The 57671-nt window shown below is 65.1% G+C and carries 45 protein-coding genes (2 of these 45 running past the window's edge); 24 read left to right on the top strand and 21 right to left on the bottom strand.

Annotation, left to right across the window (positions count from 1 at the left end):
• From ACE3OV_RS16690 to ACE3OV_RS16670, 5 genes are all read right to left on the bottom strand, one after another.
• Positions 1-996, bottom strand: partial view of a hypothetical protein gene (locus ACE3OV_RS16690; RefSeq protein ID WP_374328620.1) — the 5' portion only. 966 nt of this gene lie to the left of the window's left edge; only the first 996 of its 1962 coding nucleotides appear in the window; the start codon lies at positions 994-996; its stop codon lies off the left edge, out of view.
• Between the two features lie 188 nt (positions 997-1184).
• Positions 1185-1973 (bottom strand): metallophosphoesterase, encoded by a 789-nt coding sequence (locus tag ACE3OV_RS16685; RefSeq protein WP_374328619.1) that lies wholly within the window; start codon positions 1971-1973, stop codon positions 1185-1187.
• Positions 1970-2974: a diacylglycerol kinase family protein gene (locus ACE3OV_RS16680; protein WP_374328618.1), complete on the bottom strand. Its 1005-nt coding sequence runs from the start codon at positions 2972-2974 to the stop codon at positions 1970-1972. Before ACE3OV_RS16680 ends, ACE3OV_RS16685 begins: the two co-directional genes overlap by 4 nt.
• Positions 2971-3603, bottom strand: a complete 633-nt coding sequence (locus ACE3OV_RS16675) for a hypothetical protein (protein ID WP_374328617.1) — start codon at positions 3601-3603, stop codon at positions 2971-2973. The genes ACE3OV_RS16680 and ACE3OV_RS16675 overlap by 4 nt, the downstream gene beginning before the upstream one ends.
• Positions 3604-3640: 37 nt before the next feature.
• Complete coding sequence (locus tag ACE3OV_RS16670) at positions 3641-4213, bottom strand: exopolysaccharide biosynthesis protein (RefSeq protein WP_374328616.1); 573 nt, start codon at positions 4211-4213, stop codon at positions 3641-3643.
• A gap of 280 nt (positions 4214-4493) precedes the next feature.
• Here ACE3OV_RS16670 and ACE3OV_RS16665 point away from each other — a divergent pair, with 280 nt between their 5' ends.
• Both ACE3OV_RS16665 and ACE3OV_RS16660 read left to right on the top strand, forming a co-directional pair.
• Positions 4494-5222: an SDR family oxidoreductase gene (locus tag ACE3OV_RS16665; RefSeq protein ID WP_374328615.1), complete on the top strand. Its 729-nt coding sequence runs from the start codon at positions 4494-4496 to the stop codon at positions 5220-5222.
• A gap of 92 nt (positions 5223-5314) precedes the next feature.
• The gene (locus ACE3OV_RS16660; protein ID WP_374328614.1) at positions 5315-6040 is read left to right on the top strand and encodes a uracil-DNA glycosylase family protein; all 726 of its coding nucleotides are present in this window, start codon (positions 5315-5317) and stop codon (positions 6038-6040) included.
• 25 nt (positions 6041-6065) lie between these two features.
• Here the strand turns inward: ACE3OV_RS16660 and ACE3OV_RS16655 are convergent, their stop codons facing one another.
• Both ACE3OV_RS16655 and ACE3OV_RS16650 read right to left on the bottom strand, forming a co-directional pair.
• Positions 6066-6458 (bottom strand): bacteriohemerythrin, encoded by a 393-nt coding sequence (locus ACE3OV_RS16655; protein WP_374328613.1) that lies wholly within the window; start codon positions 6456-6458, stop codon positions 6066-6068.
• A 192-nt stretch (positions 6459-6650) separates the two neighbouring features.
• Positions 6651-6866: a hypothetical protein gene (locus ACE3OV_RS16650; RefSeq protein ID WP_374328612.1), complete on the bottom strand. Its 216-nt coding sequence runs from the start codon at positions 6864-6866 to the stop codon at positions 6651-6653.
• A gap of 366 nt (positions 6867-7232) precedes the next feature.
• Here ACE3OV_RS16650 and ACE3OV_RS16645 point away from each other — a divergent pair, with 366 nt between their 5' ends.
• A complete protein-coding gene (locus tag ACE3OV_RS16645) occupies positions 7233-9896 on the top strand; it encodes an ATP-binding protein (RefSeq protein WP_374328611.1) in 2664 nt (887 codons plus the stop codon).
• A 173-nt stretch (positions 9897-10069) separates the two neighbouring features.
• Here ACE3OV_RS16645 and ACE3OV_RS16640 read toward each other — a convergent pair whose 3' ends face one another.
• Both ACE3OV_RS16640 and ACE3OV_RS16635 read right to left on the bottom strand, forming a co-directional pair.
• Positions 10070-10996: a response regulator gene (locus tag ACE3OV_RS16640; protein ID WP_374328610.1), complete on the bottom strand. Its 927-nt coding sequence runs from the start codon at positions 10994-10996 to the stop codon at positions 10070-10072.
• Positions 10983-14363 carry an ATP-binding protein gene (locus ACE3OV_RS16635; RefSeq protein ID WP_374328609.1) on the bottom strand — a complete coding sequence of 1127 codons (3381 nt, stop codon included), beginning with the start codon at positions 14361-14363 and terminating at the stop codon, positions 10983-10985. The genes ACE3OV_RS16640 and ACE3OV_RS16635 overlap by 14 nt, the downstream gene beginning before the upstream one ends.
• Before the next feature lie 269 nt (positions 14364-14632).
• On the opposite strand from ACE3OV_RS16635, the gene ACE3OV_RS16630 reads away from it, so the two are divergent.
• The 5 genes from ACE3OV_RS16630 (at position 14633) to ACE3OV_RS16610 (ending at position 26690) form a co-directional block, all read left to right on the top strand.
• Complete coding sequence (locus ACE3OV_RS16630; RefSeq protein WP_374328608.1) at positions 14633-17662, top strand: CHASE domain-containing protein; 3030 nt, start codon at positions 14633-14635, stop codon at positions 17660-17662.
• 897 nt (positions 17663-18559) lie between these two features.
• Entirely contained in the window at positions 18560-21928 is a 3369-nt protein-coding gene (locus tag ACE3OV_RS16625; RefSeq protein WP_374328607.1) for a DUF2126 domain-containing protein, read from the top strand.
• A 70-nt stretch (positions 21929-21998) separates the two neighbouring features.
• Positions 21999-24521, top strand: a complete 2523-nt coding sequence (locus ACE3OV_RS16620) for a circularly permuted type 2 ATP-grasp protein (protein WP_374328606.1) — start codon at positions 21999-22001, stop codon at positions 24519-24521.
• Position 24522: 1 nt separating this feature from the next.
• Positions 24523-25485, top strand: a complete 963-nt coding sequence (locus ACE3OV_RS16615) for a transglutaminase domain-containing protein (RefSeq protein WP_374328605.1) — start codon at positions 24523-24525, stop codon at positions 25483-25485.
• The gene (locus ACE3OV_RS16610; protein ID WP_374328604.1) at positions 25485-26690 is read left to right on the top strand and encodes a TIGR03862 family flavoprotein; all 1206 of its coding nucleotides are present in this window, start codon (positions 25485-25487) and stop codon (positions 26688-26690) included. Before ACE3OV_RS16615 ends, ACE3OV_RS16610 begins: the two co-directional genes overlap by 1 nt.
• Position 26691: 1 nt before the next feature.
• On the opposite strand, the gene ACE3OV_RS16605 is transcribed toward ACE3OV_RS16610, so the two are convergent.
• The 6 genes from ACE3OV_RS16605 to ACE3OV_RS16580 are packed head-to-tail and all read right to left on the bottom strand — an operon-like array spanning position 26692 to position 35993.
• A complete protein-coding gene (locus ACE3OV_RS16605) occupies positions 26692-30054 on the bottom strand; it encodes a CBS domain-containing protein (RefSeq protein WP_374328603.1) in 3363 nt (1120 codons plus the stop codon).
• Positions 30051-32411 carry a response regulator gene (locus ACE3OV_RS16600; RefSeq protein ID WP_374328602.1) on the bottom strand — a complete coding sequence of 787 codons (2361 nt, stop codon included), beginning with the start codon at positions 32409-32411 and terminating at the stop codon, positions 30051-30053. The genes ACE3OV_RS16605 and ACE3OV_RS16600 overlap by 4 nt, the downstream gene beginning before the upstream one ends.
• A 5-nt stretch (positions 32412-32416) precedes the next feature.
• Positions 32417-33505, bottom strand: coding sequence for an HD-GYP domain-containing protein (locus tag ACE3OV_RS16595; RefSeq protein ID WP_374328631.1), 1089 nt, complete (start codon positions 33503-33505; stop codon positions 32417-32419).
• A gap of 54 nt (positions 33506-33559) precedes the next feature.
• Positions 33560-34435, bottom strand: coding sequence for a ribosome small subunit-dependent GTPase A (rsgA, locus tag ACE3OV_RS16590; RefSeq protein WP_374328600.1), 876 nt, complete (start codon positions 34433-34435; stop codon positions 33560-33562).
• Positions 34435-34746, bottom strand: coding sequence for a cytochrome c (locus tag ACE3OV_RS16585; RefSeq protein WP_374328599.1), 312 nt, complete (start codon positions 34744-34746; stop codon positions 34435-34437). The genes rsgA and ACE3OV_RS16585 overlap by 1 nt, the downstream gene beginning before the upstream one ends.
• The gene (locus ACE3OV_RS16580; RefSeq protein ID WP_374328598.1) at positions 34743-35993 is read right to left on the bottom strand and encodes a M48 family metallopeptidase; all 1251 of its coding nucleotides are present in this window, start codon (positions 35991-35993) and stop codon (positions 34743-34745) included. Before ACE3OV_RS16580 ends, ACE3OV_RS16585 begins: the two co-directional genes overlap by 4 nt.
• Positions 35994-36049: 56 nt before the next feature.
• Here ACE3OV_RS16580 and orn point away from each other — a divergent pair, with 56 nt between their 5' ends.
• Positions 36050-36604, top strand: coding sequence for an oligoribonuclease (gene orn, locus ACE3OV_RS16575; protein ID WP_374328597.1), 555 nt, complete (start codon positions 36050-36052; stop codon positions 36602-36604).
• Between the two features lie 16 nt (positions 36605-36620).
• On the opposite strand, the gene ACE3OV_RS16570 is transcribed toward orn, so the two are convergent.
• The 6 genes from ACE3OV_RS16570 to ACE3OV_RS16545 form a co-directional block, all read right to left on the bottom strand.
• Positions 36621-38240, bottom strand: a complete 1620-nt coding sequence (locus ACE3OV_RS16570; protein ID WP_374328596.1) for an ArnT family glycosyltransferase — start codon at positions 38238-38240, stop codon at positions 36621-36623.
• Positions 38241-38300: 60 nt separating this feature from the next.
• Positions 38301-38525, bottom strand: a complete 225-nt coding sequence (gene rpmE / locus ACE3OV_RS16565; RefSeq protein WP_374328595.1) for a 50S ribosomal protein L31 — start codon at positions 38523-38525, stop codon at positions 38301-38303.
• Between the two features lie 768 nt (positions 38526-39293).
• On the bottom strand, positions 39294-40553 hold the full coding sequence (gene rho, locus ACE3OV_RS16560; protein ID WP_374328594.1) for a transcription termination factor Rho: 1260 nt from the start codon (positions 40551-40553) through the stop codon (positions 39294-39296).
• Positions 40554-40710: 157 nt separating this feature from the next.
• Positions 40711-41037: a thioredoxin TrxA gene (trxA, locus tag ACE3OV_RS16555; protein WP_374328593.1), complete on the bottom strand. Its 327-nt coding sequence runs from the start codon at positions 41035-41037 to the stop codon at positions 40711-40713.
• Between the two features lie 126 nt (positions 41038-41163).
• Positions 41164-41766 carry a response regulator transcription factor gene (locus tag ACE3OV_RS16550; RefSeq protein WP_374328592.1) on the bottom strand — a complete coding sequence of 201 codons (603 nt, stop codon included), beginning with the start codon at positions 41764-41766 and terminating at the stop codon, positions 41164-41166.
• On the bottom strand, positions 41763-43742 hold the full coding sequence (locus tag ACE3OV_RS16545) for a PAS domain S-box protein (protein ID WP_374328591.1): 1980 nt from the start codon (positions 43740-43742) through the stop codon (positions 41763-41765). Before ACE3OV_RS16545 ends, ACE3OV_RS16550 begins: the two co-directional genes overlap by 4 nt.
• A gap of 128 nt (positions 43743-43870) precedes the next feature.
• Between ACE3OV_RS16545 and ACE3OV_RS16540 the strand changes: the two genes are divergently transcribed.
• The 15 genes from ACE3OV_RS16540 to hflX form a co-directional block, all read left to right on the top strand.
• Positions 43871-44875 carry a TRAP transporter substrate-binding protein gene (locus ACE3OV_RS16540; RefSeq protein ID WP_374328590.1) on the top strand — a complete coding sequence of 335 codons (1005 nt, stop codon included), beginning with the start codon at positions 43871-43873 and terminating at the stop codon, positions 44873-44875.
• Positions 44876-44944: 69 nt separating this feature from the next.
• Positions 44945-45661, top strand: coding sequence for a TRAP transporter small permease (locus ACE3OV_RS16535; RefSeq protein WP_374328589.1), 717 nt, complete (start codon positions 44945-44947; stop codon positions 45659-45661).
• Positions 45662-45664: 3 nt separating this feature from the next.
• Entirely contained in the window at positions 45665-46948 is a 1284-nt protein-coding gene (locus ACE3OV_RS16530; RefSeq protein WP_374328588.1) for a TRAP transporter large permease, read from the top strand.
• A gap of 103 nt (positions 46949-47051) precedes the next feature.
• A complete protein-coding gene (locus ACE3OV_RS16525) occupies positions 47052-47729 on the top strand; it encodes a hypothetical protein (protein ID WP_374328587.1) in 678 nt (225 codons plus the stop codon).
• A 73-nt stretch (positions 47730-47802) separates the two neighbouring features.
• Positions 47803-48231 carry a nucleoside-diphosphate kinase gene (gene ndk / locus ACE3OV_RS16520; protein WP_374328586.1) on the top strand — a complete coding sequence of 143 codons (429 nt, stop codon included), beginning with the start codon at positions 47803-47805 and terminating at the stop codon, positions 48229-48231.
• A gap of 51 nt (positions 48232-48282) precedes the next feature.
• A complete protein-coding gene (gene rlmN / locus ACE3OV_RS16515) occupies positions 48283-49374 on the top strand; it encodes a 23S rRNA (adenine(2503)-C(2))-methyltransferase RlmN (RefSeq protein ID WP_374328585.1) in 1092 nt (363 codons plus the stop codon).
• Positions 49371-50192: a type IV pilus biogenesis/stability protein PilW gene (gene pilW, locus ACE3OV_RS16510; RefSeq protein ID WP_374328584.1), complete on the top strand. Its 822-nt coding sequence runs from the start codon at positions 49371-49373 to the stop codon at positions 50190-50192. The genes rlmN and pilW overlap by 4 nt, the downstream gene beginning before the upstream one ends.
• Complete coding sequence (locus ACE3OV_RS16505; protein WP_374328582.1) at positions 50189-51124, top strand: helix-turn-helix domain-containing protein; 936 nt, start codon at positions 50189-50191, stop codon at positions 51122-51124. Before pilW ends, ACE3OV_RS16505 begins: the two co-directional genes overlap by 4 nt.
• 3 nt (positions 51125-51127) lie before the next feature.
• Positions 51128-52357 (top strand): flavodoxin-dependent (E)-4-hydroxy-3-methylbut-2-enyl-diphosphate synthase, encoded by a 1230-nt coding sequence (gene ispG, locus ACE3OV_RS16500; RefSeq protein ID WP_374328581.1) that lies wholly within the window; start codon positions 51128-51130, stop codon positions 52355-52357.
• Positions 52354-53643 (top strand): histidine--tRNA ligase, encoded by a 1290-nt coding sequence (hisS, locus tag ACE3OV_RS16495; RefSeq protein WP_374328580.1) that lies wholly within the window; start codon positions 52354-52356, stop codon positions 53641-53643. Before ispG ends, hisS begins: the two co-directional genes overlap by 4 nt.
• A 5-nt stretch (positions 53644-53648) precedes the next feature.
• Positions 53649-54290, top strand: a complete 642-nt coding sequence (locus tag ACE3OV_RS16490; protein ID WP_374328579.1) for a YfgM family protein — start codon at positions 53649-53651, stop codon at positions 54288-54290.
• The gene (gene bamB, locus ACE3OV_RS16485) at positions 54287-55450 is read left to right on the top strand and encodes an outer membrane protein assembly factor BamB (protein WP_374328578.1); all 1164 of its coding nucleotides are present in this window, start codon (positions 54287-54289) and stop codon (positions 55448-55450) included. Before ACE3OV_RS16490 ends, bamB begins: the two co-directional genes overlap by 4 nt.
• Positions 55447-56781 carry a ribosome biogenesis GTPase Der gene (gene der / locus ACE3OV_RS16480; protein ID WP_374328577.1) on the top strand — a complete coding sequence of 445 codons (1335 nt, stop codon included), beginning with the start codon at positions 55447-55449 and terminating at the stop codon, positions 56779-56781. The genes bamB and der overlap by 4 nt, the downstream gene beginning before the upstream one ends.
• Positions 56782-56876: 95 nt before the next feature.
• On the top strand, positions 56877-57113 hold the full coding sequence (gene hfq, locus ACE3OV_RS16475; protein ID WP_374328576.1) for an RNA chaperone Hfq: 237 nt from the start codon (positions 56877-56879) through the stop codon (positions 57111-57113).
• Positions 57114-57170: 57 nt separating this feature from the next.
• Positions 57171-57671 carry the start of a GTPase HflX gene (gene hflX, locus ACE3OV_RS16470; RefSeq protein WP_374328575.1) on the top strand. The gene runs 654 nt beyond the window's last position, so the window shows 501 of its 1155 coding nt (coding positions 1-501); its start codon is at positions 57171-57173; its stop codon lies beyond the right edge, outside the window.

Genomic DNA, 57671 nt, shown 5'->3' with positions numbered 1-57671 from the left:
CCAGCAGGCACTGGTGTGCTGCGTTTCGACATCGAGCAGGTTGCCGTCGACGAGCAGCAGGTAGCTCGGCGCGTCGAAGCGCAGGAAGGGGTTATCGCGGAACGGTCGCCGGTCGGGAACGAAGATCAGCGTGTGGCGACCGCCGCTGCTGCAAACGCTGACCGCGTCGTAGCGCGGCAGCGGCTGGCGCTGCGCGTCGTCGAGCAGCCACCAGCCGTCGTCCTCAACCAGCGGGATGGCCGGTTGTTCGGCGATCAGGCGGTCGATGTCGAGGCTGACCGGCGTATCGCCGGTCAGCGGCGAAACCCGGCCGTAAATCTTGCCGTCGCTGATGGCGTCGATCTCCCACGGCACGTCGTTTGCCGACAACTCGTAGGCGAGGCGGCGTTCGAAGTCGACCAGCAGCATTCCCCAGGTGCCGCGCGACGGCTGCGTTAGCGCCGCGTAGCGGCCGTCGTCGGCAATCGCCACTGACGGTCCGACGTCCCGGAAGGCGCAGCGGTTGCTGAACACCACGTCGCCGTAGGTCGGCCCGCCCATGCAGATTTCGCCGGTATCGTAAAAGCGCCAGAGAACGCGGCAGCCGTCGTTGCCGGCCTGCGTCGAGCCGCCGCTGGCGCTGCCGGACCAGGCCGAGCTGCCACGCCCGGCGCCAGCGAGCGGGGCGGACGCCAAAGCGGGAGCCGGGGTCAGCGAATAGCGATCCCGCAGCAGGCTGAAGATTACCGCCGTCACCAGCCAGAGCACGAGCGGGGCGATGATCATCGACAGCAGATGCCCGCGCACGCCGTAGCCGGCCAGCACCTGCAGCCCGGCGCCGGTACACAGTCCGCCGAACAGGTAGGCGAAGGCGCGCTGCGCTTCGGTCCAGCGCAGCGGGTGGCAGGCGATGTAGCCAAGGAGCAGGGCCAGGCCGGCGAATAGCGCGTAGCTCAGCGGCACGAACAGGCCGCCGGGAATGCCGGCGACGATCAGCAGCCAGTGGCGAAGCTTCATTGCGGCTCCCGCTTCGGCGCACGAATGGAATGGCGGGGCAGGGGAAAAGGACGGGTTTTCATGAAAACGGGATGATAGGCGATCGCTTTGCCAATAGTCATGGTGATCCATGAATTTTCCCGTTGCCCTTGGCGTTTTTGCAGTCAGTGTCCTGCCGGCTCAGGCGTGCGCGGCGCCGGGGTCTGCAGTCAGCCGCGCTCGGGGCTGATCCGGGTGAGCGAAACGCGGATGAAACTGCGCTGCATCGGCGCGTAGTCCCATTGCTCGATCGCGCAGCTTGCCGCGCCGTCCCAGCGCAGGATGTTGACCGAGTTCGGCGCTTCGGGATGGGTGCGCGACGAAACGGCCGTGCCCGCCTGAATCACCCACAGGCGCCGGGGTAGTCCGTGCTGGGCGAGGGTACCGGGCAGGTGATCGTGGCCACCCAGGACGAGATCGGCGCCGGCAGCCGACCAGGCGCGCAGGGCGTCACGGTGACCGCGCAGCAGACTGCTCCGCTTTTCCGCCGGTGGACTGGCGGCGGGTTGATGGACGACGACGAGGCGCAATTGCTGCGCGCTTGCCGTGCCCAGCAGGCGAGCCACGCGCTCGATCTGGGCGGGCGACACTTCGCCGTCTCGGTGGCGCCAGCGGCGGGTGGTCTTGACGCAGGCGATCAGCAGATCAGGCGAGCGGTAGACCGGTTCGAGATCGTTGCCGAAAACGCGGGAAAACTGCGCGTAGGGGCGGGTCAGGCGCGACCAGAGATCGAACAGCGCGATGTCGTGGTTGCCGGGTACTGCCAGGACCGGCGTCCCCAGCCGGTCGACGAAGTCCTTTGCCGCCCGGAACTGGCCGGGTCGGGCACGTTGGGTGATGTCGCCGGAAAGCACTGTCACGTCCGGACGCTGCCGCGCGGCGAGGGCGAGCAGCGCGTCGACGACGGCTGGCCGATGAGCGCCGAAATGGGTGTCGGAAATATGCAGGAGGACGCTCACGGCATCCTCCCGTTGCTCGCGCCCGGCGACTTCAGCAGATAAAGCGGACGTTCCAGGATGCGGATGTCGAGCGGTGCGCGCATGCGTGCCACTTCGCCGTCGAAAGCGACGACGATTTTCCCGCTGCCGGGCAATGCTGCCGGGCGGATGCGCATCTGCCGGAACTCGAAAGCTTCGACCCCGGCAGCCTCGCCCAGTCTGCGCATGGCGCCGTGCAGCAGCAGTCCGAGCAGGGCCGGCGTACCGATCGGCCGCAGCATCAGCGCTGCCAGGCTGCCGTCGCCGGGGGTGCCGGGGATGCTGTCTTCCGGTTCGGCACCGAACTGCTGCAGTTGCAGCGGGTTGTTGCCGACGAACAGGGTCAGGGTCTGCACGTCGCGTGCCGTGGTGGCGGTTTCGATGTGCAGGCGCAGGCGGCGCTGGGCGCGCAGCAAGGTGGCACAGGCGGCGATGAAGGCGACCAGGCGGCTGCGCCCGAAGCGTGCCTTGAACGCCTCGCGGTCACGCAGCAGCTCGGGATAGACGCCGAGGCTGGCGTTGACCAGGAAGAGGCGCTCGTTGATCGCGGCCACCTGTACCGGCTCTACCTCTGCGTCGAACAGGTGGCGCGCGGCGGCGGCCGGCTCGACGGGAATCCCGTGCGTTCTGGCAAAGTAATTGAAGGTGCCGTAAGGGATCACCCCGATCGCGCAAGCGGCAGCATGTGCGGCCTGGGCGACCGTGTTCAGGCTACCGTCGCCGCCCACCGCGACGACGGCGCTACCAAGCCTGGCGGCGCTTGCGGCGGCAGCGGCAGCCGCAAGCGCCAGTTCGCCGGGCTGGCAGATCAGCAATTCGCCCTGGCGGCCGGCGGCGGCCAGCGCACTTTCGATCACGACGCGTTTGGCTTCCACGTCGAGTGCCCCGGCAGCGGCGTTGATCACGAACTGCAGCGGCGCGCCGGGATCGATGCGCGGCAGCCTGGCAGTTCCCGGCGTGGCGCCGGGCAGGCCGGCGCTCATGCCGCAGCAGGCTGCCGCAAGACGTGCGAGTGCAGCATTGCCGTCGCCGGTTTGCGGGCCAGGAGATCGACCGTGACCTGCCCGCCAGTGGTGGCGGAGAAGACCAGGCTGAAGTGGCTGTTGTCCCTGACGAAGGCATGGCGCTCCTGCTCCGGTGTCGCCGTCAGCACCTGCTGCCGGTAACCCTGAGCCGTGAAGCCCTCAACGTAGTGGCGGATGACCTCGGGCAGGGCGGCTTCTCCCTGATAACGGACCGTGACCTGCCCGTCTTCGTTCTGCCACTGGACGCGCAACATGCCGGGGTAGCGCGGGACGGGCGCCGGATCGCTGCCCGAGACTTCGCGCAACGCAGGGGGCGGCCGGAGCGCCGGCAGCAGCGCGCCCAGCTTTTCCTGCACGCCGGGGACGACTTGTTCGACCTGCGCGGCCGCCGCCTGCAGGGCCTCCGGCGCCGCGCCGGCGCCGTCGCGTGCGATGCCGAAAAGCCAGCCGGCGATACTGATCGTGGCCCAGATCAGCAAGGCGACAAAGGTCAGGAAGAGGAGCGAAAGGATGATCCAGGTGCGTCGGCGGATCGACAGGAGGCGGCCGAAAATGCCGCGCGCCTGGGGATTGCTTGAAATGCTCATGTCGTTTCTCCGTCAATGAAATATCGGTATGTTCGGCTCATGGGACAAGCCCGGTAAGTGAAATCAGTTCGCCGGCCAGCGCCGCCCCGCCCCACCAGAGCAGCAGTACCGAACTTGCCGCAAGCAGGGTGAGCAGATAGCCGGCCAGCAGCATCAGCCCGTCGCGCAGCAGTAGCCCCCAGGAGAGCAGGACGATGGCCAGCGCCGGGAGGACGTTGTCGAAGCTGATCACCGGCACCGGAGTGATCATTGCCAGCGCAGCGGTGGCCAGCAGCAGCGCGTTCACCCGCCGGTTCGCCGGGGTGCTCAGGAAGAGCAGGCGGGGACGGCCCAATTTCGTCATGGTCCGGATCGCCGCCTCGTTCATCCGCTGCAGCAGCGTTCTGGCACGTCCATCGACGCGCCGCCTGGCGAGCCAGGCGGGCAACGGCAGCGGGCGGCCGTAAAGCAGGCCGGCGGCGATCAGCAGGCTGAAGACGCCGACTGCCGACGCCATGCCGGGCAGGGCGACCGGAACCAGCAGCGGCATGGCGAGCAGGGCGGACCACGCCAGCCGTTGCCGGTTGCTCTGCCCGATCGCTTCGGCGAGCGTGCCTTCCAGCCGCTGCATGGGCAGAGCGGCGATCCGCCGAAGGCGGGAGCGCCGCCTGGCGAGGGCGGAGTTTTCAGCGGGCAGGGTGGGTGGATGATCAGGCACGTTCGGAATTGATGTTGGCATTTGTTGAACTCTGACAGCAAAGGAGCGTGTTTGTCTTTGCGGAAAAACCGGAAACGTCCTTCGTTGCCGAAACTTGCGGCGCCGCCGGTCAGGGTTGTGGCCGCGCGTTGACGCAGGCCGGCTCGCCGCCGAAGATGTCGGGCCGTGCCAGACCCGCAGGAGACCCCGCGCCATGCAAGCTATCGTCACCGGACACAGTCGCGGCCTGGGTGCCGCCATCGCCGCCGAACTGCTGGCGCGCGACATCCGCGTGCTCGGCATCGCCCGCCAGGGCAACGCGGCGCTCGCCGCTGCCTACCCGGCGTTGTTGCAGGAAGCCGGCCTCGATCTCGCCGACACCGCCTCGCTGCGCAACTGGCTCGACGGCGGCCAGCTCGGTGACTTCCTGGCCGGCGACGGCGGGCCGCTGCTGCTCATCAATAACGCCGGCGTGCTCGGCCCGATGGCCGCGCTGGAAGCCCAGGACGCCGGCGAAATCGCCGCCGCGATGGCGATCAACGTCAGCGCGCCGCTGCTCTTCAGCGCTGCGCTCGCCCGCCGCCATGCCGGCGAACTGCGCATCCTGCACGTCTCCAGCGGCGCCGCGCGCCATCCTTACCCGGGTTGGAGCATCTACGGCGCCAGCAAGGCGGCGCTCGACCATCACGCCCGCTGCGTTGCCGCCGACGGTCGCGCCAAGCTGCGCATCTGCGCGCTGGCCCCCGGGGTCATCGATACCGACATGCAGACCACGATCCGCGCCAGCGACGCGGCCGATTTTCCGCTCAAGGACAAGTTCGTCGCCCTCAAGGCCGAAGGCCGTCTCAGTACGCCGCAAGGCGCCGCGCGTGCTGCGGTCGACTACCTGTTGAGCGAAAAATTCGGTAGCCAGCCGGTGGCGGACCTGCGCGAACTGGGCTGAGCAGCCTGCGCCGGCAGGGCGGGCCGCGCGCCGCTTCGGCCGGGCGCCGTCCTCTGCGATAATCCCGGCCTTTCACCCTTGTCCGTCCGCTCATGACTTCCATCGCTTCCCGCCTCGTCGATGCTGCCCAGACGCTTTCCCGCGCGGTCGGCGCGATGCGCTTCGCGGCGCCGGTCAGCCATGTCTACAACCCGCTCGACTACGCCTGGACGGTGCATCGCGCCTACCTGGAGCGCTTCGGCAGCAACAGGAAGCGGGTCGTCTTCCTCGGCATGAATCCGGGGCCCTTCGGCATGGCGCAGACCGGCGTGCCCTTCGGCGAGATCGCCGCCGTGCGCGACTGGCTCAGCCTCTCCGGCACGGTCGGCAGGCCGGTGCCGGAAAATCCCAAAAAGCCGGTGGACGGCTTTGCCTGCAAGCGCGGCGAAGTCAGCGGCCAGCGCCTGTGGGGCCTGTTTCGCGAACGCTTCGGCACGCCGGAAGCCTTCTTCGCCGAACATTTCGTTGCCAACTACTGCCCGCTGGTCTTCTTCGACGAAGGCCGCAACCTGACCCCGGACAAGCTGCCCGCCGCCGAAGCCGGGCCGCTGCAGGCCGCCTGCGACGCCCACCTGCGGCGCATGGTCGAGGCGCTGCAGGCGGAATGGGTGATCGGCGTCGGCGCCTGGGCGGAAAAACGCGCCACCATCGCGCTTGACGGTCTGCCGGTGCGTTTCGGCCGCATCCTTCACCCCAGCCCGGCCAGCCCGGCGGCCAACCGCGGCTGGGCGCCGGAAGCCACCCGGCAGATGGTTGAGATGGGCTTGTGGGCGGCCTGAACGCCAGTCTTTCCGTCGCCCGGCTTCAGTGGCGGACCTGGATGAAGCGTGAGAACTGGCGGTCGGACCCGAGGATGTGCTCCAGGCACCAGCCGGAAAGGTAGTCGCTCAAGGCTTCGGGGTCGATACGGCCGCTGCTGACAGCATCGAACTGCTGCTCCAGGCTGGCCAGCATCCGCCGGTGCTCGGCGCAGTGGCCGGCGAGGTCGGCATAGCCGGTGATTTCGAGCAGCTTTTCCTCGGCCGCGAAATGTTCGGCGCTGACCGCCAGCAGTTCCTCGCCGACCGTCTCGAAGGACCGCCCGTCGGCGATCCGGTCGACCATGTGGCGGCAGAGGATGAGGATGTTGCGGTGCTGATTGTCGAGCATCCAGTTACCGATGCTGAAGTGCCTTTCCCAGCCAGACAGATTTTGCATGACGACGCCTCCAGTCTTCGGCACCGCTGTCGTGGCCAAACCGGAGATTTCCGGTAATCGCCCCGCCCTGCCGCGGACTGGCGAACGTCCGCAAGCCGCCTGCCGCGGCAGAGGTCTTGGCAGTGCACGATGTTGTCTTGCCTGAAATTGCGGGGCCGGTCCAACCGGCGGCTTCTCCTCCCGCTGCCCTGATCAGGCTGCCGGCCTGCACTCGGCCGGGCTGAGCGCATTGGCCTTGATGAAGATATCCCATTCATCGGGATCGAGTTCAAGGCTTTCCGGCTCACCGGCGATGTCTACCGCAGCGAGAAAATAGCCTTCAGCGTCGACAAACTCCTTGACGGAACGAACGGTGACTTCAGGAAAGCCTCTGCCGGACTTCCAGATTCCTGTTGCGGGTTTTGCCATGGTGGGGACTCCTGGGTTAGGGGCGGGGACGTGGTAAGCATTGCCATAAAAGTGACTGTCTCGGGGCAGGGAAGTTCCGCAGAACTAATCGGGTCTGTCTCCCCCAATTCTTGTTGCCGTTCGCTGCTCCGTGAAAGCTTTTCCTTGAACGGCGAGCAAGTTCTCGATCACTGACGTTCTCCGATTTCCTCGTCTTCTACGCGCCAGAAACGGATATGGAGTTTGACAGCCTCATCGGGCTGCAAGCGGCCTACATTGCTTCCGCGATCGAAGCGATTCTCGAAGGATTTCCGGCACTCACAGAAGTCGTTCCCGAAACGACGGACATATAATGAAATCATCTATGCACACTGATGAGTGATCGTCTTGTCCTTCGACTTGAAAAAATCGTGGCAAATCCTTGACCGCTCGCTATTTGGCAAGGTGCTGGCGGGTCTTGCCATACTGATCACCGCGAGTATTGCCTTGACCTTCAAGATCGATTCAGACGCATCGGACAAGCGTACTTCCGATCAAGAAAAAGCCCATGTCGAACGCCATGTTTTGACCCTGATTGCCCGAATTGCCGACATCGAGGGCGACTTGCGTCTCATCGCCAACAATTCCCATCTGCAACGATGGTTCAATCAAGGCGATCGGCGGGAGATCGCCGATCTGGCCAGCGATTTCTCAAGCTTCGTTAAGGCCAAGCAGGTCTACGATCAGGCACGCTATATCGATGAAAATGGCATGGAGCGGGTTAGGGTCAATCTGCTTGCAGGCGATGCCAAGATCGTTGCTGAGGACAAACTGCAAAACAAGGGAACGCGCTATTTTTTTACTGACACCATGCAGCTTGGCCCAGGCGAAGTTTTCATTTCCCCCTTTGATCTCAACATCGAAGGTAACCAGATCGAGGTTCCCTACAAGCCCATGATTCGTTTGGCCACGCCCTTGTTCGATAACCAAGGCCAGCGACGCGGCATCGCCATCCTCAACTATCTAGGCAACGATCTCATACAGCGCTTGAATTCCGACGTCGAAGACGGAACGAGCTTCATTGAACTGCTCAATCGTGACGGCTACTGGCTCAAGAGCCAGAAGCCGGAGCAGGAATGGGGGTTCATGTTCAACAGCCAGCATACCTTCGCCGCCGACCATCCGGCGGTATGGCGAGAGCTACAAGAAAAACATGCTGGGCAAATGCAAGTCGATGGAACGCTCTGGACCTGGGTGCGTATCTATCCACTGCGCGGGGACATGCGTAGCTCGAGTGGAACGCCAGAAGTTGCCGGTGTGAGCAGGGCGGCGCTCGCTGCATCCGAGTATTACTGGACAGCCGTCAGCCAGAAAAACAAGGGAATCTGGGCGCTAGAGCGACGCACGAGTCTCATGCTCTACAGCGGGCTCTGGCTGGCGGCCATGATGCTGATAGCAGCCGTTAGCTGGATGATTGCGCTTCGCGAGGGAAGGCTGAACTTGGCGCGTCTGGTCGCGGAAAACGCCACAAAACGATCAGAATTGCTGCTTACGTCAGTCGGAGACGGCATCTGCGGCGTAGACACCACTGGCAAGACCATTTTTGTCAATCCTGCGGCACGCCGTTTATTCGGCTGGTCCGAGGAAGAAGGGATCGGTGTCGACCTGCACGCATACACCCATCATCACCATATCGATGGCACCCCCTACGCGGCAGTTGATTGCCCGATTTATGTAACCTTGCAAGATGGTGCGCCGCAAGAAACTATAAAGGACTGGTTCTGGCGCAAGGATGGCTCCCCCTTTCCTGTCGAATTTACGGCTATGCCAATCACAGAAGGTGGCAAGATCATCGGTGCGGTCACCGTCTTCCGTGATATTTCCGATCGCGAGGAAGCGGATCGCCTTTTGCGGGAAACCAAGGAACGTCTCGAAGCAGCAGCATCGGCTGGAATCGTCGGCGTATGGGATTGGGACATCCCGAACAATCGGTTCGTTTGGGACAAGGTGATGAACCATTTGTACGGCATCGACGAAAACACCCGCGCCGATGACGCTTACCAGGTCTGGAGCAACGCTCTTCATCCAGAGGATAAGGACTATGTCATCGGTGAAGTTCAGGCGGCTCTGCGGGGCGAGATCAGCTATGCCCCGGAATTCCGAATCATCGCGCCCGACGGCCGCATTCGCCATATCAAGGCTCAAGGACGGGTGACCTTCGATGAACACGGCAAGCCGCTACGCATGATCGGAGTCAATTACGACATCTCCGAGCAGAAGAACATCGAGGCCATGCTTAAGGAAGGCATTGCCAAGCGTACTCAGGAACTGCAAAAGGCCCTGCAAGCGGCCGAAGTCGCCAACATTGCCAAGACTGCGTTTCTGGCGAACATGAGTCATGAGATGCGCACGCCGTTGCATCAGATCGCAGGACTGACCCAACTTGTTCAGCGCGACCCGCTGACGCCAAAACAAGTCGAATATTTGAGCAAGTTGGATATTTCCTGTCGAAACCTGACGACGATCATCGACACCATCCTGGAACTCACCCGTATCGAAGCCGGTCAGTTCGATATCGTCCCAGTTCAGTTTAGTCTTGGGGAGTTATTGAATACCGCCATCAGCACGATTCAGGCAAAGGCGGAAGAAAAGCATCTATGCGTGTCGGTGGAAGTCGATGGAGTTCCAGAACGATTAGTCGGTGACCGAAAGCTTGTCCTGCAGGCGCTGCAAAATTATCTGGTGAACGCGATCCGATTTACCGAGGTCGGAAGTGTGACGGTCCGCGTAGAACTGCTCACCGCAGTTGGCGAGAACATGCTGGTTCGCTTCGCAGTCGAGGACACTGGGATGGGTATCGCTCCTGATGATTTGCCTCGATTGTTCTCCATCTTCGAGCAGGCGGATATGTCCACCACACGGAAATTCGGGGGGATCGGACTCGGTCTGGCGATGTCGAAGAAGATTGCCGAGGTGTTGGGCGGCTACGCGGGATGTGACAGCAAGCCAGGAGAAGGCAGCACGTTCTGGTTTACGGTCAGGCTGACGGGAGCGGCTGCGACAACTCGTTGATCGCTAAGCAGCCAGAAGAATTACTGATGTCATCAGGCCACTTAGGTCGATAGTTCGCATTCAGTCACGGTACCGAACGGCTGCACCAATCAGCAACTTGCCGCCCGCTCCCTCGCCGGTGAAGGTCACTCGAAGGGCGATTCGAGCCTTTCGATTCCAGCCCACTTCCCCGTTCAACTCCCCCGCATCTTCCCCAACGCCAGGTTCGCCGCCGCCGTCCGCGTTTCCACCCCGAGCTTCTCGTAAATGTGCTCCAGGTGCTTGTTGACCGTGCGCGGGCTGCTGCCGAGGATGTCGCCGATGTCCTTGCTGGTTTTGCCCTGCACCACCCAGTAGAGTACCTCGGCTTCGCGCTGGGTGAGGCGGAAGGCGGCGATCAGGGATTCGACGGCGGAGGCGTCGTTTTCCTCGCGCAGGACGACCAGCCATTCGTCGTCGCCGGTCTGGTCGTGGAAGGAGGCGAGCAGGCGCTTGTTGCCTTGGGCGGTGAGCAGCGGCGCCGGTTCGCGCTGGTCGCGGCGGGCGGCGTTGGCGGCGGCGATCCAGGCGAGCAGTTCTTCCGGGGCGACGGTTTCCGGGTTGGCGAAGTAGGCGTTGAGCAGGTCGCGGGCGAGCGGCGTCTGCCAGACGATCTTGCTGTCGGCGGCGCGCACGGCGACGGTGGCCTGGCCGAAGGCGTCGAGCGCGCTGCGCGCCTGCTTCATCTGGCGGGCGTTCTGCATGTGCGCGGCGATGCGCGCCAGGACTTCGGCCGGGCGGATCGGCTTGGTCACGTAGTCGGCGCCGCCGGCGGCGAAGGCGGCGACGACGTGTTCGGTTTCGGTGAGGCCGGTCATGAAGACGATGGGGATCTGTTGCGTCGCGAAGTCGGCCTTCAGCCGGCGGGCGACTTCGAAGCCGTCGATGCCGGGCATCAGCGCGTCGAGCAGGATGACGTCGGGCAGGCTCTGGCGCGCCCGCTGCAGCGCCGATTCGCCGTTGGTGGCGACGAGCACGGTGTAGCCGGCTTCATCCAGTGCGTCATGCAGCAGCGAGAGGTTCTCGGGGACGTCGTCGACGATCAGGACGATGTCGGAGATGGCGCGGTCAACGGGGTTCATGGGCCGATTTTCTCAGGATTTCCTTCATTGCGTCGAACTGGAACTGGCGCGCCAGTTCGCGCAGGACGCGGACGAATTCGCCGTGGCGGGGGTCGAGCTTTTCGATCTCGGCGAGCTGGTTGAGGATGCCGCGCAGGTAGCCGAGGTTGATCGCTTCTTCCAGCGCGCTGACCTGCCCGGCGTCCGGGGCGACCAGCGGCAGCGGCTCGGCCGGTGCCGGGGCGGGCGGCGGCGTGTCGGCGGTGACCCATTCGAGGTCGAGTTTGCGGCCCAGCCAGTCGAGCAGTTGATTGACCTTGAGCGGCTTGACGATGAAGTCCTCGGGGGCGATGCCGACATCGTTGTCCAGCCCCTTGTCGAAGGCGTTGGCGGAGAGGATGGCGAGCTGGGCGTCGGTGAGGCGCTGCTGGCGGATGCGGCGGATCGTCTCCCAGCCGTCGATGCCGGGCATGCCGAGGTCCATGAAGACGAGGTGCGGCTTGACGCGCGGGATGACCTGCAGCGCCTCGTAGCCGCTGGCCGCCTGGTCGACGATGAAGCCGAGCGGTTCGAGCACGCTCTGCAGCATGTCGCGGTCGACCTTCTCGTTGTCGACGACCAGGATGCGCCGACGCACGCCGACGTAGCCGATGCGGTTGAGCCGGGGCAGTTCGCGCGCCGCCTGCGCCGAATGCACCTGCGGCAGGAAGAGGCGGATGCGGAACAGCGTGCCTTCGCCGGGCGTGCTCGAGACCTGCATCTCGCCGCCCATCAGGTCGGTCAGCATGCGGGCGATGGTCAGGCCGACGCCACTGCCGCCGGCCTGCACCGTGCTGCCGCGGACGAAGGGCTCGAAGATGCGTTCCATATCCTCGGCCGGGATGCCGGGGCCGGAGTCGCGGATTTCAAAGACGGCCATCTCGCGCCGGCATTCGACCTTGAATTCGACGCCGCCACGCACGGTGAACTTGACCGCGTTACCGAGGATGTTGATCAGGATCTGGCGCAGCCGTTTCTCGTCGGCGCGCACCACGGCGGGCAGTTCGCCGGCCGGCCGGTAGTCGAACGAGAGCCCCTTGTTGCGCGCCTGCAGCTCGAACATGCCGACGATCTGCTGCATGAAGTCGGGGAAGTCCATCGCCTTGACCTCCAGCGTCAGCTTGCCGCCTTCGATACGGGCGATGTCCAGCGTTCCTTCGATCACCGACAGCAGGTGGTCGCCGGACTTGCGGATGACGCTGACCGCCTGCTTGCGCTGGGGCGGTACGTCGGGGTCGGCGTCGAGGATCTGGGCGTAGCCAAGGATGCTGTTCAAGGGGGTGCGCAGTTCGTGGCTGATCGCCGTGATGTAGCGGCTCTTCGCCTGGTTGGCGGCGTCCGCGACTTGCTTGGCCTTCTGCAGCGCCTCGTCGGTGCGCTGGTGCGATTCGATTTCCAGCAGCAGCAACTGCGTCTGGCGGTTCGATTCCTCCTGCGCGACACGCCGGCTTTCCTGGGTCAGCACCATCCACCAGGCGCCGACGCCGGAGAGCAGCAGCAGCGCGGCGAAGGTCTTGACGAAGGTTTCCTGCAGCGCGGCGACCATGCCCGGGTTGCCGTCGCCGAGCATCAGGAGTTCGTGGGTGTACAGCACGCCGAGGACCAGCGCCAGGATGGGCACGATGCCGAGCATCAGCAGCAGGTAGTGGCCGAGGCCGGTTTCCAGGTAGGGCAGGGCGGCTTTCGGCAGCAGCCGGGCGAGCAGCGCGTGCCACTGCGCGGCGAGGCTGGCCTGCGGCTTGCAAAGATCGTGGCAGCGCGCGTCGAGCGAGCAGCACAGCGAGCAGATCGGCCCCTGGTAGGCCGGGCAGTGGGCCATGTCTTCGGCCTCGTACTCGCGCTCGCAAATCGCGCATTTATGTGAGTCGAGGGCAACATTGGCCGGCCGCGCCAGGTAGTAGCGGCCACCGGTGCGCCAGGCAATCAGCGGCGAGATGACGAAGGCCGTCGCCATCGCCACGAAAGGCGCGTAGGGCTGGATGCCGGCGCCGAACAGGCCGCTGAAGGCGGCCACCGAGAGCAGCGAGGCGGCGGCCATGGCGCCGACGCCGACCGGGTTGATGTCGTAGAGGTTGCTGCGCTTGAACTCCATGCCTTTCGGCGACAGGCCGAGCGGCTTGTTGATGACGAGGTCGGCGACCACCGCCGCCATCCACGAGATGGCGATGTTCGAGTAGAGGCCGAGCACCTGGCCGAGTGCCTGGAAGACGTTGAGCTCCATCAAGAGCAGCGCAATCGCCGTGTTGAACACGACCCAGACGACGCGCCCCGGGTGGCTGTGCGTCAGCCGGGCGAAGAAGTTGGACCAGGCGAGCGAGCCGGCGTAGGCATTGGTGACGTTGATCTTCAGTTGCGAGACGATGACGAAGATGGCGGTGACGGCAATGGCGAGTGTCGTGTTGTCGAAGACGTGGGAAAAGCCGATCAGGTACATCTGGTTGGGGTCGACCGCTTTGTCCGCGGAAAAACCGTTGCGCAGCACCAGCCAGGCGAGCAGCGCGCCGCCCAGCATCTTGAGGATGCCGGGCACCACCCAGCCCGGCCCGCCGACGATCACGCCGAACCACCAGCGGCCCCGGTTGGCGGCGGTCTTTTCGGGCATGAAGCGCAGGTAATCGACCTGTTCCCCCATCTGGGTCACCATGGCGATGCCGACGGTCAGCGCTGCACCAAAGAGGTGCGGATTGAAGCTGCCGCCGTTGCCCTTTTCGCCGGCATAGGCGAGCAGGCCGCTGAACGCATCGGGTTCTTCCATCAGCACGAAGACGTAGGGCAGCACCAGCAGGAAGAGCCACAGCGGCTGCGTCCACGCCTGGAAGCGGCTGATCGCGGTGACGCCGTGGGTGACCATGGGGATCACCACCAGCGCGCAGACCAGGTAGCCCCAGGCCGGCGGCAAGCCGAAGGCAAGCTCCAGCGCATAGGCCATGATCGCTGCTTCGAGGGCGAAGAAGATGAAGGTGAACGAGGCGTAGATCAGCGAGGTGATGGTCGAGCCGATGTAGCCGAAACCGGCGCCGCGCGTCAGCAGGTCCATGTCCAGCCCGTGTTTGGCGGCGGTGTGCGAGATCGGCAGGCCGAGCAGGAAGATGATCAGCCCGGTCGCCAGGATCGCCCAGAAGGCGTTGATGAAGCCGGCGTTGACCAGCATGGTCGCGCCGACCGCTTCGAGCACCAGGAAGGAGGCCGCGCCGAAAGCGGTGTTGGCGACGCGCAGCTCCGACCACTTGCGGAAACTGCGCGGCGTGAAGCGCAGCGCGTAGTCTTCGAGCGTCTCGTTGGCGACCCAGGTGTTGTAGTCGCGGCGGATCTTGATGATGCGTTGGGCTGGGGCGTTGTTCCGGTTCATGCGCCGGCTTGAAGCAGGTTTTGTGCCCTGAACTTTTGTGGCCTGCTCAGGGTCAGTGGCACAGTGTTATGCCAATTGTCGTACTGGACGAAACGGGTGCGTCGTAAGACACTGGTGCTGTGCGACCAGGCCAGCCTTGCGGCTGGCGCCGTGCGGCTTCCGGTGTCGTTTTATTCAACAGTCTGGCTTTTCCGGGGCGTTGCCCTGCTGGAGCCTGCCTTGTGACTGGAGCAGATTTGCCGATCCATTCCTTCGCTGCGCGGGAATCAATGACGCCGGGGCCAAGCCGTCGGGGCTTCCTGCATCCGGAAGTGCTGCCCTGGATCGTGCTCGGACTGATCCTCTCGCTGACCTTCGTTGCCTGGTATCTGGCCCGCGCAGCCGCGACCCATCAGGCCAGCGAACGCTTTCTCTACCGCGCCGAGAAGGAACGCGATTACATCCTGCAGCGGATGGCAGCGCACGAGCAGGTGTTGCGCGGGGCAGCGGCCTTTTTTGAGGCCAGCGATCAGGTCAGCCGCGAGGAATGGCAGCGCTATCTGGAGCAGCTGAAACTCGACGCCATCCTGCGCGGCGCGCTCGGGGTGGGGCTGACGCTGATGGTGGCGCCCGCCGACAAGCCGGCTTTCGAGGCAAGGCTGCGGGCCGAGGGCTTTTCGCCCCACCAAATCCGCCCGCCGGGCGCGCGTGACCAGTACAGCGCCATTTTCTATCTCGAACCGCAGAGTGCGCGCAACCGGCGGGCAATCGGCTACGACATGCTGAGCGACGCAACGCGGCGTGCGGCCATGGAACAGGCGCGCGACAGCGGGCAGCCGGTGCTGACCGGCAAGGTGATCCTCAAGCAGGAGCCGGACGGGCCGGATCGGCAACCGGGTTTCCTGATCTACCTGCCGGTGTACCGGGCTGACTTGCCGCGCGACACCGTTGAACAGCGGCGCTTGGCGCTGACCGGCTTCGTGTTCAGTCCGTTCCGGGCCGGCGATCTGCTGGGCGACATCATGGCCAGTCGGGAAAAGGATATCGACTTTTCGCTGTTCGACGCCAAGGTGGCCCCGGAAAACCTGCTCTACGATGGCCGGGCGAATGGCGGGGCAAGCGCCGGCCGGCACTTTGTCGAACTGCCGCTGGACCTGGGCGGCCACCGCTGGATCGCGCAGTTCCAGAGTCGCTCCGAGTTCGATGTGGCATCAACCAGCCATCTGCCCGTGAGCATTGCCGGTTACGGCCTGTTGCTGGGGCTGATGATCTTCACCCTGCTTTACAGCAATGCCCGCTACAACCGGCGGGTCGAATCCATCGCCCACCGCTTGCGGGAAAGCGAGCAGTCGCTGCGCAGCGTCCTCGACAATTCACCGGATGCTGTGTTCATCGCCCGTCCCGACGGCCATTACGAATACGTCAATCAGCAGGCCGGCGAGTTCGTCGGCTACACGAGCGCCGAGTTGCTGGCCATGGATATTGGCGGGCTCTCCCCGAATGGCCTGATCGAGGCGCACCACCGCATCTTCGAGCGTATCGTCGGCGAGGGGCACTGTTTTACCGAAATCGAACTGCGGCGCAAGGATGGTTCGACCGCCTTTGCCGAAATGAGCGCGGTCCTGCTGCCTAACGGCAACATCCTCGGCCTGTGCCGCGACATCGCTGGCCGCCGTCAGGCGGAGCAGGCCGTGCTTGCCGCCGAGCGCAAATTCCGCGGCCTGATCGAGCAATCGCTGGTCGGCGTCTACATCATCCAGGATGGCCGTTTCCCCTATGTCAATCCGCGGTTTGCCGAGATGTTCGGCTTTGCCAGTCCGGACGAGGTGATCGGCCGGGTTGCCGTCAGCGAGCTGGTGGTGCCGGAAGCGCGGGACACGGTGGCGGACAACCTGCGGCGGCGGACCAGCGGTGAAGTCGAGGCGATCAATTATTCCTTCGTCGGTCAGCGCCGGGACGGCAGCCGGCTCGACGTCGAAGTCTATGGCCGGGTGATGGAGCATGAAGGCCGGCCCGCCGTCATCGGTGTGCTGCTCGACGTTTCCGAGCGCAAGCGGGTGGAAGCCGAGCTGGAGCGGAATCGCCTGCATCTCGAAGACCTGGTTGCTGCCCGTACCCACGAACTGTCGGTGGCCAAGGAAGCCGCCGAAGCGGCCAACCGGGCAAAGAGCAGCTTCCTCGCCAACATGAGCCACGAATTGCGCACGCCGATGAACGCCATCATCGGCCTCACCGGCATCCTGCAGCGCCGTTACGACGATCCGGCGCTCAGCGACAAGCTGAGCAAGATTGCCGGGGCGGCCAATCACCTGCTGCATCTGCTCAACGACATCCTCGACCTGTCGAAGATCGACGCCGAGCGGCTGACGCTGGAGCGCGTGCCCTTCCGCTTCGGCAGCATTCTGGCCGATGTCGACAGCCTGATTCACGAGCGCCTTGAAGCACGGCATCTTGTGCTGAACCGCCATATCAATCCGGAGATTGCCAGTCTGGAACTGATCGGCGATCCGCTGCGCCTGCAGCAGATCCTGCTCAACCTGCTGACCAATGCCGTCAAGTTCACCGAACGGGGCGGCGTGACGATCAGTACCGTGGTCGAGGCGGAAGGCCGGGACGACATCACGCTGCGGCTGAGCGTCGAGGATACCGGGATCGGCATCGCGGCCGATGCCGTACAGCGGATTTTCGAACCCTTCGAGCAGGCCGACAGTTCAACCACGCGCCGCCACGGCGGCACCGGCCTCGGTCTGGCCATCTGCAAGCGCCTGGTCGAGCTGATGGGCGGCAGGATAACGGTGGAGAGCACGCCCGGCGTGGGCAGTCGCTTCAGTTTCGTGCTGTGTTTTACCAAGGCCGCGGCCACGGCGCTCCATGCGGCACCGGTGACCATCGGCGGCAGCGAAGCCGAGGTCTTGATCCGGCAGCGTTACCGCGACCGGCGCATCCTGCTGGTCGAGGACGACCCGATCAACCAGGAGGTTGCCCGCGAACTGCTCGGAGAATCGCTCGGCCTGCCCGTCGATGTTGCCTCGGACGGCGCCGAGGCGGTGAGCAAGGCCGGCGCTTCGTCCTATGACCTGATCCTGATGGATGTCCAGATGCCGGTCATGGACGGCCTGAGCGCGACCCAGGCCATCCGCCAGCTGCCCGGTTATACGACGACGCCGATCCTGGCGATGACCGCCAATGCCTTCGTGGACGACCGGCGCCGTTGCCTGGCCGCCGGGATGAATGATTTCATCACCAAGCCGGTTGATCCGGATGTGCTGTTTCTGGTGATGCTGCGGTGGTTTGAGCGGGGAATTGGCACTCGCGTCTGAGGCGCTGTTTTTTGCGCCCGACGCGCGGGCGTGTGTTTGGTTTTCTGATGCGCCGGGTTCCGCCGTTGACCGGCGGGCGTACTTTCTTCTTGTTTCGCCAAGAAGAAAGTAGCCAAAGAAGAAGGCGACCCTAGGTCGGCGCCCGCTGCGCGGGTTCCCTGCGCTACTCGGGCAGTCGGGCGGCTGGCTAAACTCGGCCCTGCGGGCCTCAGACAACGCCAGCCGAAGGCCCCCGACTACCCTGCGTTGCTCGGCGCCTCCCAAGGGGCCCGGCAAACCGAGCGGAACGGAAAAAGAGAAGGTTTAACCCTTGGCCGTGCAGCAGAGACGCCTTTCGGGGCCCCCATGTGGAGCGCCGAGCAACGGAGAAGGGCCGGGGGAGGTCGGCGAGCACTGTCTGAGCCGCGCAGCGGCGAGTTGCGCAGCCGCCCGGCCCTTCGAGTAGCGCAGGGGAGTCGGCGCAGCCGACCGCGTAACCTGGGGTGGCTTTTTCTTTGGCTACTTTCTTTTTTCCACAAAAAAGAAAGTACGCCCGCCGGTCAACGGCGGAAAACAACGGTTCAGTAACTAAAAAGGCCCGCGCGTCAGGCGCGGAAAACGGCGCATCAGAAACCAAAGCCGCCCGCTGAAGCTCAAGGGAAAACGAGCGCTTCAGCAACCGACCTCGCCACCAACGAGCAACAAGAAACCACGCATCAGCAAGCCGCCCCACTCATGAACCAAGATCGCCCATCCGCCTCCCCGCTTCCAGCATGAGCGCACCATCCTGGTGCCCCGGCCCCGACATCAAGCCTTCATCAAGTGCGCCGCACAATCCCGCTCAATAAAAATCAACGCCTTGCAAGCTGGTTCGCCTCTTGCTTTTAAGCTGCCAAACAAACTCCCCGGAGCCTACCCGTGTCCAAACACGTCGCACTGAGCCACGTCACCAAGTACAAATACGACCGTCTGATCAATCTGGGCCCGCAGGTCATCCGCCTGCGGCCGTGTCCGCATTCGCGCACGCGCATCCTCTCCTATTCGCTGAAGGTCGGGCCGGACCAGCATTTCATCAACTGGCAGCAGGATCCGCAGGGCAACTACCTGGCCCGCCTGGTGTTCCCGGAGAAGACCCGCGAGTTCAGTTTCGAGGTCGATCTGGTCGCCGAGATGTCGGTGATCAACCCCTTCGACTTCTTCCTTGAGCCGCATGCCGAGGAGTTTCCGTTCGATTACGAGGCCTGGCAGCGCCACGAACTGACGCCCTACCTGTACAAGGTGGCGGGCGGCGAGCTGTTCGACAAGTACGTGGCGGCGATTCCGCGTGAGAAGAAGCGCAGCGTCGATTTTTTGGTTGGCCTGAACGCGCAGTTGCAGCAGGAGATTGGCTACACGATCCGGATGGAACCGGGGGTGCAGACGCCGGAGGAAACGCTGACCAAGAAGACCGGTTCGTGCCGCGATTCGGCCTGGCTGCTGGTGCAGATCCTGCGCCATCTGGGCCTGGCGGCGCGTTTCGTTTCCGGTTACCTGATCCAGCTCACGGCGGATGTGAAGTCGCTCGACGGCCCGTCCGGGCCGGACGCCGATTTCACCGACCTGCACGCCTGGGCCGAAGTCTATCTGCCGGGCGCCGGCTGGATCGGTCTCGACCCGACTTCCGGGCTGTTCGCCGGCGAAGGCCATATTCCGCTCGCCTGCACGCCGGAGCCGGCGTCCGCGGCGCCGGTCACCGGCGCCATCGACGAGTGCGAGACCGACTTCGAGCATCACATGCAGGTCACCCGGATCTGGGAAGCGCCGCGCGTCACCAAGCCGTATACCGATGAGCAGTGGGTCGAGATCGAAGGCCTCGGTCACCAGATCGACGACGAACTGCTGCGCATGGACGTCCGCCTGACCCAGGGCGGCGAGCCGACCTTCGTTTCGGTAGACGATCCCGACGGCGCCGAATGGAACACGGCGGCGATGGGGCCGACCAAGCGCCTGCTGGCCGCAGACCTCTTCCATCGCCTGCGCGAGAAATACGCGCCGAACGGGCTGATGCACTTTGGCCAGGGCAAGTGGTATCCCGGCGAGCAGTTGCCGCGCTGGTCGCTGAACTGCTTCTGGCGCAAGGACGGCGAGCCGGTCTGGAACAACCCGGCGCTGTACGCCGACGAGCGCAAGGATTACGGCGTCAGCGCCGAGCAGGCCGGGCAATTCCTCAAGCGCGTCGCCGAGCGCCTGGGCGTCACCGGCGACCATGTCTTCCCGGCCTACGAGGACGTCTATTACTACATGTGGCGCGAGCGCCGCCTGCCGGGCAACGTGGATCCCTTCGATTCACGGGTCGACGACGCGCTCGAACGCGCCCGGCTGATGAAGGTGTTCACTCAGGGCATGACCCATGTCGTCGGCCACACCTTGCCGATCATGAAGAACGTCCGCAACGAATGGCAGACCGGGCCGTGGTTCCTGCGCGCCGAGCGCTGCTACCTGTTCCCCGGCGATTCGGCGATGGGTTACCGGCTGCCGATCGACTCGCAGCCGTGGACGGCGCAGAGCGACTACCCCTACGTCAACGTGCCGGATGCTGAAACGGCGACCGATCCGCTGGCCAGCTACGCCGCGCTGCGCGCCCGCGTCAGCGGCGAGGCCGGCGCCCGCGTGCCGCAGATGCAGGCGCGGCGCAGCGGCGCGCCTGGCGCGGAAGGATTGGCCGACGGCGAGGGCCGGACCCGGCCGTGGGAGAAGCCGACCGACACCGTCCCCGGTTTCAAGGAATCGGCCGCCTGGATCACCCGCCTGGCAATGTGCGCCGAACCGCGCGACGGCAAGCTCTACATCTTCATGCCGCCGACCCAGACGCTCGACGACTACCTGGAAATCGTCACCGCCGTCGAGGCGACCGCCGAGGAAATGCGCCTGCCGGTCATCCTCGAAGGCTACGAGCCGCCGTCCGACCCGCGCCTGACGCATTTCCGCGTCACCCCCGATCCCGGCGTAGTCGAGGTCAACATTCACCCGGCGAAGAGCTGGGACCAACTGGTCGACCAGACCACGCACCTCTACGAGTCGGCCTACTACTCGCGCCTGACCACCGAGAAGTTCATGCTCGACGGTCGCCATACCGGCACCGGCGGCGGCAACCACTTCGTGCTGGGCGGCGCGACGCCGAACGATTCGCCCTTCCTGCGCCGGCCGGACCTGTTGAAGAGCCTGATCGCCTACTGGCACAACCATCCGAGCCTGTCCTACCTGTTCTCAGGCCTGTTCATCGGCCCGACCAGCCAGGCGCCGCGCGTCGACGAGGCGCGCAACGACTCGCTGTACGAGATGGAAATCGCCTTCAAGCAGATTCCCAATCCCGGTGGTGTCGTCCAGCCCTGGTTGATCGACCGCATCCTGCGCAATCTGCTGATCGACGTCACCGGCAACACGCACCGCGCCGAGTTCTGCATCGACAAGCTGTACTCGCCGGACGGCCCGACCGGCCGCCTTGGCCTGCTTGAACTGCGCGCCTTCGAAATGCCGCCGCACGCGCGCATGTCGCTCGCCCAGCAACTGCTGCTGCGCGCCCTGATCGCCCGCTTCTGGCAAACGCCGTACAGCCCGCCCAAGCTGGCGCGCTGGGGCACCGAACTGCACGACCGCTTCATGCTGCCGCATTTCGTCGAGCAGGATTTCGCCGACGTGATGGAAGACATGAACCTCGCCGGCTTCGCCTTCAAGAAGGCATGGTTCGCGCCGCACTTCGAATTCCGCTTCCCGAAGTACGGCGATTTCGCGGTCAAGGGCATCGAGTTCGAACTGCGCCACGCGCTCGAACCCTGGCACGTGATGGGCGAGGAGGGCTCGGCCGGGAGCACGGTGCGCTTCGTCGATTCCTCGGTCGAGCGCGTCCAGGTCAAGGTCACCGGCATGGCGCCGGACCGCTACGTGCTGACCTGCAACGGCGTTGCCGTGCCGCTGCAGAACACCGGCAGGAATGGCGAGTTCGTCGCCGGCGTGCGTTACCGCGCCTGGCAGCCGGCGTCCTGCCTGCACCCGACGATCGGCGTCCATGCGCCGCTGGTGTTCGACATCGTCGATACCTGGATGCAGCGTTCGCTGGGCGGTTGCCAGTACCACGTCGCTCACCCGGGCGGACGCAATTACGACGTCTTCCCGGTCAATTCCTTCGAAGCCGAGAGCCGTCGGCTGGCGCGTTTCTTCCGCTTCGGCCACACGCCGGGACGGATGGTCGCGGCGGCGCCGGAAGTCAGCGCCGAGCACCCGTTTACGCTAGACTTGCGCCGTTTTTAACCGGTCAGGCCGCGGCTTTCCGCGGCCAACCGCGTGACAGGCCGGGATCCGGCCTGTTTCTTTTGCAGCCATGGCCCGTACACTTCTCGCCATCTATCCGCACAGTGGTCGCCGCTACGACGAAATGTTGAAGGCGGACGGCAACGTGCGTCCGCATTGGCAGCGCTTCTTCGATCACCTCGACGCGGTGTCGCCCGAGGACATGCACCAGCGGCTCGATTTCGCCGACCGGCGAATCCTGGAAAACGGCGTCACCTACAACGTCTACGCCGACCCCAGCGGTGCCGACCGGCCGTGGGTGCTCGACCCGGTGCCGCTGATCATCCCGCCCGACGAATGGGCCGAAGTCTCGTCCGCCGTCGCGCAGCGGGCGAAGCTGCTCAACGCCATCCTGGCCGACCTCTACGGTCCACAGACGCTGCTCGCCAAGGGCCTGCTGCCGCCGGCGCTGGTCTACGGGCAGCACGGTTACCTGTGGCCCTGCCAGGGCGTCAAGCCGCCGGGCGGGGTCTGGCTGCATCACTACGCGGTCGATCTGGCGCGCTCGCCGAACGGCCGCTGGTGGGTGATCGCCGACCGCACGCAGGCGCCGTCCGGCGCCGGCTACGCGCTGGAAAACCGGCTGGTCGTCTCGCGCGTCTTCCCGGAAATGTTCCGCGACCTGCACGTCCAGCATCTGGCCGATTTCTTCCGCGACCAGCAGAGCGGGCTGACCGCGCTGGCGCCGCTCGATCCGGGCGAGCAGCCGCACATCGTGCTGCTGACGCCGGGGCCGTACAACGAAACCTACTTCGAGCACGCCTACCTGGCGCGCTACCTCGGCTTCCCGCTGGTCGAGGGGCAGGACCTGACGGTGCGCGGCGACACCGTGTACCTGAAGACGCTGCGCGGCCTCAAGCGCGTGCATGTGATCCTGCGCCGGCAGGACGACGATTACTGCGATCCGCTCGAACTGCGCGGCGATTCGGCGCTCGGCATTCCCGGGCTGCTCAACGTCGCCCGCGCCGGCCGCGTCGCCATCGCCAACGCGCTCGGTAGCGGCCTGCTCGCCTCCGGCGCGCTGATGGGCTTCCTGCCGGCGCTCTGTCGTGAACTGCTCGGCGAGAAACTGGCCATGCCGTCGGTGGCGACCTGGTGGTGCGGCGAGAAGCCGGCGCTCGAGTTCGTCAAGGAAAACTTCGACGACCTGGTGATCAAGCCGGCCTACCCGACCCAGCGCATGGAGCCGGTCTTCGGCCACGAGCTGGAAGGCGCCGAGCGCGAGGAAATGCTGCGCCGCATCGAGGCCCGGCCGCATGCCTACGTCGCCCAGGAAATGGTTAACCTGGCGCAGGCGCCGACCTGGAGCCGTGCTCACGAGCGCCGCCTGATCGCCCGCCCGGTCGGCCTGCGCGCTTACGCCGCGGTCAACGCCGCCGGCGAGTATTCGGTGATGCCGGGCGGCCTGACCCGCGTCGCGCAGGGCGCCGGCGCGCGCATCATCTCGATGCAGCGCGGCGGCGCCTCGAAGGATACCTGGGTGCTGACCGACGGTCCGGTCAGCGACTTCACCTTGTTGAAAACCTCGTTCGGCGTGCGCGACCTGGTGCGTTCCGGCGCCAACCTGTCATCGCGCGTCGTCGAGAACCTGTTCTGGCTCGGCCGCTATTCCGAGCGCTTCGACGACAGCGCCCGCCTGCTGCGCGTCGCCCTGGCCCGGGTGGTCGATGCCGGCGGCGGCAAGACGCCGGCGGTGGCGGCGCTCCTCGAACTGGCCGAACGCCTCGGCGTCCTGCCGGAACCGGAGGAGGACGTCGACAGCGGCGACGGCAGCGAGCATGTGCTGCTCGAAGCGATCTACGATCCCAACCAGCCGGGCAGCCTGGCCGGCGGCATCCGCAGCCTGATGTGGTCGGCGACGCACGTCCGCGAGCGCCTCTCGCTCGATCACTGGCATTCGCTGAACAGCCTGCAGCGCGAGCAGCAGGCAGCGCAGAAGAAACACCCGACGCTGACCGAGGCGATCGCCTTCCTCGACCGCGTGCTGCTGGTTTCCGCGTCGCTCAACGGTTTCGCGATGGACAACATGACACGCGACGACGGCTGGCGCTTCCTCATCGTCGGCCGCCGCCTCGAGCGTCTCGCCTTCCTCTCCCTGGCCATCGCCCACTTCCTGCGCATGCCGTCCAGCCGGGCGCCCGGCTGTCTCGACTGGCTGCTCGAACTGGCCGACTCGATCATCACCTACCGCTCGCGCTACTCGCGCCAGGCCGAACTGCTGCCGGTGATCGACCTGCTGGTGTTCGACGAGAGCAACCCGCACGGCGTCCTCTTCCAGGTCGAGGCGCTCGGCCGCTACGTCGAGCGGATGGCCGAGGAAATCGGCCACGAGCCGATCGAACGCCTGCAGCGCGCCGCCCGCCGCCTCCAGCGTTTCCCGCTCGAAGCGCTGGAGCGCCTGCAGTTCAGCCAGTGCAGCTGCAGCGCGCCGTGCGAGGATCTGGCACAGTTGCTCGACGAACTGGTCGCCGCCTCAGCAGCGCTGTCGGATGCGCTGGCCATGCGTTACTTCACCCACGTCGGCGACATCAGCCGACAGACCATGGCGCTGTAACATGACCGCCGTCCGCTACCACGTCCTGCACGAGACCCGCTACGACTACGGCAGCGCCGTTTCGCTGTCGCAGCAGCAACTGCATCTGGCGCCGCGCTTCCTGCCCTGGCAGGAAGTGTTCGAGCAGCGTATCGACATCGAGCCGGCGCCGACCTGGCGCAGCGACGGCGAGGACGCCTTCGGCAACCCGGTGACCTGGATTTCCTTCCACGCGCCGCACGACAGCCTGCGCATCCGCTCGGCGATGAACGTCGCCGTCCGCCCGCATCCGGTAGACGCCAAGACCCTGGCCGCCTCGCTGCCCTGGGAAACGGTGCGCGAGTGCCTGGCCTACGACGCCCACCCGCCGCAGCCGGAAGACCTCGACGCCGTCCGCTTCCTGTTCGAAAGCCCGCACGTCCGGGTCAAGCACGAACTCGCCGATTACGCCGCCGATTGCTTCACTCCCGGCACGCCGGTGCTGGTCGGCGCGCAGCGGCTGATGGCGAAGATCTTCGACGAGTTCGAATTCGATCCCGAAGCGACCACGGTGTCCACGCCGGTGCTCGAGGTGCTGGAAAACAAGCGCGGCGTCTGCCAGGATTTCGCCCACCTGATGATCGCCTGCCTGCGCGCGCTCGGCCTCGCCGCGCGCTACGTCAGCGGCTACCTGCTGACCCGGCCGCCGCCGGGCAAGCCCCGGCTGATTGGCGCCGATGCCTCGCACGCCTGGGTTTCGGTGTATGCGCCGGGGACCGCCGACAACTGGGTCGATTTCGACCCGACCAATAACCTGCTGCCCGACACCGAGCACATCACGCTGGCGATCGGCCGCGATTTCTCGGACATCTCGCCCTTGCGCGGCATCATCCTCGGCGGCGGCGGCGCCGAACCGGAAGTCGCGGTCACCGTCGTCCCGCTCGACGAGGAGGAAATCCCCGAGGGGCTCCTCGACGATCCGCCGGTCGTCGCCGATCAGCCCTGATGCGGCGCGTCGCCATCGTCGGCGGCGGGCCGGCCGGCCTGATGGCCGCCGAGCGCCTGGCCGGCCAGCCGGGACTGCAGGTCGACCTCTACGACGCGATGCCGTCGCCCGGCCGCAAGTTCCTGATCGCCGGCGTCGGCGGCATGAACATCACCCACGCCGAAGCGTTGCCCGCCTTCATCGCCCGCTACGGCGCGCGCGCCGCGCAGATCGCGCCGCTGCTCGACGTTTTCGGCCCGGCGGCGCTGCGCGAATGGATACACGGCCTCGGGATCGAAACCTTCGTCGGCAGTTCGGGGCGCGTTTTCCCCAAGGAAATGAAGGCGGCGCCGCTCCTGCGCGCCTGGCTGCACCGCCTGCGCGGGCAGGGGCTGCGCTTGCACGTGCGGCACCGCTGGCTGGGCTGGAACGCTGCCGGCGAACTGCGCTTGGCGACGCCGGAGGGCGAGATTGCGCTGGCCGCCGACGCCACGCTGCTGGCGCTGGGCGGCGGTAGCTGGGCCAAGCTCGGCTCGGACGGCGCCTGGGTGCCGCTGCTGAGCGCTGCCGGCATCCCGGTGGCGCCGTTGCAGCCGGCCAACTGCGGTTTCGACGTGGACTGGAGCACGCATTTCCGCGAGCGTTTCGCCGGCGCCCCGCTCAAGTCGGTCGTTGCCAGTTGCGGCGCCTTGCGCCAGGCGGGCGAGTTCAACATCACCGCCGGCGGCATCGAAGGCGGCCTGGTCTATGCGCTGGCGGCGCCGCTACGCGACACGCTGTTGGCTGGCGGCCCGGCGCAACTGCTGCTCGACCTGGCGCCCGGGCGCAGCGTCGAGCGCCTGCGCGCCGATCTGGCCCAGCCGCGCGGCCGCGATTCGCTGGCCAACCACCTGCGCCGCCGCGCCGGCATCGAAGGTGTCAAGGCGGCCCTGCTGCGCGAACTCTGTCCGCCGCCGACGCTCGCCGACAGCGCCGCGCTGGCCGCGGCGATCAAGGCGCTGGCCGTGCCGGTGACGGCGCCGCGGCCGCTCGACGAGGCGATCAGCAGCGCTGGCGGGGTGCGTTTCGAGGCGCTCGACACGGCGCTGATGGTGCGCGCGCGGCCCGGCCTCTTCGTCGCTGGCGAAATGCTCGACTGGGAAGCGCCAACCGGCGGCTACCTGCTCACCGCCTGCCTGGCCAGCGGCCATGTCGCCGGCGACGGCGTGCGCGCCTGGCTGGGTTGACTCAGCCGAGCTTCTGCAACGCCTGTTCGAGTAGTTCGGCGGCGGCCGGAAAGTCGTATTCGGCGATCTTGCGCTCGAAGGCCGGGTGCATGCCGCCGAGCGCCTGGCGCAGCACCTCGGCGTCGCGCTGCAGGCGTGACTGGACGGCGAAGTCGCCGTCGATGAGCTGGCGCACCAGGCCGTCGAGGCGGCTGCGGATCTGCGCGCTGCTCAAGGTTTCGCCTGCGACCTCAGCCGGTGCGCTGCTAGCGGGGAGACGGGCGAGCGCATCGTGCAGTTCGCGGTAGGCGTTGTCGAGGGCGTCGACCAGGTCGAGAACATCACTGACCGGGCGCTGCTGGCGGATGGCGTGGTCGACGGCGGCGGCGGCTTCGAACACCCGGGTGGCGCCGAGCGTGCCGGCGGCACCCTTGATCGAATGGGCGAGCCGTCGGCCTTCTTCTTCCTCGCCACAGAGCAACAACTCGCGAATCTTTGCAAAATCGTCGAGGTGGCTGCCGGCAAAGCTGTTGAGCAGGCGCTCGTAGATCGCCTGTTTGCCCCGTACCGCATGCAGGCCCAGGCGGGTGTCCAGCCCGGGAATCTGCTCGAGCTGCTGGCCGCCGTCACCCGGGGGTGGGCTGGCGGCGGGCGCTGCCCTGCTGAGCTCGGGCGACGGGCCATCGACCGCCTGCAGCGGCAGGGTGAACCAGAATTCGCTGCCGAGGCCGGGGGCGCTGGTGACGCCGATTTCGCCGCCAAGCAGTTCGACCAGGCGGCGGCTGATCACCAGGCCAAGGCCGACCCCGCCGTGGCGGCGGGTGGTCGAGTCGTCGCCCTGTTCGAAGGGGTGGAAGAGGCGGGCGCTGACCTCGTCGGCGATGCCGATGCCGGTGTCGCTGACCGAAAAGCGCAGCAGCAGGTGGTTGCCGTCGCGGTCCGGGTTGCTGACGGCAACGGTGATGCGGCCGGCGTCGGTAAACTTGACGGCGTTGGACAGCAACTGCTGCAGGATCTGCCGGATGTGCGGTGCGTCGCCGCGCAGTTTCTCCGGGATGCCGGCAGCAATCTGGCGCTCGAGGAGGATGTTCTTGGCTGCCGCTTTGTCGGCGAACTGCTGGCTGAGCTCGGCGATCAGTTCGGGCAGCGGGAACTCGCTGTCGGCCGGGGTCAGGTTGCCGGCTTCCAGCCGCGACAGGTCGAGGATGTCGTTGAACAGCTGCATCAACTGGTTGGCGGCGTCGGCGATGCGGTCCAGGCGTTCGCCGGCAAGGCTGTCGCCGAAGTCGCGCTGGAGCAGGTGGGTTAGACCGAGGATGGCGTTCATCGGGGTGCGGATTTCGTGCCCCATGTTGGCCAGGAAACGGCTCTTCGAGCGGCTGGCCGCCTCGGCGTCTTCCTTGGCCTGCACCAGCTGGTGCGTGCGCTGGGCGACCAGCGCTTCGAGCTGTTCGCGGTAGCGGGAGAGTTCGGCCAGGTTGCGCTTGCGCTCGGTGATGTCCTCGATGATCGCCAGGTAATGGGTGACTTCGCCATCCGCTTGGCGGACCGGCGTGATGATGGCGCGGATGTCGTAGAAGTAGCCGTCGCGGCGCCGGCTCAACAGTTCGCCGCGCCAGATTTCACCGCGCCGGATGCAGGCGTCGATCTCGGCGAAGACGTTCTGGGCGGTCAGGTTTTCCGCCAGGATGGCCGGCGGCTTGCCGATCACTTCGGCGGCCGGGTAGCCGGTGGTGGTGACGAAGGCCTGGTTGACGTATTCGATGCCGCGCTCGCGGTTGGTGATGATGACGCCGTGCGGACTCTGCTCGATGGCCAGCGACAGCTGGCGCAGGCTGGCCTCACTGCTGGCAAGTTGCTGCCGGGCCCGGATCTTGCCGATGCCGAGGCCGAGTTCGACGCCGATGTCGTCGCGCAGCTGCCTTTCCTCGTCGTCGTCGGCCTGCGTTGCCGGTAGCAGACGGAGCCAACCGCAGCGGACGCCGTCGTGTTCGATGGCGAGGGCAATGCTGCCGGCGTCGTTAGCCGACGGTGCGGCGTCGGCCGCGCAGAACGTGGCGCTGTGGTAGCCGCCGTCAGTCTCGATCAGGTTGCAGGCTCGGCTGATCAGTTCGCTTTCGTCGTTGCAACGCACGGCACAGCGGGCGATGCCGGCGAGCAGGCGCAGCGCCCGGTTCTGGCGCGCGATGCGCTCGTGGCTGGCGTGCCGGCTGCTGATGTCGGCCAGGATGCCGCTACAGGCGACGGGTTGTCCGTCGCGGTCCTGTTCGCTGCTGCAGCCGCGGTCCTCGACCCAGAGCCAGCGTCCGTCGGCGTGGCGGACGCGGTATTCGGCCAGTAACTGGCCGCCGTCGAGCAGTTTGCCGAAGGCGGCATCGTAGGCGGCCAGGTCGTCGGCATGGATGCGCGCGCGCCAGTCGGCGAGACTGGTGTGACTGTTCGCGCTATCGCCGAGCATGGTGCGCAGGCCTTCGCTGTGCTGGCGTTGCCCGTCGTTGCTGCGGTATTCCCAGAGTCCAGCACCGGCCGCGGAGAGGGCGAGGTCGAGCTGGGCCAGCAGGCGCAGGCGGTCGCGCTCCTCGCGCAGGCGGTTGAGGGCGGTTTCCATGTCGTGCAGCGCCAGTTGTTCGAACAGGCGTTGCTGGCTGATGAGGCCGACGCTGCGCCCATCGGCGGCGCGCACCAGCATGTGGCGGACGCCGTGGCCGGCCATCGCCGACAGCGCTTCGCCAACCGGACGGTCGATGGCGATGTCGCGCAGCGGGCTGCTCATCGCTTCGCCGAGCGTGATGCCGGCGGCGTCGTGATGCTGCCCGAGCAGGCGCGGGATGTCGCGTTCGGTGACGATGCCGAGCGGCGTGCCGAGATCGCCGACCAGCACGTAGTCGCTGGCCAGTTGCAGCATCTGCGCCAGCGCCTCGGCAAGTCTGGCGGTTGGTGGCAGGCGCGGCATTTCATGGTCCATCACGCCTTCCAGCGTGCGCAGGTGGCTGAAGGCGAGCGCGCCGAGATGACGGCGGAAATCGGTTTCGCTGACGATGCCGGCGGTGCGGCCGTCCTCGGCAAGGACCACGAGATGGCGGATGTGATGCGCTTCGAGCAGCTTGCGCGCGGCCAGCAGGTCGAGACCGGGCGGCGCCGTGATCAGGGGCTGCGACATCAGTTGGCTGATCGGCGTCGTGCCCGGCAGTTGCCAGTGCATGGCGCGCAGCAGGTTGCTTTCGGTGACGATGCCGACGGTGGCCTCCGGGGGGCCGACCAGCAGGCTGGAAATGCCGGCCTCGCTCATCGTCCGGGCGACGGCCTGGAGCGGCTCGTTCGGCGCGACGTAATGCACCTCGCGGGTCATGATGTCAGCAAGGCTGATCGGGAAATTCGCGTTCATTGCGGGTCCGGGTAATTCTCGAGGTAGCGGGTGATGCCGTCGCTGGTCTCGTGCAGTGCGCCGATCAGCGCGGCAAAGGCGGCATCTTCCTCGGTCGCCGGGCGTTCCGCCTTGAGCAGCAGATCGTTGAGGGCGACCGCCGCCAGGTGGATGTCGCGCAGCCCGAGCGTGCCGGCGACGCCCTTGAGATTGTGGGCGAGATGGCGGGCATCGTCGAGCCGGCCTTCGCGGCGCGCTGCTTCGAGGATGGCGGGGTCGTCGCCGTGTCCCTTGAGGAAAGTGCTGAGCAGGCGCCGGAAGCTGGCGATGTTGTTGCGCACCGAGAGCATTGCCCGTTCGATGTCGAGCCAGGGCTGGATCGCCAGTTCGGCGCGCGCGTCGCGCACCGGCGGCGCAGGCGGCGTTTCCTTGCTGGCAGCGTGTTTGGCGCCGGGCAGCCATTTGACGAGCGCCGCGTAGAGATTCTCCGGATTGACCGGCTTGGCGATGTGGTCGTTCATGCCGGCTTCGAGGCAACGCCGCCGGTCTTCGCCGAAGGCGTTGGCGGTCATCGCCAGGATCGGCGCGCTGCAGCCCTCGTCGCGCAGCTTGCGGGTGGCGGTCAGACCGTCCATCACCGGCATCTGCATGTCCATCAGGATCAGGTCGTAGTGCGTGTTGAGCACGCAGTCGATGGCCTCCGCGCCGTTGGCGGCGACATCGATGACGACGCCGACGGCTTCGAGCAGGTCGCGGGCGACTTCCTGGTTGATCGGGTTGTCCTCGACGAGCAGGATGTGCGGCGCTTCCGGCAGGGCACGCAGACTGCTTTCGGCGTCGCTGGCGTCAAGTATCAGTCCGTTTGGCAGAGGATCGCTGCCGGTCTGCAGGCGGGCAGTGAACCAGAAGGTGCTGCCGACGCCCGGGGTGCTGTCTACACCGGTGTCGCCGCCCATCAGATGGGCCAGGTGGCGGGCGATGGCGAGCCCCAGACCGGTGCCGCCGAAGCGCCGGGTGGTCGAACTGTCGGCCTGTTCGAAGGCCTGAAAGAGGCGCGCCTGCTGCGCCGGGGCGATGCCGATGCCGGTGTCGTGGACGGCAAAACGGACCAGCAGGCCGCGGGCGTCGCTGTCGAGCAGTTCGACCTGGATCGAGATGCTGCCGTGTTCGGTGAATTTGACGGCATTGGTCAGGAAATTGAGCAGGATCTGCCCCAGGCGCAGCGGGTCGCCGTGCAGGACTTCCGGTAGCCGGGGGTCGATCGCGGTCTTGAAGTCGAGACCGCGCGAGCGCACCCGGTCGACAATCAGCATCGACGAATTCTCGATCATCTGCTGCAGGCGGAAGTCGCTCGCCGTCAGTACCAGCTTGCCGGCTTCGATCTTCGAGATGTCGAGAATCTGGTTGATGATCGCCAGCAGGTGATGGGCGGCGTCCTGCACCTTGCCGAGCCGGTCGATCGTTGCGCTGTCCCTGGTCTGGCGCAGGGTCAGGTGGGTAAGGCCGATGATGGCGTTCATCGGCGTCCGGATCTCGTGGCTCATGTTGGCGAGGAAGGCGCTCTTCGCCTGGTTGGCCGCTTCGGCGGCGTCGCGGGCATTGGCCAGTTCGCTGGTGCGCTCGGCGACGATGTCTTCCAGATGGAGGCGGTAGCGTTCCAGCTCTTCGTTGGCCTGGCGCTGTTTTTCCTCACGCTCGCGCAAGCTGCGTTCGGTGGCGACGCGCTGCGAGATGTCGGTGACGAAGACGACGAGGTAGGGGGTGTTCTCGACGTGAATGACTTCGGCGGACAGGCTGATCTCGCGCTGCCGACCGTCGCTGCCGACGCCGATGCACTCGTGGTCGTTGACCCGGCCGTCGCGGGCGATGACTTCGAGCATTTTCCGGCGGTCTTCCGGAGATCCCCAGAGACCGGCCTCGACCGTCGTCTTGCCGAGCAGTTTCTCGCGCTTCCAGCCGTAGTCCGCGAGCAGGCGTTCATTGACGTCGACCAGCTTGCCATCCTGCAGGCGGGTGATGCAGGCAGCGACCGGCGCGGCCTGGAAGGCGATGGCGTAGCGGGTGAGGACGGCGCCTTCTTCCTTCAGCGTCAGCAGGACCGCATGTTCGGCGGCATTGGCCTGGCGCAGTTGTTCATGGACCTCAGCGATCTGCCGGAAGCGGCGCAGCAGGACGATGTAGAGCAGAAAGCCAGTGATGCCGACAAAGAACCAGCCTTTGAACAGGTTGGCCCGATGGCGCAGGGCTTCGTCGGCGATCAGGGTGTGTACCGCCTGGTCGCTGAACAGGATCCAGAGCGCCGCGAAGGCCAGGTAGAGCAGGGCGATCCGCAGCGGGGTCCCGGTGTAGCCGATGTTCTGCGAGGGCGCCTCGGGCATGATGCTTACTCGGCGTAGGCGGCGGCGATGCGTTTGAAGGTTTCGAATTCGCGGACGAAGGCGGCGACGAGGTCGGGGTCGAAATGCTTGCCGCTGCCATCGACGATGATGCGGTAGGCTTCTTCCATCGGCATTGCCGGCTTGTAGACGCGGGCGCAGATCAGCGCGTCGAAAACGTCGGCGAGCGCCATCAGGCGGGCCGAGATCGGGATCTGCTCGCCGGCGAGACCGGCCGGGTAGCCGCTACCGTCCCATTTTTCGTGGTGGCTGCGGGCGATTTCCTGGGCGATGCGCAGGAACTCGACTGGCCGCGTCGAATCGGCTTCGGCCTGGGCGATCGCCTGGGCGCCGATTTCGGCGTGGGTTTTCATGATTTCCCATTCTTCCGGCGTCAGCTTGCCGGGCTTGAGCAGGATGTGGTCGGGAATGCCGACCTTGCCGATGTCGTGCAGCGGTGCCGACTGGGCCAGCGCGTCGATGGTGCGCTCGTCGAGATAGTCGCTGAAGCGCGGGTGCTGCTTCAGGCTGCGCGCCAGCGTGCGCACGTATTCCTGGGTGCGGCGCAGGTGGTTGCCGGTTTCCGGGTCGCGCGTTTCGGCCAGGTGGGCGAGCGCGTGGATGCTGACTTCCTGGATAAGCTGGTTTTCCGCCATCCGCCGCGCCACTTCCTGTTCGAGGTAGGCGTTGTGGTCGCTGAGGATGTCGCGCGCCTTCTTCAGTTCGAGCTGGGTACGGACGCGGGCGAGGACGATCGCCGGGCGGATCGGCTTGGTGATGTAGTCGACGGCGCCGCAGTCAAGACCGCGTTCCTCGTCGTCGGTGCTGTCCATGGCGGTGACGAAAACCACCGGCACGTCGCGGGTGGCGGCTTCGGCACGCAGTTCGGCGAGGACGTCGTAGCCGTCCATGCCGGGCATCATGACGTCGAGCAGGATGAGGTCGGGCGGCGGCGTGGTGCGCGCGATCTGCAACGCGCGCTGCCCGGAATTGGCGGCCAGCACCCGGTAGAAGGGTTGCAGCAGCTCGCCGAGAACACTCAGGTTCTCGGGAACATCATCGACGATCAGGATCGTTGGTTGGGGCTGAATCGCGATACTCCACACGGTGTGTAACGTATTGCGGATTATGGAGCGTCGGCGCGATTCTGGCTACGCCAAATTGGCCTCCGCGGCCAGCCCGACCAGCCGGCGGTAGCTGGCAAAGCGGCTTTTTTCGATTGTTCCGGCGGCAACCGCCGGACGCAGCGCGCAGTCCGGCTCGCGGTCGTGGCGACAATCGCGGAAACGGCACTGGCCGAGGTAGGGACGGAATTCGCGGAAGGCGTATTCGATCTCGCCGCGTTCGAGGTGGCCGAGGCCGAATTCCTGCAGGCCGGGCGAGTCGATCAGGTGGCTGGCGGCGTCGAGATGGTAGAGCGTGGCGTGCGTCGTCGTGTGCTTGCCGGAGTCGAGCGCCTGCGAGATTTCGCGGGTGGCGGCGCCGGCTTCCGGCAGTAGCGCATTGACCAGCGTCGATTTGCCCATCCCTGACTGGCCAACCAGCACGCTGGTCCGCCCCTGCAGCTGCGGGCGCAGGTCTTCGGCGTGGTCGCGGGCGCAGAGTTCGAGAACGCGGTAGCCGAGTCCGGCGAAAACGTCGGTCTGGCGGCGGGCGGCGGGCAGGCGCTCGGCCAGGTCGCACTTGTTGAGGACGATCAGCACCTCGATTTCCTGGCTGTCGGCGGCGATCAGCGCGCGCGTCACCAGGTCGTCGGAAAATGCCGGTTCGCAGGCGACGACGACGACCAGCTGGTCGACGTTGGCGGCGATCAGTTTCTGGCGGATCTCGTTCGAGCGGTAGAGCAGGTGGCGGCGCGGCAGGATCGCGTCGATGACGCCCTGGTCGGGCGAACTCTGGGTGATCTCGACCTCGTCGCCGCATGCCACCTCGCTTTTCTTGCCGCGCGGAAAGCACGGCAGGCGTTGGCCGTCCGCGGTCTCGACGATGTATTGCCGACCATGGGCGGCGACGACGCGGCCGTGCATCAGTCTTTGAAGTGGTAGTAGGTCTGGTTCAGGTAGGCGGCGACTTCGGCCTCCTCATCCGGGAACCAGCCGGTATTCATCTGGGCGTTGCAGGCGGCGGTGCGCTGCAACAGTTCGAGCTGGTTGGCCAGCATGCGGCCGTCGCGGGTGTAGATCTTGCTGCCGTCGCCACCGTACATGCGGGCGTGGCAGGCCACGCACTTGTCGTCGTGCCTGGCCTTGCCGGCCTGCGGGTCGGCGTTGCCCCAGGGCGCTTCGGCCAGCGCGGGCAGCGAGATCAGGGAGGCGGCAAGCAGGGTCGTCGTTTTCATGCGAGTTGCTCCTTGAGTTTGAGCTGCGCGATGCGTTGCGCGGCCGGTGGGTGGGAATCGTGGAACAGCGAGTGCAGCGGGTCCGGGGTCAGCGTCGACGCGTTGTCCTCGTAGAGCTTGACCAGCGCCCGCACCAGTTCGCCGGCGTCGGCGTGCGCTGCGGCGTAGGCGTCGGCTTCGAACTCGTGACGGCGCGACCAGCGGCTGGAGAGCGGCGCCAGCGGAAAGAGGAAGACCGGCACGACCAGAAAGAAGAGGATCAGCGCCAGCGCCGTGCCCTGCGCCGGCACGCCGAGACCGGCATAGAACCAGGGGGCGTCGAGCAACTGGCCGAGCAGCCAGAGGAAGGCGAGCGAGCCGGCGAACATCAGCGCGATGCGCTGGACGATGTGCTTCTTGCGGAAGTGGCCGAGTTCGTGCGCCAGCACCGCTTCGATCTCGCCCGGCGTCAGGCGGGCGAGCAGGGTGTCGAAGAAGACGATGCGCTTGTTGTCGCCGAAACCGGTGAAGTAGGCGTTGCCGTGCGCCGAGCGCTTCGAGCCGTCCATCACGAAGAGGCCGTTGCTGCGGAAACCGCAACGGTCGAGCAGGGCCTCGATGCGGGTTTTCGCTTCGCCCTCGGGTAGCGGCGTGAACTTGTTGAACAGCGGCGCGATCCAGGTCGGGTAGATGAACAGCATCAGGAGGTTGAAGGCGCTCCAGAACAGCCACACCCACAGCCACCAGTGCTCGCCCATGGCGTCCATCAGCCACAGCACGACGGCGAGCACCGGGGCGCCGATGGCGAGGCCGAGCAGCGTCTGCTTGACGAGATCGGAGACGAACAGTGCCGGCGTCATCCGGTTGAAGCCGTGGCGGGCCTCGACGACGAACTGGCTGTAGAGCGACAGTGGCAGGTCGATCAGGCCGGAGATGAAGACCACGCTGAAGATCATCGCCAGACCGTAGGCGAGGCCGCCGAATTGCGCCGACCAGAGCCCGTGCAGCGCGGCGAGCCCACCGCCGAGCGTGAAGGCGAGCAGCAGCATGGCTTCGCTCAGGGTGCCGAGGATCGCCGTACGGCTGCGGTCGATCGTGTAGGCGGCCGCCTTCTGGTGCGAGGCGAGGCTGATGCGCTCGGCGAACTCTGCCGGTACCGCGTTCCGGTGCGCGGCGACGTGGCGGATCTGGCGCAGTTTGAGCCAGAGGCGGGCCGCCAGCGTCAGCGTGAAAGCGGCAAGGAAAAGCAGGGTGAAGTTCTCGGTCACGGGCGATGTCGGGGAAGCTGTGAGAAAATGGCGTTTTTCAAGTTTCGGGCAATTATATGGCAGGCAATGCAAACAACCTCGTCTGGCTGGACATGGAGATGACCGGTCTCAATCCGGACGGCGATCGCATCATCGAGATGGCGATGGTGGTGACCAATTCCGAACTCGAGATGGTCGCCGAGTCCCCGTCATGGGCGGTGCATCAGTCCGACGAAGTGCTCGCCGGCATGGACGATTGGAACCAGAAAACGCACGGACGTTCCGGCCTGATCGAGCGCGTTCGCACCTCGACGCTGGTCGAGGCCGAGGTCGAGGCGGCGGCCCTGGAGTTCCTGCGCAAGTATTCGGGCAAGGGGCATTCGCCGATGTGCGGCAACTCGATCGGCCAGGACCGCCGTTTCATGGCCCGCTACATGCCGACGCTGGAAGCTTTCTTCCACTACCGCAACCTCGACGTCAGCACCCTCAAGGAATTGTGCAAGCGCTGGCAGCCGGAGGTGTACCGCGGTTTCAAGAAGAAGAGCAAGCACACCGCGCTGGCCGATATCTATGAATCGATCGACGAACTCAAGTACTACCGGGAACATTTCCTGATCAAGTCCGGTAGCTGAGTTTCTCTGCCGGCGTTCAGCGCCGGTAGAGACGGAATTTCTCGCGCCGCTCGCCAGGGCGGCGACCTTCCCAGACCTGCGTCCAGCCGGCATCCGGCGCTGTCAGTTCGCTGCCGCTGCCGACCAGCAGCAGCCAGTGGCACTGGCGCCCGGCCGGACTGTCGTAGGCCATGGGCGCAATATCGACAAAATAGGCGAAAGAGGCCAGTTGCCCCTGGCTCAGACCGCGTTCGGCCAGGCAGCGGCTGCCGTCGGGCAGGGCCCGGGCCACCGCTTCGGCAACCGGACGGTAGCTCTTGCCGTAGTCGAACCAGGGTAGCAGCAGTGCGTTGGCAATCAACCACAGCGTGGTGAAACCCAGGGTCCAGTGCGTCAGGCTGCGGTAGGGCGAGCGTGGCGCGGTGGCGATCAGCCACAGCCAGAACAGCGTGGCGACGCCGCCGATGCAGAGGCCGAGCCAGTGGATTTCGCCGACGAAGCCGGGGCGCAGGACGACCACGCGCTCCGCCAGGCGGGTTGGGAAACCGAGTGCCATCGCCGACCAGGCGACCCAGATCAGCAGCGCGAAGAGGCTGAAAACGCTCATCGCGAACCAGTCGAAGGCATTGGCCGCACCGCGCCGCAGGCTCAAGGCGCCCGGTGTGGCGAGCAGGGCGAGCGGCGGCAGCAACAAGAGCGCCGGGATCTCGCGCGGCCGGTAGGCCCAGGCGAGCAGGAGCAGGGTCAGCAGCAGGAAGGCGAGCGGCAGCAACTGGGCGGGGAAACGCCATTGACTGCGCCGCGTCCACAAGGTCCACAGTGCCAGCGGCAGCGCCGGGAAGGCGAACAGCGGCAGCATGGCCGCGAAACGGCCAAGCGAAACGAAGGAGAACGGGGTTTGCAACGGCGCCAGTTCGGTCGCCAGCCAGGCGGCAAAGCGCGCCGGTTGCGTCAGGTGGAGCACCAGTGGCCAGGGCAGGGCAATCAACAGCCCGATCAGCAGGCCGATCAACAAGGTCTGCAGGGCCTTGTTGCGGTCCGGCGACAGCCACCAGGCAAGCGGAGCGATCGCCAGCAGAGGCAGGGTCGGCGCGATACCGGCACCAAGCAGGCAGGCGGCCAGTGCCAGTCCATAAAAAACGCCGGTCAGGCGCGGTTTGCGACCGATCGTGGCGAGCGCGCCGAGGCCGCCGGCGTAGGCGGCGAGCGCGATCAGCATCGGCTGGGCGTCGTGGGCGTGGATCAGCAGGCCGGCGCAACCAGCCAGCAGCATCGGGCTGGCCGCCGCGCTGTCGGTGCCGTACAACTCGCGCCCGGCGTAGTAGAGGCCGACCAGTGCCAGCGCAATCCAGACGCCGCTGGCCAGGCGCATGGCCTCGTGCGCCGGCAGCAACCAGTCGAAGAGCATGCCGGTCAGCGCTGCGGTCCAGTAATACAGCGGCGGCTCATGGAAAGGCCGACCGGCCAGCGCCGGCGCCAGCCAGTCGCCGGACGACAGCATCTGCCAGGCCGTGCCGATATGGATCGCGTCCTCGCCCTTCCACGGATCGCGACCGAACAGGCCGGCGAGGACGTAGAAGGCGAGCATGCCGGCGAGTACCCAGCCACCCGGAGGCAGGCGGATGCCGCGGCGGATCAGCGTGGCGAAATCAGGCATCGGCAGTAGAAATGAAAAAGGCAGCCCACGGGCTGCCCTTTACGGAGTGACGCAAGCCGATCAGGCAGCAGCCTTGCCGCGCATGGCGCCGAACTTCTGGTTGAACTTCTCGACGCGACCGGCGGTGTCGACGATCTTTTGCTTGCCGGTGTAGAACGGGTGGCAGGAAGCGCAGACTTCGATATGGAAGTCGTTCTTGGGCATCGTGGATTTGGTGGTGAAGACGTTGCCGCAGGAGCAGGTCACTTGCACGTCGTGGTAATTCGGGTGAATTTCGGCTTTCATTTCATATCCTTTAGTCAAGCGATCGGCGGTATTGGCCGATCTGGGAAGCGCGTGATTATCGTTGATTCGAGGTTAGGGGGCAATTGTTTTTTTGGGGTTTTCGCGGTGGGGGGCTGAATTGCTGTTTTCTATGTTGGCTGGCGGGGGGCGTTGTTGTTTTCTGAGCCGCAGTGTTCCGCGCCTGACGCGCGGGCGTACTTTCTTCTTGTTTCGCCAAGAAGAAAGTAGCCAAAGAAGAAGGCGACCCTAGGTCGGCGCCCGCTGCGCGGGTGCCCTGCGCTACTCGGGCAGTCGGGCGGCTGGCTAAACTCGGCCCTGCGGGCCTCAGACAACGCCAGCCGAAGGCCCCCGACTACCCTGCGTTGCTCGGCGCCTTCCAAGGGGCCCGGCAAACCGATCGCAGTTTGGGGCGTATTGGCTTTGTCGATTATTTTGCCAACCCGGCTTTGCGCACCACGGGGTTTCGGGGTCCCCCTGAGAGATGCTGAGCAACGCAGGCGGTCCGGGAGTTGTCGGCTGGCGTTGTCTGAGCCGCGTAGCGGCGAGTTTAGCCAGCCGCCCGGAGCGTCGAGTAGCGCAAGGGACCGGGCGCAGCCCGGCGCCGACCTGGGGGTGGCTTTCTTTTTGGCTACTTTTTCTTGGCCAAACAAGAAAAAGTACGCCCGCGCGTCAGGCGCGGAACCCGGCGCATCAGAACCCAAAGCCGCCCGCCAGAAAAGCAAAAAGGCCGGTTCCCCGGCCTCCCTGCAACAATGCCAGCGAAATTGCTTACCCCCGCCGCATGGCGTCGAAGAACTCCGCGTTGCCCTTGGTCGACTTGACCTTGTCGAGCAGGAATTCCATCGCTTCGAGGTCGTCCATCGGGTAGCAGAGCTTGCGCAGGACCCACATCTTCTGCAGCACGTCGGGCTTCAACAGCAGTTCCTCGCGGCGGGTGCCGGAGCGGTTGACGTTGACCGCCGGGTACATCCGCTTCTCGGCCATGCGGCGGTCGAGGTGGATTTCCGAGTTGCCGGTGCCCTTGAATTCTTCGTAGATGACTTCGTCCATGCGCGAACCGGTGTCGATCAGCGCGGTGGCGAGGATGGTCAGCGAGCCGCCTTCCTCAATATTGCGCGCGGCACCGAAGAAGCGCTTCGGCTTCTGCAGGGCGTTGGCGTCGACACCGCCGGTCAGCACCTTGCCGGATGCCGGCTGGACGGTGTTGTAGGCGCGGGCGAGGCGGGTGATCGAGTCGAGCAGGATAACCACATCCTTCTTGTGCTCGACCAGGCGCTTGGCCTTTTCGATGACCATTTCGGCAACGGCAACGTGGCGCGAGGCCGGTTCGTCGAAGGTCGAGGCGACGACTTCGCCCTTGACCGTGCGCGTCATTTCGGTGACTTCTTCCGGACGCTCGTCGATCAACAGGACGATGAGCACGACTTCCGGGTGGTTGGCAGTAATGGCGTGAGCGATGTTCTGCAGCATCACCGTCTTGCCGGTCTTCGGCGGGGCGACCAGCAGGCCGCGCTGGCCGCAGCCGATCGGCGCGATCATGTCGATGACACGGCTGGTGATGTTCTCGTCGGACTTGATTTCGCGTTCGAGCTTGAGGTGACGCGTCGGGTGCAGCGGCGTCAGGTTCTCGAACATGATCTTGTTCTTGTTGGCTTCCGGCGGGAAGCCATTGATGCGGTCGAGCTTGGTCAGCGCGACGTAGCGCTCGCCGTCTTTCGGGGTGCGGATTTCACCTTCGACGGTGTCGCCGGTGCGCAGGTTGAAGCGGCGCACCTGCGAGGGCGAGACGTAGATGTCGTCCGGGTTGGCCAGGTAGGAAGTGTCGGCCGAGCGGAGAAAGCCATAGCCGTCGGGCAGGACTTCGAGGGTGCCGTCGCCGTAGATGGTTTCACCGTTCTTTGCCTTGGCCTTGAGGACGGCGTAGATCAATTCCTGCTTGCGCATGCGGTTGGCATTTTCAATGGCAAGTTCGGTTGCCATGTCGAGCAGTTTGCTGACGTGCAGGGTCTTGAGTTCGGAAAGTTGCATGGGAGTGTGAGGGCGCTGGAGAATGAGCGCAGGCGTCAGCCCGATGGAAGGGCGCGGAAGCTGAGTGTGCTTGGGGTGATGTATGACGCGGGACGGGACCGTCGCTGGCGTCGCCTGAAGGGGCAGGACGCTCCTTCAGGCCGGGAGACTAAGGGTATTACAGGTTGCTGTCAATAAAGGCAGCAAGTTGCGACTTGGAAAGGGCGCCGACCTTGGTGGCTTCGACGTTGCCGTTCTTGAAGATCATCAGCGTCGGGATGCCGCGAATGCCGTACTTCGACGGGGTTTGCTGGTTGTCATCGATATTGACCTTGGCGACTTTCAGCTTGCCGCTGTATTCGGCGGCGATTTCGTCGAGGATCGGCGAGATCATCTTGCAGGGGCCGCACCATTCTGCCCAGTAATCGACGAGCACCGGCTGCTGTGCCTGCAGCACTTCGCTCTCAAAAGTGTCGTCGGTGACGTAATGGATGTGCTCGCTCATGATTGCCTCGTGGATTCAGGGATGTTGTTCCGGGATGGACGGCGTCTGCCGCAATTCAATGTGGCGTGATGCTAGCGAAAAATGACAGGCAAGGGAAGCGCCAGTCGGTGCTGCGCGGCAGGCGGGTCAACGTCCGCTCTTGAACAGATTGGCAAGTTCGACGGCCGTCTTGACCTGCATCTTGTCGAACAGGTTGGCACGGTGCACTTCGACGGTGCGCATGCTGATGTTCAACTCGTCGGCAATCACCTTGTTGTATTTGCCGGCCAGTACCAGCTCCATGATCTGCCGCTCGCGGGTAGTCAGCCGGCCGATCCGTTCATTGAGGGAATCGGCTTCGGCGTGCGCTTCCCGCTGGTGGGCATCGAGAGCCATGGCCTCGGCGATGCGGCTGACCAGATCGTTGTCGTTGAAGGGCTTTTCGAAGAAGTCGAAAGCGCCGCGCTTGAGTGTGGCGACGGCGAGTGGGACGTCGCCGTGGCCGGTGAGGAAGATCACCGGCAAGGTCGAGCCGCGTTCGAGCAGCTGCTCGAAGCAGTCGAGGCCGGTCATTCCGGACATCCGCATGTCGAGCACGAGGCAGCCGCTGGTGGCGGACGTCCAGGCGGCGAGGAAGGCTTCGGCGGAGTCGTAGGTGGCGTGTGCCAGGCCGCGCGACTGGAGGAGCCAGCTGAGGGCGTCCCGGATCGCGTCGTCGTCGTCGACCAGATGGGCTTGCGGCGTGTTCATGCGTACTCGAGGGGCAGGGTGAAGGTGAATATCGTACCGTTTCCGGTTGGTGAGGCGGGGTGTTTCTCCGCCCACAGCCGGCCGCGGTGGAATTCGATGATCGAGCGACAGATCGACAGGCCGACCCCCATGCCCTCCTGTTTGGTGGTGAAGAAGGCGGTGTACAGCTTGTCCTCGATTTCCGGTGCGATGCCGCAGCCATAGTCGCTGACGCTGACGGCAACTTCGTTTTCGATGATGCGGGCGGCGATGTGCAGAAGACGATGGGCGGGTGGCGTCTCGCTCATGGCATCCATCGCGTTGCGCATCAGGTTGAGCAGCACCTGTTCCAGCATCAGGCGGTCGGCCGGCAGCAGCGGTAGCGGCGGTACGCTGGCTTCGATGCGGATCTGGCGCTTGCGGGTATCGGCCTCGATGAAGCCGAGACAGTCTTCAATCACGTCGCCAAGGTCGCAGGGGGCGCGCTTTGGTTCGCTCTTGCGCACGAAATCATGGACGCGGCGGATGATCCTGCCGGCGCGTTGGGCCTGGACGCCGATTTTTTCGAGCACCGGGCGCAGGTCGCCGCAGGAAAAGTTGTCGGTCGACAGCAGGTTCAGGCAACCGGTGTTATAGCTGGCGATCGCCGCCAGGGGCTGGTTCAGTTCGTGGGCCAGGGTCGAGGCCATTTCGCCCAGGGTCACCAGGCGGGCGGTGAATTGCAGCTGTTCCTGCTGCTGGCGGGCCAGTTCCTCGGCCCGCTTGCGTTCGGTGATGTCGAGCACCGACGCCATCCAGCCGGTGTGCTGGCCGTGGCCGTCGATCAGCTTGGCTTCGTAAACCAGGGCCTGGAAGCGTTCGCCGTTCTTGCGCATGAAGGTGATCTCGAAACCTTCGCTCGGTGCCTGACCGGCCATCACCGCCAGGTGCAGGGCCTGCGTGTCGTCCATGTGCTCGGGCGCCCAGTAGGGCATCGGCGGTTCGTGATCGACCAGTTCGTCGGCGGTAAAACCGGTCATCTTGCAGAAGGCCGGATTGACGTAAATGATCTTGCCTTTCAGGTCACGGGCCCGCATGCCGACCGTCAGCGAGTCTTCCATCGCCGCCCGGAACGCGTGCTCGGCGCGCAGCGCTTCTTCGGCCCGCGAACTTTTCTGCATCAGGTCGCGGACCAGCCACAGGCTCCAGAAAACGCCGCCAGCCAGCAGCAGGATGAAGATGGTGAGCAGGCGCTGCAGGCCGCCCGGCTCGGTGGCGTAATTGCTGACCTTGAGCCGCAGCCCCTGGCCCGGAGGTTCGAAGGGTATCTGGTAGCTGTCGGCGTTGACGCCTTCGAGGTGGGTCTTGCTGGCATACAGGGTGTCGTTGTCGTCGACGATCTCGACCTTGTACTTCTCGGTGAACCACCACGGCACCTGGCTGTTGAGCAGGTCGTTCAGCGGATAGGCAACCAGCAGCATGCCGCTCAGCCCCGCCTTGCCGTAGATTGGCACGAGCAGTTCGACGAAGCTGTCGCCGCCGGGAAGGACCAGCGGGGCGCTGTAAGTCGGTTTGCCGAGGCGGCGGGCGATGTCGAAGGCGAGCGCGGTGGTCGGCGGCGTCAGCAGGGATTCCTCCTGCGGGTTCCGGCCGGGCAGCGAGGCGACGCGCCGGCCTGCGGAATCGAGCCAGGAGATCTGCGAAATCTCCGGGCTGTTTTTCAACAGGTGAGTCGACCTGAGCTGGAACAGTTTTTCCCGCTCGTCGGGGTTGGCCATGTCGACGGCGAGTTGTTGCAGGAGGTCGCGGTTGCCTTCGAGGTGGAAACGCAGGTTCTGCTCCAGCCACAGCACGTCCTTGATCAGGATGTTGCGCTGTTCTTCATGCTCGGAGCGCTGCAGCAGCCAGAGCAGGGCGAGCAGCGCGATCATCAGCAGGACCAGGCCGAGCTTCGGCAGGGTCAACAACCAGCGCAGGCGGCGCTTTTCGGGGCGGTATTTGAGGGTGATCGGAGGCATGGCGCCGATGTTAACCCGCAGTGCAGGATGTGGATATCCACAATACGCAGTTGTTGGTCCTTTCGTAATACTTTGCATCAGTCGCAATTCAATCTTCGCGACATTCCAACTTCAGGAGGAGATAAACAATGAAAGTTTCCAAGCTTCTCGTCGGCCTGTTTGCCTGTGCCGTTTCGCTCGGCGTCTACGCGCAACAGCCGATCGTGATCAAGTTCAGTCACGTCGTCGCCAATGACACGCCGAAGGGCAAGGCCGCCGACTTCTTTGCCCAGAAGGCGGCCGAACTGACCAAGGGCAAGGTCAAGGTCGAGGTTTACGCCAATTCGACGCTGTACAAGGACAAGGAAGAAATGGAAGCGCTGCAGTTGGGTGCAGTGCAGATGCTCGCCCCGTCGCTGGCCAAGTTCGGCCCGCTCGGCGTGAAGGAATTCGAGGTCTTCGACCTGCCCTACATCTTCAATGGCTACGACGACCTGCACAAGGTTACTACTGGCCCGGTTGGCAAGAGCCTGCTGGCCAAGCTCGAACCCAAGGGGATCAGCGGCCTGGCTTTCTGGGACAACGGTTTCAAGTCCTTCTCGGCAAACACGCCGATCAAGATGCCGGATGACCTGAAGGGCAAGAAGCTGCGCATTCAGTCGTCGAAGGTGCTCGAAGAGCAGATTCGCGCGCTGAAGGCACTGCCGCAGGTGATGGCCTTCTCCGAGGTCTATCAGGCGCTGCAGACCGGTGTTGTCGACGGGACCGAGAACCCGATTTCCAACCTCTACACCCAGAAGATGCACGAAGTGCAGAAACATCTGACGCTGACCGAACATGGCTACCTGGGCTATGCGGTGATCGTCAACAAGAAGTTCTGGGACGGTCTGCCGACTGACATCCGCAAGCAGCTCGACGAGGCGATGGTGCAGGCGACCCGTTACGCCAACCAGATTGCCAAGGTCGAGAACGACAACTCGCTGGAAAACGTTCGCAAGAGCGGCAAGACCCAGATTTACTCGCCGACGGCGGCTGAACGTTCGGCCTTCAAGAAGGCCCTGGTGCCGGTGCACAAGAAGATGGAAGGCCGGATCGGCAAGGAAACCATCGACGCGGTCTACAAGGCCACCGGTTTCGATCCGAACAAGCTGTAAGCAACATTTGACCTCCGACGCCCGCTGTTGCGCTCTGCCGCAGCGGGCGTTTTTGCAAGGAGAGGGGATATGGGAAAAATCATTGACCGGCTGGAAGAGTTCATCATCGCCACCCTGATGGCGGTGGCGACCGTGGTCATCTTCGTTTCCGTGGTGCATCGCTACGGTACGGGTTTCGAGATTCCGGGGGTGCAGGACTGGCTGCTCGAAATCAACATGGGCTGGGCCCAGGAATTCTGCATCATTCTTTTCGTCTGGATGGCCAAGTTCGGCGCCGCCTACGGCGTGCGCACCGGCATCCACGTTGGCGTCGATATCGTGATCAACAAGCTGCCGAACAAGCCGCGCGCCGTCATGGTGCAACTCGGCCTGTTCTGCGGGGTGGTATTTACTGCGGTGATTGGTGTTTTCGGCGCTGCCTTCGTCTGGGAAAACGGCATGGCCTACGAGACGCTGAGCCTGTTCGGCAGCGACCCCGGCGCGCATTTCGAGGGACCGACCACGCCTGACCTCGAATGGCCGACCTGGATGGTGTATTCGGCGGTGCCGCTGGGCTCCTTCCTGATGTGCTTCCGTTTCATTCAGGTGATGATCAAGTTTGCCCGCAGCGGCGAGTTGCCGACCCATGACCACGGTCACGTCGAAGGCCTGGAAGAGGGTGAAGTGCTGGTCGTCGGCGAGGCGATTGCCATTGCCGAACAGCGCGAACACGCTCATGCCGGCCTCTCCGACGCCGACTGGGAAAAAGAGCATGGCGCGGAAGACGCGGCCAACAAGGAGAAATAAGCGATGAGCGCACTGATTATCTTTGGCCTGCTGCTGACCCTGATGGTCATCGGCATGCCGGTCGGCGTCGCCCTCGGCCTGACCGTCCTCGGCTTCATGTTCGCCTTCACCGAGACGCCGATCGCTTCGGTGGCGCTGAAGATGTTCACCGGTATCGAGAAGTTCGAGATCATGGCGATCCCCTTCTTCATCCTTGCCGGCAACTTCCTCACCCACGGCGGCGTCGCCCGGCGCATGATCAACTTCGCCACCTCGATGGTCGGCCACCTGACCGGCGGTCTCGGCATGTCGGCGGTGCTGGCCTGCGCGCTGTTCGCGGCGGTTTCCGGTTCGTCGCCGGCAACCGTGGTGGCGATCGGCTCGATCCTGATCCCGGCCATGCTCAAGCAGGGCTTCCCGATGAACTTCTCGGCCGGGGTCGTCGCTTCGGCCGGCGGCCTGGGGATCCTGATCCCGCCGTCGATCGTCATGGTGATGTACGCGGTGACGACCAACTCGTCGGTCGGTGCCCTGTTCATGGCCGGTGTCATTCCCGGCCTGCTGCTGGCGCTGACGCTGGGTGTCACCACCTGGTGGCAGGCACGCAAGGGCGGTTACCCGACCCTGCCCAAGGCTTCCTGGGCTGAGCGTCTGCGCACCTTCCGCGAAGCCTTCTGGGGCTTGATGCTGATCGTCGTGGTCATGGGCGGGATCTACTCCGGCATGTTCACGCCGACCGAAGCGGCAGCGATGTCGGCGGTCTACGCCTTCTTCATCGCGGTGTTCGTGTACAAGGACCTGACCCTCAAGCAGATTCCCAAGGTGCTGCTCGACTCGGCCAACATGAGTTCGATGCTGCTGTTCATCATCGCCAGCGCCATCCTGTTCAGCTTCATCCTGACCTCGGAGCAGATCCCCCAGGATATCGCCGACTGGATCGTTCATCTGGGTCTGGGGCCGATCGGTTTCCTGGTTATCGTCAACCTCCTGCTGCTGGTTGCCGGCAACTTCATGGAGCCGTCGTCGATCATCCTGATCCTGGCGCCGATCCTGTTCCCGGTTGCCGTCGCCCTAGGCATCGACCCGGTGCACTTCGGCATCATCATCACGGTGAACATGGAAATCGGCATGATCACGCCGCCGGTTGGTCTGAACCTGTTCGTCGCCAGCGGCATCACCCGCCGCGGCCTGTCCGAGATGTCGGTGGCAGTGCTGCCGTGGCTGTACGCGATGCTGGTCTTCCTGATCGCCATCACCTACATTCCGGAAATCTCGCTCTGGTTGCCGCGTACCCTGGGCATGCTGTAAAACCGCTGGCGAATCGTTGCAGGCTGGCCGCGCCCTTTGCAAGAGGGCGCGGCCTTTTCGTTCGCTGTGGCACAATTCCGCTTCCGCCGCCCTACTGTCCATCATGAAACTTGCCCTTTCCATCCTTGCGCTGGTCATCGCCGCGCTGGTCGTTCCTTTCCTCATTCCCGGCCTGGGGCAGCGTGACGGCGTCGATCCGAACGCCAACCTGCCCTGGCAGATCGAGCTTGATGGTCAGGGTGGCAGCCGTGTTTTCGGCATCCGGCCCGGCACCCAGACCCTGGGCGAGGCACGCGCAGTGCTGGGGGGCGAGGCGCCGGAAGTCGCCATCGTCGCGGCGCCGGATGAAGTCGGTACGCTGGAGGCTTATTACAACGAAGTGGCGCTCGGTTTCGTGCTCGGCAAGGTGGTCCTGACCATCGACGCGACGCCGGAAATGATCACGGCGATGCGTGAGCGTGCGCCAAAGGGGGAGTACATGGAGAGCACGACGCGCAAGATCTTCCTCCATCCGGACGACAAGCTGGCTGCCGATGCCTTGCCGGTGCGGGCGATCAGCGTCATTCCCAAGGCCAGCCTGGACGAGGCGACCCTGGTCCAGCGTTTCGGCGCGCCCGGGGCGCGGGTGCCGTTCGGCGACAAGCGCGTGCATCTGCTGTACCCGGAGAAGGGGCTCGATGTCGTGGTCGATGCCGCGGGCAAGGAGTTGCTGCAATACGTTGCGCCGCGCGATTTCGAGCGCTTGCGCGAACCCTTGCAAAAGGCAGCCGCCGGCCAGTAAGGCGGGTGCATGCCGGCCTTATCTGCTAAAATTTCCCGTTTTTCAAACGACTAGCTTTTTTCGGAGCAAAACCATGGCTATCGAGCGCACCCTTTCCATCATCAAACCCGACGCCGTCAAGAAGAACGTCATCGGCCAGATCTACTCCCGTTTCGAAGGCGCCGGCCTCAAGGTCATCGCTGCCCGCATGACCTGGCTGTCCGAGCAGGAAGCCGGCCAGTTCTACGCCGTGCACAAGGAACGTCCCTTCTTCAAGGATCTGGTCTCGTTCATGACTTCCGGCCCGGTGATGATCCAGGCGCTCGAAGGCGAGAACGCCATCGCCAAGAACCGTGAGCTGATGGGCGCCACCGATCCGAAGAAGGCCGACAAGGGCACCATCCGCGCCGATTTCGCCGAGTCGATCGACGCCAACGCCGTGCATGGTTCCGACGCCCCGGAAACCGCTGCCGTGGAAGTTGCCTTCTTCTTCCCGGGCATGAACACCTACGCCGGTCGTTGATTTGTGCTTGGCGTGCCGGCCGCTGAGGCTGGCACGATCCCCGGGATGCAGATGCAGAATCTCCTTGATTTAGATGCCGACGGCCTGACCGCCTGGTTTGCCGAGCAGGGCGAAAAGCCCTTCCGGGCGCGCCAGGTGCTGCGCTGGATGCATCGTTCCGGGGTGGCGGATTTCGATGCCATGACCGACATCGCCAAGAGCCTTCGCGAGAAGCTCAAGGCGCGGGCGGTCGTGGCGCCGCCAAAGGTGGTCTCCGACAAGCTGTCGGACGACGGGACGCGCAAGTTCCTGATCGATGTCGGCAACGGCAACGCGGTCGAGACGGTGTTCATCCCCGAGGATGAGCGCGGCACCCTGTGCATTTCCACGCAAGCCGGTTGTGCGCTCGATTGCGCCTTCTGTTCGACCGGCAAGCAAGGTTTCAACCGCAACCTGACGGTGGCGGAAATCATCGGTCAGCTGTGGCAGGCCAACAACGCGCTGGGCGCGGTCCACGGCGACGAACGGGTGATCTCCAATGTCGTCATGATGGGCATGGGTGAGCCGCTCGCCAACTACGACAATACCGTCGCCGCCCTGCGCCTGATGCTCGACGACAACGCCTACGGGCTGTCGCGGCGCCGGGTCACGGTGTCGACTTCCGGTCTGGTGCCGGCGATCGACCGCTTGCGCGAGGAATGCCCGGTGGCGCTGGCGGTCTCGCTGCACGCGCCGAACGATGCGCTGCGCGACCAGCTGGTGCCAATCAACCAGAAATATCCCCTGCGCGAACTGATGGCCGCCTGCCGGCGTTACCTGGAAAAGGCGCCGCGCGACTTCATCACCTTCGAATACACGATGATGGCCGGCATCAACGACAGCGACGCCCACGCCCGCGAGTTGCTGGCGCTGGTGCGCGAGGTGCCGTGCAAGTTCAATCTGATTCCGTTCAATCCCTTCCCGGGTTCGCCGTTCCGGCGCTCGCCAGCGGAGCGGGTGCGGCGTTTCGGTGAAATCCTGATCCAGGGCGGCATCGTCACCACCACGCGCAAGACGCGCGGCGACGACATTGATGCCGCCTGCGGCCAGCTGGCCGGGCAGGTCAAGGACAAGACCCGGCGTACGGCCGGCGCTGTCATTCCCATTCAGGAGTCGAGGTCATGAATCAAGGTATCGGGTTGTTCGGATTTGTCCTGCTGGCCGGCTTGTTCGGTGGTGGGCCGGCTTTCGCACAGTTTGATGGCGCGTTGCCGGCGGCAGCGCAGCCGCCGCTGCGCGAAGAGAGCCAGCCGCTGACGGTGGCCGATCCGCGGACCCGGGCCAAGGTCCATACCGAACTCGGCGCCTTGTATTTCCAGGGCGGCAACCCTGCGGCTGCGATCGATCATCTCGGACAGGCCCTGGAAATCGACAGCAGCTACTTCCAGGCGCTCAGCGTGCGTGGCCTGGTCTATGCATCGCTCAAGGAGTTTGCCAAGGCTGACCGCGATTTCGCCGAAGCGCTGGCGCAGGCCCCGAATGACCCCGAAGTCAATAACAACTACGGCTGGTTTCTCTGCGAAACCGGCAAGCAGCGTGAAGCCATCGCCCATTTCGACCGCGCCCTGCGCGATCCGCTCTACGAGACGCCCGATCTGGCGCTGACCAATGCCGGCAACTGCCTGGTCAAACTGGGCGATGCCGATCAGGCGATGAACTACTACCTGCAGGCGGTGCGGGTTTCGCGCACTGGCGCGGTGGCGGCCCGGCTTGGTCTGGCCGGCCTCATCCACAAGCGCGGTAATTCGGGCGAGGCGCGCGTCTATCTGAACGAGGCCCTGCGCATGATGGAGCCGCCGACTGCCGAAGCGCTCTGGCTGGGCATCCGGATCGAGCGCAAGCTCGGCGACCGGGCGGCCGAGAGCGGTTTTGCCGCCCAGTTGCGCAGCCGCTATCCGACTTCGAACGAATATCAGGAATTCCTCAAGGGCAAGTTTGAATGAGTGAGCAGATCGAATACTCGTCCATGCCGGAGCTGGACGAGCCAGTGCCGTCGGCGGCCTACACTTTGTCCGTCGGCAGGCAATTGCAGCAGGCCAGGGAAGCGCGTGGCCTGACCGTGGGCGATATCGCCCAGGCGCTGAAACTCGGTCCGCGCCAGGTCGAGGCGCTGGAGCGCGATGAATGGACGGATTTGCCGGGAACCACCTTCATCCGGGGTTTCGTGCGTAATTACGCACGCCTGGTCGGCGTCGATCAGCAGCCCCTGATGGCGCATCTCGGCAGCTTGCTGGAAAAGCCGGTCGATACCCTGAACGTACCGGAGGCTGCGCCGGCGACGATGCGCAGCGGCGGCCGCTCGCGCGATCGGGCGGTGGTTGCCATCGGCGTCGGTCTGGTGGTCGTCGCGGTGCTCGCCTATTTCCTGTTGCCCAACGATCTCGCCGCCTGGCGAGCCAGCCTGCAGTCCTTGCTCGATGCGGATCCGTCTACGGAGGAAACCGCCGCCGTGCCGGCGGCGCAGGAGCCGCTTTTTCCACCGACTGACGCTGCCGCGCCGGCACCGGTGCCAGCCCCGTCGCAGCCGGTGCCTGCGCCTGTCGTGCAAGCCCCGATGGCGGCGCCGGCCCCTGCAGCGCCCAGCGTCCTGCCCTCGTTCCCGGCTACGCCGGCGCAGCCAGCTGTGGCCGGCGATACGGCAGGGCAGCTGCGTTTCCACGTGGCCCGCGAATCCTGGGTCGAAGTGCGCGACCGCGACGACGTGGTGGTGTTTTCCCAGCGTCTGCCGGCCGGTAGCGAACAACAGGTCGGCGGCAAGGCGCCGCTGTCGGTGACCATCGGCTATGCGCCTGGAGTCAGCCTGATGGCGCACGGCAAGGTCGTCGATCTGGCGCCGCATACCCATGGCGATGTCGCCCGTCTGCTGGTGGAATAAGCCGTGACCGCCGTTCCCAAGCGTCCGACCCGCGCCACCGCCATTGCCCACGTCCGCCTCGGCGGCGACGCGCCGGTGGTCATCCAGTCGATGACCAACACCGATACCGCCGATTACCTCTCTACCGCCATCCAGTGCGCCGAACTGGCCCGGGCAGGTTCCGAACTGGTGCGCATCACCGTCAATTCGCCGGAGGCGGCGGCGGCGGTGCCGAAGATCCGCGATCATCTCGACAAGATGAATTGCAACGTGCCGCTGATCGGCGATTTCCACTACAACGGCCATCGCCTGCTCACCGAGCACCCGGCCTGCGCCGAGGCGCTCGCCAAGTACCGGATCAATCCCGGTAACGTCGGTTTCGGCAAGAAGAAAGACGAGCAGTTCGCGCAGATGGTCGAACTTGCTTGCCGCTACGACAAGCCGGTACGCATCGGCGTGAACTGGGGCAGCCTCGACCAGGAATTGCTGGCGCGGATCATGGACGAGAACTCGCGTCTGCCGCAGCCGCTCGACGCGACCGAGATGATGCGCCACGCGATGGTCACCTCGGCGCTCGAATCGGCGGCCAAGGCCGAGGAAGTCGGCCTGGCCGGCGAGAAGATCATCCTGTCGTGCAAGGTTTCCAGCGTCCAGGACTTGATCGCCATCTACCGCGAACTGTCGCGCCGCGCCGATTACGCGCTGCACCTGGGGCTGACCGAGGCCGGCATGGGCTCGAAGGGCATCGTCGCGTCGACCGCCGCGCTGTCCGTGCTGCTCCAGGAAGGCATCGGCGATACCATCCGCGTTTCGCTGACCCCGGAGCCGGGCGGTTCGCGCAGCCAGGAAGTCATCGTCGCCCAGGAAATCCTGCAGACCATGGGCCTGCGCGCGTTCACGCCGATGGTCGCGGCCTGCCCCGGTTGCGGCCGGACGACCTCGACCTTCTTCCAGGAACTGGCCGGCGAGGTGCAGGACTTTGTGCGTGCCCGCATGCCGGAATGGAAGCTGCACTACGACGGCGCCGAGAACATGACGCTGGCCGTCATGGGCTGCATCGTCAACGGCCCGGGCGAATCGAAGCATGCCAACATCGGTATCTCGCTGCCGGGCACCGGCGAAGCACCGTCGGCGCCGGTCTATGAAGATGGCGAGAAGACCGTGACCCTGAAGGGCGACAACATCGCCAACGAATTCAAGGACATCATCGAGCGCTACGTCCAGCGCACCTACAAGAAGAAACTGCAAGCATGAGTCAAGTATTGCAAGCCGTGCGCGGGATGAACGACGTCCTGCCGGAAGAAGCGGCATTCTGGGAGTTGTTTGAAGACACCGTCCGTGCCTGGCTGAAAGGCTACGGCTATCGGCCGATCCGCATGCCCATCGTCGAGCCGACGCCGCTCTTCAAGCGCGCCATCGGCGAAGTGACCGACATCGTCGAGAAGGAAATGTATTCCTTCGTCGATGGCCTCAACGGCGAAGCGCTGACTCTGCGCCCGGAAGGCACGGCCGGCTGCGTGCGCGCCGTGATCGAGCACAACCTGGCGGCGCGGCAGACCCAGCGCCTCTACTACATGGGCCAGATGTTCCGCCACGAGCGGCCGCAGAAGGGGCGTTACCGGCAGTTCCACCAGGTCGGTGTCGAGACTTTCGGCATTGCCGGCCCGGACATCGACGCCGAGCTGATCCTGATGGGTGCCCGCCTGTGGGCCGACCTCGGCCTCGACGGCATCGAACTGCAGATCAACAGCCTCGGTCAGCCGAGCGAGCGCGCCGAACACCGGGCCGCGTTGATCGCCTACCTGGAACAGCACGTCGAGGTCCTCGACGAGGACGCCAAGCGTCGTCTGTACACCAACCCGCTGCGCATCCTCGACACCAAGAACCCGGCGTTGCAGGACATCTGCGCGGCGGCGCCGAAACTGATCGACTTCCTCGGTGCCGAATCGCTCGCCCATTTCGAGGGCGTGCAGCAGGTGCTGCGCGATGCCGGCCAGCCGTTTACGATCAACCCGCGTCTGGTGCGTGGTCTCGATTACTACAACCTGACCGTTTTCGAATGGGTCACCGACAAGCTCGGCGCCCAGGGCACGGTCTGCGCCGGCGGTCGTTACGATGGCCTGGTCGAACAGCTCGGCGGTAAACCGACGCCAGCCTGCGGTTTTGCCATGGGCGTCGAACGGCTGATCGCCTTGATCAAGGACTCCGGCGGCGCGCCGGCCGAACCGGCGCCCGACGTCTATGTCGTGCACCAGGGCGAAGCTGCCGGCCGGCTGGCTTTCCGCGTCGCTGAAGGCCTGCGCGACCAGGGATTGGACGTGCTGCTGCACTGCGGCGGCGGTTCGTTCAAGTCGCAGATGAAGAAGGCCGACGGCAGCGGCGCCGCCTTCGCGGTGATTATCGGCGACGAAGAAGCGGCGACCGGCGAGGCACAATTGAAGGCATTGCGCGAAGAAGGCGTGGCCCAACGTAAACTGAAGGTCGACGAACTGGCGGAAGCCATCATCGACCACATGATTGATTCGGACGAAGAGGAATAAACAGCATGGCGCATTACGACCTCGAAGAACAGGAACAGATCGACACGCTGAAGACCTGGTGGAAGATGTACGGCAATCTGGTCACCTCGCTGTTGACCGCTGCCGCCCTGGCGGCCGCCGGCTGGCAGGGCTGGAACTGGTACCAGAACGATCAGTCGGCGAAGGCGGCGGCGGTTTTTGCGGCGCTTGAGCAGGCGATCGAAGCCGGCGACGCACAGCGACTGAAGGCGACTGCCGGCGAACTGACGGAAAAATTCCCGCGCTCCGGTTATGCCGGTCTCGGCGCCATGGTCGCCGCACGCAGTTCCTTCGATGCCGGCGACCTGAAGACGGCGAAGGCGCAGCTCGGCTGGGTCGTCGACAACGCCAAGGACGAACTGCGTGACATCGCCCGTCTGCGCCTGAGTGCCGTGCTGCTCGACGAGAAGGCCTACGACGAGGCGCTCAAGCAGTTGGCCGAGGCTCCTGCATCTGATTTCGCCGCCCGCTTCCTGGAAATGAAGGGCGACGTGCTGAGCGCCCAGGGCAAGGCAGCGGAAGCCCGCGCCGCTTACCAGGAAGCCATCGGCAAACTTGGTGCCGACGCCGAAGGCGCCGGTCGCGAACTGCTGCAGCAGAAGCTCGACAGCCTGGGAGAAAGCGCATGACGCGTCGTCCACTTTTCCTGCTGGCGGCTGCAGCTCTGGCGCTGGGTGGCTGTTCGACGATTTCCAACAGCCTGGATGCGATCAACCCGTTCGCGCCGTCGGCCCCCAGGATGTCGCCGCTGCCCGAACTGGGCAAGTCAGAACAGGCGGCGAAGACGCTCTGGTCGGTCGACGTTGGCGATGCCAAGGCCTATGACTTCACGCCGGCGATCGTCGGCGAGACGGTTTATGTCGCCGAACACAAGGGCACGCTTTACCGCCTCGACAACGGCAAGACGACCTGGAAGATCGATGTCGGGCAGCCATTGTCGGCCGGTGTCGGTGTCGGCGCCGGGATGCTCGTCGTCGGTACGGCGAAGGGCGGCGTGCTGGCTTTCGATGCGGAAACCGGGAAGGCGCTGTGGCAGGCCCAGGTGAGCAGCGAAGTCCTGGCGACGCCAGCGGTCAGCAGCGATGGCGTTGCCGTGCGCAGCGGCGACAACCGGATCTTCTTCCTCGATGCCCGCGACGGTTCGCGCAAATGGCTTTACCAGCGCCCGATGCCGGCACTGTCGGTGCGTTCGACCGGGGCGCCGGTGTTTGCCGACCGCTACCTGTTCGCCGGTTTCCCGGGCGGCAAACTGGTCGGCCTGTCGCTACAGAACGGCGCGCCGGTCTGGGAAGGCACCGTCGCCCAGCCGAAGGGGACGACCGAACTCGATCGCGTCGCCGACATCGTTTCGGCGCCGGTGATCGACGGCACGCAGATCTGCGCTGTCGCCTTCCAGGGCAAGGTCGCCTGTTTCGACATGGGGCAGGGCGGGGCCATGGTCTGGTCGCGGGACATTTCCTCGGCCCGTGGCGTGGCGCTCGACGGCCGCTATCTCTTCGTCACCGATGACGACGGCGTGGTCTATGGGCTGGACCGTCTGAGCGGCGGCAGCCTGTGGAAGCAGGATAAGCTGCGCAATCGCGCGGTGACCGCCCCGGCGGTTCGCGGCGAGGCGGTGGTGGTCGGCGATGCTGAAGGCTACGTGCATTTCCTGTCGCGCGAAGAGGGCGCTTTCCTGGCCCGCCAGAAAACCGACGGCACCGCCATCCGGGTCGCCCCGCAGCGACTCGGCGAAGCCGTCCTGACGCAGTCGTCGGGCGGTGACGTCAGCTTGATCGGGATCCAATGAAACCCACCATCGTTCTGGTCGGCCGCCCCAATGTCGGCAAATCGACGCTCTTCAACCGGCTGACCAAATCGCGCGACGCCATCGTCGCCGACCTGCCCGGCTTGACCCGCGACCGCCACTACGGTCATGGCAAACTCGGCAAGAAGCCTTTCCTGGTCGTCGATACCGGCGGTTTCGAGCCGCTGGTCAAGGATGGCATCCTGCACGAGATGGCCAAGCAGACGGAACAGGCGATTGCCGAAGCCGATGCGGTCATTTTCGTGGTCGATGGCCGGATCGGGCTCACCCCGCACGACAAGGAAATCGCCAACAAACTGCGCTGCATCGGCCGGCCGGTGCTGGTCGCCGTCAACAAGGCGGAAGGCCTCAACGCCGGCATGGTCGAAGCGGATTTCCACGCCCTCGGCCTTGGCGAGCCGTATGCGATCTCCGCCAGTCACGGCGAAGGCGTCCGCGGCCTGATCGAGCTGGCGCTCGAATCCTTCCCCGAGCCAGAGGACGACGAGTGGCATTCCGACGCGATCCGCGTCGCCATCGTTGGTCGGCCGAACGTCGGCAAATCGACGCTGGTCAATACGCTGCTCGGCGAAGAGCGCGTCATCGCCTTCGATGCGCCGGGAACCACCCGCGATTCGATCGAGATCGATTTCGAGCGCGAAGGGCGCAAGTACGTGCTCGTTGACACCGCCGGCATGCGCAAGCGCGGCAAGGTGTTCGAGGCGATCGAGAAGTTCTCGGTGGTGAAGACGCTGCAGTCGATCGAGGACGCCAACGTGGTGATCCTGATGGTCGATGCCCGTGCCGACATCTCCGACCAGGATGCACATATCGCCGATTTCATCGTCCAGTCGGGGCGCGCCCTGGTGGTCGCGGTCAACAAGTGGGACGGGCTTGACGCCTATGTCCGTGAACAGACCCGGCAGATCCTGCAGCGCAAGCTGAAATTCCTCGATTTCGCCAAATTCCACTTCGTCTCGGCGCTCGAAAACGTCGGTCTGAACAACCTGTTCCGTTCGGTGGACAGTGCCTACGCGGCAGCGATGACCAAGCTGTCCACGCCGCGTCTGACGCGCGTGCTGGCCGATGCCATCGCCCGCCAGGCGCCGCCCAAGCACGGCCTGTTTCGGCCGAAGCCGCGCTACGCGCACCAGGGGGGCTCGAATCCGCCGATCATCGTCATCCACGGCAACGCCGTCGACCAGATCGGCGACAGCTATCGTCGCTATCTGGAACACACCTTCCGGGAAGCCTTCAAGCTGCAGGGAACGCCCCTGCGCATCCAGTTCGTCGCCGGCAAGAACCCGTTTGCCGAGAAGGAGCCACGCCGCTGAATCATTGTCACAAATAACGCACAAAAATTTTCGCATCCACCGACTAATTTGGGTACATTAGGACCCTCATAACAACACACATGGAGTTCCACACCATGAGCAACAAAGGGCAACTTTTACAAGACCCCTTTCTCAACGCACTGCGTCGCGAGCACGTTCCCGTTTCCATCTATCTGGTGAACGGCATCAAGCTGCAGGGGCAGGTTGAGTCTTTTGACCAGTACGTCGTCCTCCTCAAGAACACCGTCACCCAGATGGTGTACAAGCACGCCATCTCCACGGTTGTCCCGGCGCGCCCGGTCAACATCCATCAAGAGCAGGCCGCAGAATAAGGCGGCTGGTCTGGCAGCCTCCGATGTCCGGGGCTGTTTTCTCCGCAGGAATTTCCGATGCTTGAACGGCCGGCTGCCGGTGAGCGGGCCGTTGTCGTACAACTCGATTTCGGCCAGCTGGATATCGAAGACCAGCTCGAAGAAGTTCGCCTGTTGACCGAATCCGCGGGAGGTGCGGTGGTCGGCGAAGTTCGCGGGCGACGTCAGTCGCCGGACCCGAAAACCTTTGCCGGCAGCGGCAAGGTGCAGGAAATTGCCGCCATGATCGCCGGCTGCGCAGCGCAGCTGGTGATCTTCAATCACGCCCTGTCGCCGGTGCAGCAGCGCAATCTCGAGCGCGACCTGAACTGCCGGGTGGTCGATCGCAACAGCCTGATTCTCGACATCTTCGCGCTACGCGCGGCGAGCGCCGAGGGCAAGCTGCAGGTCGAACTGGCCCAGCTCGAACATCTGTCGACCCGCCTGGTGCGCGGCTGGACCCACCTCGAGCGGCAACGCGGCGGGATCGGCATGCGCGGCCCCGGCGAAACCCAGCTGGAAACCGACCGTCGGCTGCTC

This window comes from Azonexus sp., assembly GCF_041909095.1.
Taxonomy (GTDB): Bacteria; Pseudomonadota; Gammaproteobacteria; order Burkholderiales; family Rhodocyclaceae; genus Azonexus.
This window is presented reverse-complemented; position numbering and strand designations above follow the sequence as displayed.

What these genes read in the sequence shown, in the direction of transcription:
- ACE3OV_RS16525 (WP_374328587.1), top strand. Translation starts at nt 47,052, where the DNA reads ATGAAACTTGCCCTTTCCATCCTTGCGCTGGTCATCGCCGCGCTGGTC.
- ACE3OV_RS16610 (WP_374328604.1), top strand. Translation starts at nt 25,485, where the DNA reads ATGCGGCGCGTCGCCATCGTCGGCGGCGGGCCGGCCGGCCTGATGGCC.
- rpmE (WP_374328595.1), bottom strand. Translation starts at nt 38,525, where the DNA reads ATGAAAGCCGAAATTCACCCGAATTACCACGACGTGCAAGTGACCTGC.
- ACE3OV_RS16675 (WP_374328617.1), bottom strand. Translation starts at nt 3,603, where the DNA reads ATGAGCATTTCAAGCAATCCCCAGGCGCGCGGCATTTTCGGCCGCCTC.
- ACE3OV_RS16660 (WP_374328614.1), top strand. Translation starts at nt 5,315, where the DNA reads ATGACTTCCATCGCTTCCCGCCTCGTCGATGCTGCCCAGACGCTTTCC.
- ACE3OV_RS16505 (WP_374328582.1), top strand. Translation starts at nt 50,189, where the DNA reads ATGAGTGAGCAGATCGAATACTCGTCCATGCCGGAGCTGGACGAGCCA.
- ACE3OV_RS16665 (WP_374328615.1), top strand. Translation starts at nt 4,494, where the DNA reads ATGCAAGCTATCGTCACCGGACACAGTCGCGGCCTGGGTGCCGCCATC.
- ACE3OV_RS16570 (WP_374328596.1), bottom strand. Translation starts at nt 38,240, where the DNA reads ATGCCTGATTTCGCCACGCTGATCCGCCGCGGCATCCGCCTGCCTCCG.
- rsgA (WP_374328600.1), bottom strand. Translation starts at nt 34,435, where the DNA reads ATGCACGGCCGCGTCGTCGCCGCCCATGGTCGGCAATACATCGTCGAG.
- ACE3OV_RS16620 (WP_374328606.1), top strand. Translation starts at nt 21,999, where the DNA reads ATGGCCCGTACACTTCTCGCCATCTATCCGCACAGTGGTCGCCGCTAC.
- ACE3OV_RS16650 (WP_374328612.1), bottom strand. Translation starts at nt 6,866, where the DNA reads ATGGCAAAACCCGCAACAGGAATCTGGAAGTCCGGCAGAGGCTTTCCT.
- ACE3OV_RS16635 (WP_374328609.1), bottom strand. Translation starts at nt 14,363, where the DNA reads ATGAACCGGAACAACGCCCCAGCCCAACGCATCATCAAGATCCGCCGC.
- der (WP_374328577.1), top strand. Translation starts at nt 55,447, where the DNA reads ATGAAACCCACCATCGTTCTGGTCGGCCGCCCCAATGTCGGCAAATCG.
- rho (WP_374328594.1), bottom strand. Translation starts at nt 40,553, where the DNA reads ATGCAACTTTCCGAACTCAAGACCCTGCACGTCAGCAAACTGCTCGAC.
- ACE3OV_RS16680 (WP_374328618.1), bottom strand. Translation starts at nt 2,974, where the DNA reads ATGAGCGCCGGCCTGCCCGGCGCCACGCCGGGAACTGCCAGGCTGCCG.
- ACE3OV_RS16530 (WP_374328588.1), top strand. Translation starts at nt 45,665, where the DNA reads ATGAGCGCACTGATTATCTTTGGCCTGCTGCTGACCCTGATGGTCATC.
- ACE3OV_RS16600 (WP_374328602.1), bottom strand. Translation starts at nt 32,411, where the DNA reads ATGCCCGAGGCGCCCTCGCAGAACATCGGCTACACCGGGACCCCGCTG.
- ACE3OV_RS16615 (WP_374328605.1), top strand. Translation starts at nt 24,523, where the DNA reads ATGACCGCCGTCCGCTACCACGTCCTGCACGAGACCCGCTACGACTAC.
- hfq (WP_374328576.1), top strand. Translation starts at nt 56,877, where the DNA reads ATGAGCAACAAAGGGCAACTTTTACAAGACCCCTTTCTCAACGCACTG.
- ACE3OV_RS16670 (WP_374328616.1), bottom strand. Translation starts at nt 4,213, where the DNA reads ATGCAGCGGCTGGAAGGCACGCTCGCCGAAGCGATCGGGCAGAGCAAC.
- ACE3OV_RS16605 (WP_374328603.1), bottom strand. Translation starts at nt 30,054, where the DNA reads ATGAACGCGAATTTCCCGATCAGCCTTGCTGACATCATGACCCGCGAG.
- orn (WP_374328597.1), top strand. Translation starts at nt 36,050, where the DNA reads ATGGCAGGCAATGCAAACAACCTCGTCTGGCTGGACATGGAGATGACC.
- ACE3OV_RS16540 (WP_374328590.1), top strand. Translation starts at nt 43,871, where the DNA reads ATGAAAGTTTCCAAGCTTCTCGTCGGCCTGTTTGCCTGTGCCGTTTCG.
- bamB (WP_374328578.1), top strand. Translation starts at nt 54,287, where the DNA reads ATGACGCGTCGTCCACTTTTCCTGCTGGCGGCTGCAGCTCTGGCGCTG.
- ACE3OV_RS16535 (WP_374328589.1), top strand. Translation starts at nt 44,945, where the DNA reads ATGGGAAAAATCATTGACCGGCTGGAAGAGTTCATCATCGCCACCCTG.
- ACE3OV_RS16490 (WP_374328579.1), top strand. Translation starts at nt 53,649, where the DNA reads ATGGCGCATTACGACCTCGAAGAACAGGAACAGATCGACACGCTGAAG.
- rlmN (WP_374328585.1), top strand. Translation starts at nt 48,283, where the DNA reads ATGCAGAATCTCCTTGATTTAGATGCCGACGGCCTGACCGCCTGGTTT.
- trxA (WP_374328593.1), bottom strand. Translation starts at nt 41,037, where the DNA reads ATGAGCGAGCACATCCATTACGTCACCGACGACACTTTTGAGAGCGAA.
- ACE3OV_RS16550 (WP_374328592.1), bottom strand. Translation starts at nt 41,766, where the DNA reads ATGAACACGCCGCAAGCCCATCTGGTCGACGACGACGACGCGATCCGG.
- pilW (WP_374328584.1), top strand. Translation starts at nt 49,371, where the DNA reads ATGAATCAAGGTATCGGGTTGTTCGGATTTGTCCTGCTGGCCGGCTTG.
- ACE3OV_RS16630 (WP_374328608.1), top strand. Translation starts at nt 14,633, where the DNA reads ATGACGCCGGGGCCAAGCCGTCGGGGCTTCCTGCATCCGGAAGTGCTG.
- ACE3OV_RS16545 (WP_374328591.1), bottom strand. Translation starts at nt 43,742, where the DNA reads ATGCCTCCGATCACCCTCAAATACCGCCCCGAAAAGCGCCGCCTGCGC.
- ndk (WP_374328586.1), top strand. Translation starts at nt 47,803, where the DNA reads ATGGCTATCGAGCGCACCCTTTCCATCATCAAACCCGACGCCGTCAAG.
- ACE3OV_RS16585 (WP_374328599.1), bottom strand. Translation starts at nt 34,746, where the DNA reads ATGAAAACGACGACCCTGCTTGCCGCCTCCCTGATCTCGCTGCCCGCG.
- hisS (WP_374328580.1), top strand. Translation starts at nt 52,354, where the DNA reads ATGAGTCAAGTATTGCAAGCCGTGCGCGGGATGAACGACGTCCTGCCG.
- ACE3OV_RS16640 (WP_374328610.1), bottom strand. Translation starts at nt 10,996, where the DNA reads ATGAACCCCGTTGACCGCGCCATCTCCGACATCGTCCTGATCGTCGAC.
- ACE3OV_RS16655 (WP_374328613.1), bottom strand. Translation starts at nt 6,458, where the DNA reads ATGCAAAATCTGTCTGGCTGGGAAAGGCACTTCAGCATCGGTAACTGG.